The organism is Thioalkalivibrio sp. ALE19 (genome assembly GCF_000428605.1).
In the GTDB taxonomy this organism is placed as follows: domain Bacteria; phylum Pseudomonadota; class Gammaproteobacteria; order Ectothiorhodospirales; family Ectothiorhodospiraceae; genus Thioalkalivibrio.
Genome location: NZ_AUAG01000009.1, coordinates 52607 through 108495, shown reverse-complemented (window position 1 = coordinate 108495; position 55889 = coordinate 52607). Strand labels below are relative to the sequence as shown.

General features: G+C 68.0%; 45 protein-coding genes, 1 tRNA gene and 3 pseudogenes (1 of these 49 cut by a window edge). 27 read left to right on the top strand and 22 right to left on the bottom strand.

Features of this window, described 5'->3' with window-relative positions:
* Positions 1–298 precede the first annotated feature (298 nt).
* From ftsY to rpoH, 4 genes are all read left to right on the top strand, one after another.
* A complete protein-coding gene (gene ftsY / locus F787_RS0105085) occupies positions 299–1303 on the top strand; it encodes a signal recognition particle-docking protein FtsY (protein WP_028491490.1) in 1005 nt (334 codons plus the stop codon).
* 7 nt (positions 1304–1310) lie between these two features.
* Complete coding sequence (ftsE, locus tag F787_RS0105080) at positions 1311–1988, top strand: cell division ATP-binding protein FtsE (protein WP_019570142.1); 678 nt, start codon at positions 1311–1313, stop codon at positions 1986–1988.
* Positions 1985–2914: an ABC transporter permease gene (locus F787_RS0105075; RefSeq protein WP_028491489.1), complete on the top strand. Its 930-nt coding sequence runs from the start codon at positions 1985–1987 to the stop codon at positions 2912–2914. Before ftsE ends, F787_RS0105075 begins: the two co-directional genes overlap by 4 nt.
* A 128-nt stretch (positions 2915–3042) precedes the next feature.
* A complete protein-coding gene (gene rpoH, locus F787_RS0105070) occupies positions 3043–3912 on the top strand; it encodes an RNA polymerase sigma factor RpoH (RefSeq protein WP_028491488.1) in 870 nt (289 codons plus the stop codon).
* A gap of 271 nt (positions 3913–4183) precedes the next feature.
* Here the strand turns inward: rpoH and ccoS are convergent, their stop codons facing one another.
* The 10 genes from ccoS to F787_RS0105015 form a co-directional block, all read right to left on the bottom strand.
* Positions 4184–4459 carry a cbb3-type cytochrome oxidase assembly protein CcoS gene (gene ccoS, locus F787_RS0105060; protein ID WP_028491487.1) on the bottom strand — a complete coding sequence of 92 codons (276 nt, stop codon included), beginning with the start codon at positions 4457–4459 and terminating at the stop codon, positions 4184–4186.
* Between the two features lie 53 nt (positions 4460–4512).
* The gene (locus F787_RS0105055) at positions 4513–7002 is read right to left on the bottom strand and encodes a heavy metal translocating P-type ATPase (protein WP_028491486.1); all 2490 of its coding nucleotides are present in this window, start codon (positions 7000–7002) and stop codon (positions 4513–4515) included.
* Positions 7003–7041: 39 nt separating this feature from the next.
* Positions 7042–7869, bottom strand: coding sequence for a FixH family protein (locus F787_RS0105050; protein WP_028491485.1), 828 nt, complete (start codon positions 7867–7869; stop codon positions 7042–7044).
* A 90-nt stretch (positions 7870–7959) separates the two neighbouring features.
* Complete coding sequence (ccoG, locus tag F787_RS0105045; protein ID WP_018947081.1) at positions 7960–9366, bottom strand: cytochrome c oxidase accessory protein CcoG; 1407 nt, start codon at positions 9364–9366, stop codon at positions 7960–7962.
* A 148-nt stretch (positions 9367–9514) separates the two neighbouring features.
* Positions 9515–10444: a cytochrome-c oxidase, cbb3-type subunit III gene (gene ccoP / locus F787_RS0105040; RefSeq protein WP_028491484.1), complete on the bottom strand. Its 930-nt coding sequence runs from the start codon at positions 10442–10444 to the stop codon at positions 9515–9517.
* Positions 10441–10662 carry a cbb3-type cytochrome c oxidase subunit 3 gene (locus F787_RS0105035; RefSeq protein WP_019570135.1) on the bottom strand — a complete coding sequence of 74 codons (222 nt, stop codon included), beginning with the start codon at positions 10660–10662 and terminating at the stop codon, positions 10441–10443. Before F787_RS0105035 ends, ccoP begins: the two co-directional genes overlap by 4 nt.
* A 24-nt stretch (positions 10663–10686) precedes the next feature.
* Positions 10687–11421 carry a cytochrome-c oxidase, cbb3-type subunit II gene (ccoO, locus tag F787_RS0105030; RefSeq protein WP_018947084.1) on the bottom strand — a complete coding sequence of 245 codons (735 nt, stop codon included), beginning with the start codon at positions 11419–11421 and terminating at the stop codon, positions 10687–10689.
* 19 nt (positions 11422–11440) lie between these two features.
* Positions 11441–12928, bottom strand: a complete 1488-nt coding sequence (gene ccoN, locus F787_RS0105025; RefSeq protein WP_019570134.1) for a cytochrome-c oxidase, cbb3-type subunit I — start codon at positions 12926–12928, stop codon at positions 11441–11443.
* Between the two features lie 268 nt (positions 12929–13196).
* Complete coding sequence (bioC, locus tag F787_RS0105020) at positions 13197–14075, bottom strand: malonyl-ACP O-methyltransferase BioC (RefSeq protein ID WP_028491483.1); 879 nt, start codon at positions 14073–14075, stop codon at positions 13197–13199.
* Entirely contained in the window at positions 14072–14833 is a 762-nt protein-coding gene (locus F787_RS0105015; RefSeq protein WP_028491482.1) for an alpha/beta fold hydrolase, read from the bottom strand. Before F787_RS0105015 ends, bioC begins: the two co-directional genes overlap by 4 nt.
* Before the next feature lie 72 nt (positions 14834–14905).
* Here F787_RS0105015 and plsY point away from each other — a divergent pair, with 72 nt between their 5' ends.
* Complete coding sequence (plsY, locus tag F787_RS0105010; RefSeq protein WP_019570131.1) at positions 14906–15550, top strand: glycerol-3-phosphate 1-O-acyltransferase PlsY; 645 nt, start codon at positions 14906–14908, stop codon at positions 15548–15550.
* Positions 15551–15568: 18 nt separating this feature from the next.
* Here the strand turns inward: plsY and tsaD are convergent, their stop codons facing one another.
* The gene (gene tsaD / locus F787_RS0105005; protein WP_028491481.1) at positions 15569–16588 is read right to left on the bottom strand and encodes a tRNA (adenosine(37)-N6)-threonylcarbamoyltransferase complex transferase subunit TsaD; all 1020 of its coding nucleotides are present in this window, start codon (positions 16586–16588) and stop codon (positions 15569–15571) included.
* A gap of 61 nt (positions 16589–16649) precedes the next feature.
* Positions 16650–17840 carry a class I SAM-dependent methyltransferase gene (locus F787_RS0105000; protein ID WP_028491480.1) on the bottom strand — a complete coding sequence of 397 codons (1191 nt, stop codon included), beginning with the start codon at positions 17838–17840 and terminating at the stop codon, positions 16650–16652.
* Between the two features lie 93 nt (positions 17841–17933).
* Between F787_RS0105000 and F787_RS0104995 the strand changes: the two genes are divergently transcribed.
* From F787_RS0104995 to F787_RS0104985, 3 genes are all read left to right on the top strand, one after another.
* Positions 17934–18656 (top strand): pteridine reductase, encoded by a 723-nt coding sequence (locus tag F787_RS0104995; RefSeq protein WP_028491479.1) that lies wholly within the window; start codon positions 17934–17936, stop codon positions 18654–18656.
* A 48-nt stretch (positions 18657–18704) separates the two neighbouring features.
* Positions 18705–18974, top strand: a complete 270-nt coding sequence (locus F787_RS0104990; RefSeq protein ID WP_018869073.1) for an accessory factor UbiK family protein — start codon at positions 18705–18707, stop codon at positions 18972–18974.
* 90 nt (positions 18975–19064) lie between these two features.
* The gene (locus tag F787_RS0104985) at positions 19065–20576 is read left to right on the top strand and encodes a YifB family Mg chelatase-like AAA ATPase (protein WP_028491478.1); all 1512 of its coding nucleotides are present in this window, start codon (positions 19065–19067) and stop codon (positions 20574–20576) included.
* A gap of 65 nt (positions 20577–20641) precedes the next feature.
* On the opposite strand, the gene F787_RS17125 is transcribed toward F787_RS0104985, so the two are convergent.
* From F787_RS17125 to pgaA, 5 genes and pseudogenes are all read right to left on the bottom strand, one after another.
* Positions 20642–21532: a c-type cytochrome gene (locus F787_RS17125; protein WP_018869071.1), complete on the bottom strand. Its 891-nt coding sequence runs from the start codon at positions 21530–21532 to the stop codon at positions 20642–20644.
* 234 nt (positions 21533–21766) lie between these two features.
* Positions 21767–22198, bottom strand: a pseudogene (gene pgaD, locus F787_RS17120) (poly-beta-1,6-N-acetyl-D-glucosamine biosynthesis protein PgaD); the annotation flags it as partial.
* A complete protein-coding gene (gene pgaC, locus F787_RS0104975; protein ID WP_028491477.1) occupies positions 22191–23456 on the bottom strand; it encodes a poly-beta-1,6-N-acetyl-D-glucosamine synthase in 1266 nt (421 codons plus the stop codon). The gene pgaC and the pseudogene pgaD, both read right to left, overlap by 8 nt.
* Positions 23457–23530: 74 nt before the next feature.
* Positions 23531–25582, bottom strand: coding sequence for a poly-beta-1,6-N-acetyl-D-glucosamine N-deacetylase PgaB (gene pgaB, locus F787_RS0104970; protein WP_042805668.1), 2052 nt, complete (start codon positions 25580–25582; stop codon positions 23531–23533).
* On the bottom strand, positions 25582–28044 hold the full coding sequence (gene pgaA, locus F787_RS0104965; RefSeq protein WP_051246017.1) for a poly-beta-1,6 N-acetyl-D-glucosamine export porin PgaA: 2463 nt from the start codon (positions 28042–28044) through the stop codon (positions 25582–25584). The genes pgaB and pgaA overlap by 1 nt, the downstream gene beginning before the upstream one ends.
* Before the next feature lie 160 nt (positions 28045–28204).
* Between pgaA and F787_RS0104960 the strand changes: the two genes are divergently transcribed.
* Positions 28205–28281: transfer RNA gene (locus F787_RS0104960), tRNA-Arg, on the top strand.
* 193 nt (positions 28282–28474) lie between these two features.
* Here F787_RS0104960 and F787_RS0104955 read toward each other — a convergent pair.
* Positions 28475–28801 carry a hypothetical protein gene (locus tag F787_RS0104955; protein ID WP_028491474.1) on the bottom strand — a complete coding sequence of 109 codons (327 nt, stop codon included), beginning with the start codon at positions 28799–28801 and terminating at the stop codon, positions 28475–28477.
* A gap of 204 nt (positions 28802–29005) precedes the next feature.
* On the opposite strand from F787_RS0104955, the gene F787_RS0104950 reads away from it, so the two are divergent.
* From F787_RS0104950 to F787_RS17290, 6 genes and pseudogenes are all read left to right on the top strand, one after another.
* The gene (locus F787_RS0104950; RefSeq protein ID WP_028491473.1) at positions 29006–29977 is read left to right on the top strand and encodes an ABC transporter substrate-binding protein; all 972 of its coding nucleotides are present in this window, start codon (positions 29006–29008) and stop codon (positions 29975–29977) included.
* Positions 29974–32055 (top strand): annotated as a pseudogene (locus tag F787_RS17115) (PhnD/SsuA/transferrin family substrate-binding protein); the annotation flags it as partial. The gene F787_RS0104950 and the pseudogene F787_RS17115, both read left to right, overlap by 4 nt.
* 79 nt (positions 32056–32134) lie before the next feature.
* Positions 32135–32515: pseudogene (locus tag F787_RS17110) on the top strand (PAS domain-containing protein); the annotation flags it as partial.
* An 18-nt stretch (positions 32516–32533) separates the two neighbouring features.
* Complete coding sequence (locus F787_RS17105) at positions 32534–33847, top strand: ATP-binding protein (RefSeq protein ID WP_231373396.1); 1314 nt, start codon at positions 32534–32536, stop codon at positions 33845–33847.
* 22 nt (positions 33848–33869) lie between these two features.
* Positions 33870–35732, top strand: coding sequence for a diguanylate cyclase domain-containing protein (locus F787_RS0104940; RefSeq protein ID WP_028491472.1), 1863 nt, complete (start codon positions 33870–33872; stop codon positions 35730–35732).
* A gap of 75 nt (positions 35733–35807) precedes the next feature.
* Positions 35808–35942 (top strand): hypothetical protein, encoded by a 135-nt coding sequence (locus F787_RS17290; RefSeq protein WP_018869066.1) that lies wholly within the window; start codon positions 35808–35810, stop codon positions 35940–35942.
* Between the two features lie 128 nt (positions 35943–36070).
* Here the strand turns inward: F787_RS17290 and F787_RS0104930 are convergent, their stop codons facing one another.
* The 3 genes from F787_RS0104930 to F787_RS0104920 form a co-directional block, all read right to left on the bottom strand.
* Complete coding sequence (locus F787_RS0104930) at positions 36071–37009, bottom strand: DmsC/YnfH family molybdoenzyme membrane anchor subunit (RefSeq protein WP_019021578.1); 939 nt, start codon at positions 37007–37009, stop codon at positions 36071–36073.
* A 26-nt stretch (positions 37010–37035) separates the two neighbouring features.
* A complete protein-coding gene (locus tag F787_RS0104925; protein WP_018869064.1) occupies positions 37036–37731 on the bottom strand; it encodes a 4Fe-4S dicluster domain-containing protein in 696 nt (231 codons plus the stop codon).
* 73 nt (positions 37732–37804) lie between these two features.
* A complete protein-coding gene (locus tag F787_RS0104920; protein WP_028491471.1) occupies positions 37805–40714 on the bottom strand; it encodes a molybdopterin oxidoreductase family protein in 2910 nt (969 codons plus the stop codon).
* A 223-nt stretch (positions 40715–40937) separates the two neighbouring features.
* On the opposite strand from F787_RS0104920, the gene moaA reads away from it, so the two are divergent.
* A complete protein-coding gene (moaA, locus tag F787_RS0104915) occupies positions 40938–41927 on the top strand; it encodes a GTP 3',8-cyclase MoaA (RefSeq protein ID WP_028491470.1) in 990 nt (329 codons plus the stop codon).
* A gap of 1 nt (position 41928) precedes the next feature.
* Here moaA and F787_RS0104910 read toward each other — a convergent pair whose 3' ends face one another.
* The gene (locus F787_RS0104910; RefSeq protein WP_028491469.1) at positions 41929–43296 is read right to left on the bottom strand and encodes an NAD-dependent succinate-semialdehyde dehydrogenase; all 1368 of its coding nucleotides are present in this window, start codon (positions 43294–43296) and stop codon (positions 41929–41931) included.
* Between the two features lie 116 nt (positions 43297–43412).
* On the opposite strand from F787_RS0104910, the gene F787_RS0104905 reads away from it, so the two are divergent.
* The 11 genes from F787_RS0104905 to F787_RS0104855 form a co-directional block, all read left to right on the top strand.
* Positions 43413–44366, top strand: coding sequence for a complex I NDUFA9 subunit family protein (locus F787_RS0104905; RefSeq protein WP_028491468.1), 954 nt, complete (start codon positions 43413–43415; stop codon positions 44364–44366).
* Positions 44367–44382: 16 nt separating this feature from the next.
* Entirely contained in the window at positions 44383–45606 is a 1224-nt protein-coding gene (locus F787_RS0104900) for a multifunctional CCA addition/repair protein (protein WP_028491467.1), read from the top strand.
* A 73-nt stretch (positions 45607–45679) separates the two neighbouring features.
* Positions 45680–46336 (top strand): protein-L-isoaspartate O-methyltransferase, encoded by a 657-nt coding sequence (locus tag F787_RS0104895; protein WP_028491466.1) that lies wholly within the window; start codon positions 45680–45682, stop codon positions 46334–46336.
* Positions 46337–46430: 94 nt separating this feature from the next.
* A complete protein-coding gene (locus F787_RS0104890; RefSeq protein ID WP_018869057.1) occupies positions 46431–47765 on the top strand; it encodes a TolC family outer membrane protein in 1335 nt (444 codons plus the stop codon).
* Positions 47765–48346, top strand: a complete 582-nt coding sequence (locus tag F787_RS0104885; protein ID WP_018869056.1) for an isochorismatase family protein — start codon at positions 47765–47767, stop codon at positions 48344–48346. Before F787_RS0104890 ends, F787_RS0104885 begins: the two co-directional genes overlap by 1 nt.
* A gap of 7 nt (positions 48347–48353) precedes the next feature.
* Positions 48354–48494, top strand: a complete 141-nt coding sequence (locus F787_RS17010; RefSeq protein ID WP_196800566.1) for a hypothetical protein — start codon at positions 48354–48356, stop codon at positions 48492–48494.
* Positions 48495–48509: 15 nt separating this feature from the next.
* Complete coding sequence (locus F787_RS0104875; protein WP_018869054.1) at positions 48510–49361, top strand: hypothetical protein; 852 nt, start codon at positions 48510–48512, stop codon at positions 49359–49361.
* Positions 49361–50431 (top strand): homoserine O-succinyltransferase, encoded by a 1071-nt coding sequence (locus tag F787_RS0104870; RefSeq protein ID WP_018869053.1) that lies wholly within the window; start codon positions 49361–49363, stop codon positions 50429–50431. The genes F787_RS0104875 and F787_RS0104870 overlap by 1 nt, the downstream gene beginning before the upstream one ends.
* A gap of 233 nt (positions 50432–50664) precedes the next feature.
* A complete protein-coding gene (locus F787_RS0104865) occupies positions 50665–51999 on the top strand; it encodes an MFS transporter (RefSeq protein WP_028491465.1) in 1335 nt (444 codons plus the stop codon).
* 19 nt (positions 52000–52018) lie between these two features.
* Positions 52019–53950: an ATP-binding cassette domain-containing protein gene (locus F787_RS0104860; protein WP_028491464.1), complete on the top strand. Its 1932-nt coding sequence runs from the start codon at positions 52019–52021 to the stop codon at positions 53948–53950.
* A gap of 212 nt (positions 53951–54162) precedes the next feature.
* Positions 54163–55889: the 5' portion of a methyl-accepting chemotaxis protein gene (locus tag F787_RS0104855; RefSeq protein ID WP_028491463.1), read on the top strand. Its footprint extends 289 nt past the window's final position; only the first 1727 of its 2016 coding nucleotides appear in the window; it begins with the start codon at positions 54163–54165; the stop codon falls past the right edge of the window.

Below are 55889 nucleotides of genomic sequence, written 5' to 3'. Positions count from 1 at the left end.
CACGTTCGCGTTGGCACCCCGGGTTTTCCGAGACAAGGCGCGTCGTGCAACGGGTAGTGGTTCTACCCGCAAGCGACGCAACGCCGGATCGGGGAACCCGGGGCGCCAACCCCGAAGGGGCTCGGCCGCCCGTTGTTGATCAAAACGGGCGCGCGCACGGCGTTGCGACTCCCTTGTGCAGAATGACTGCACAGCGGTCGCCGCGCCTTGTTCGCACGCAAAAGCGACTCGAGCGCGAACGTGCATATTGATCAGCGTTTCCCTAAGATTATGCATCTCTCAACAGACCTCCCCCGGCATGTTCGGTTTCCGCAAAAAGAAAAAGTCCGAAGACTCCGCGAACGACGCGACACCGGCCGCCGAGGAAAAACCGGCGCGCGGCGGGTGGTTCCAGCGCCTGCGCCAGGGCCTGTCCAAAACCGGCCAGGTGCTCAACGCCGATCTCGGCAGCCTGTTCCGCCGGCGCATCGACGACGAGCTCTTCGAGGAACTGGAAGAGCGCCTGCTGATGGCGGATGTCGGCCTGGAAGCCACGCAGAAGATCATGGACCGAATCACCGGCGAGGTGAAGCGGCGCGAGCTCGACAACGCCGAAGCGCTGATGGACGCGCTGGAAAACGCGATGATCGAGGTGCTGGAACCGGTCTCCGAACCGCTGACCCTGCCCGATGATCCGGGGCGGCCGTTCTCCATCCTGGTGGTGGGCATCAACGGCGCGGGCAAGACCACCACCATCGGCAAGCTGGCCCATCACTTCCGCGCCGACGACTTCTCCGTGATGCTGGCCGCCGGCGACACCTTCCGCGCCGCGGCGGTGGAACAGCTGCAGAACTGGGGCGAACGCAACGAGGTGCCGGTGATCGCCCAGGGCACCGGCGCCGACTCCGCCTCGGTCGTCTACGACGGCCTTCAGGCCGCCACCTCGCGCGGCATCGACGTGATGATCGCCGACACCGCCGGGCGCCTGCACACCCAGACCAACCTCATGGACGAAGTACGCAAGGTCAAGCGGGTGATGGGCCGGCTGGACGCGCAGGCCCCGGACGAGGCCCTGCTGGTGGTGGACGGCGGCACCGGGCAGAACGCCCTGAGCCAGGCGCAGCAGTTCCACGAGGCGCTGGGCCTGACCGGCATCGTCGTCACCAAGCTGGACGGTACCGCCAAGGGCGGGATGATATTCGCCCTGGCGGAACAGCTGGGCGTCCCGGTGCGTTTCATTGGCGTGGGCGAGAAGCCCGAGGACCTGCAGCCCTTCGACGCCCGCCGCTTCGTACGGGCCCTGCTCGGCCGGGACGACGACTGACCCGTCGATGATCTTCCTGCAGCGCGTCACCAAGCGGTTCGGCTCCCACTCCGAGGCCCTCAGTCAGGTCAGCCTGAAGATCGACCCCGGGGTGATGGCGTTCATCACCGGCCCGTCCGGTGCGGGCAAGAGTACGCTTCTGCGCCTGATTGCCGGGCTGGAACGTCCGACCCGTGGCCGCCTGCGGGTCAACGGCTTTGATCTCGATCAGCTCTCCGCGCGCGACATCCCGCAGTTTCGCCGCAGCATCGGACTGGTCTTCCAGGATCACCGCCTGCTGTATGACCGCCCGGTGTACGACAACATCGCCCTGCCGCTGGAGATCATGGGGTACCGGCGACCCGAGATCCGCCGCCGGGTGCGTGCGGCGCTGGACAAGGTGGGCCTGCTGCAGCGCGAGGGGGCACGGCCGCAGACCCTGTCGGCCGGGGAACAGCAGCGGGTCGGGATCGCCCGCGCGATCGTCCATCGCCCGTCCCTGCTGCTGGCGGACGAGCCCACCGGCAACCTCGACCCGGCACTGTCACGCGAGATCCTGGCCCTGTTCGCCGATTTCAACCGGATCGGCATGACCGCGCTGGTGGCCTCGCACGACCAGGAGCTGGTGGAACGCATGCCGCATCCGGTGCTGCATCTGGAGGACGGGCGCATCGAGGCCCGCGCACGCCAGGAGGCCGGCGCATGAACCGCGCCCGGGCCCTGCGCGACCGCCTGGGCGCCTGGCGCGAGGCCCACGCGGACGCCGCCCGGCGCAGCCTCGCACGGCGGCTGCAGGCCCCGATCATGTCCCTGATCAGCATCGCGGTGCTGGGGTTCATCCTGGCGCTTCCCGCATTCCTGTGGGTCCTGCTGGACAATGCGCGGGCACTCTCCGCGCACGTCGACCATGAACCGCGCATCGCGGTCTATCTGGAAGCCGGCGAATCCGGCGCACTGCAGCAGCACGCGCGGGAGCTGGAGCGGCTCGCGGATGTCGGCCGCGTGACGGCCGTCCCGGCCGAACGCGCCCTGGAGGACTATCGCGCCGACCTGGCCGACCCGGCCCTGCTCGACTGGATGGACGGCAACCCCCTGCCGGACACCCTGGACGTGGTGCCGCAGCGCAGTGATCCGGAAACGGTCACGCGCCTCGAGACGGCCCTGGCGGAGCGTTTCCCCGACGCTACGCTGGTCAGCGATGACGAGTGGGTGCGCCAGCTCAACGCGCTGTACCAGCTCGGTACGCGGGTCCTCACGATCGTCGCCGGCCTGCTGGGCCTGGGTGCCCTGCTGGTGCTGGCGCTGGCCAGCGCGTCGGAACTGCGCGAGCGGCGCGAGGAGATCACCATCGCGCGGATCAGTGGCGCAACCCACCGCTTCCTGCGCCGTCCGTCGCTCTATGGGGGCATCTATGGCGGGCTGGGCGGCGGGCTGTTCGCCGTGCTCCTGCTCTACCTCGGCACCTGGCAGGCGCGCGAACCGCTGGAGACGGCCGCCGGGGCCTTCGATATCGACTATGCCCTGCGTTTACCGGGCCCCGAGGTTGCGTTGGGCATGGTCATGGCGGCGGTTATCCTCGGCTGGGCGGGCGCACGTCTGGGCAGCGGACACGCCCTGCGGGATGCCCCTTGATCCCCGTGACCGACCCCGGGTTGAAATCGGCGGTGCACACCCCATATTGCGGAACTCCCGGAGGGTTTAGCACTCGAATGGTTTGAGTGCTAAAGTTGAAGCTGTTACGAAGGGAGGGATGCAAATCCATGAGTCAGGCACTGATGCCCCATCGCGCGGACATGCCCGTTCCGGTGGGCGATCTCAATCATTACATGCAGGCGGTATCGCAGATCGAGGTACTGAACGCCGAGCAGGAGCGCGAGCTCGCGCTGGAGCTGCACGAGCGCAACAACCTCGAGGCCGCCCGCAGCCTGATTCTGCACAACCTGCGGTTCGTGGTGCACGTGGCCCGCGGCTACAGGGGCTACGGCCTGCCGCTGGGCGATCTGATCCAGGAAGGCAACGTGGGCCTGATGAAGGCCGTGCGGCGTTTCGATCCGCACCAGGGCGTGCGCCTGGTCTCCTTCGCCGTACACTGGATCCGGGCCGAGATCCACGAATACATCCTGCGCAACTGGCGCATCGTGAAGGTCGCGACGACCAAGGCGCAGCGTAAGCTGTTCTTCAACCTGCGCAGTGCCAAGCAGCGCCTGGGCTGGATGAACCGCGAGGAAGTCTCCGCGGTGGCCGAGGACCTCGGCGTCAGCGAAGCGGAAGTCTGGGAGATGGAAAACCGTCTGGCCAACCAGGACACCAGCTTCGATCCGCTTCCCGAAAACGATGACGACGAACGGACAGCCCTCGCACCGGCACAGCGCCTGAGCCTGGAGGACATGAGCGACGACCCCGCCCGGGTGGCCGAGGAGGCCGACTGGGACGCGCATTACAGTTCGCGTCTGGGCGAGACCCTGGAAGAGCTGGACGAGCGTTCGCGCGACATCCTGATGCGCCGCTACATGGGCGAAAAGAAGGCGACCCTCCACGAGCTGGCGGCGGAATACGGGGTCTCGGCCGAACGCATCCGGCAGATCGAGAATGCCGCGATCCGCAAGATCCGTACGGCCTTCGCTGACTGAGTCTCGGATCCGCGCCCTTTCGCAGGGGCCGTGATCGAAAAAGCCCCCGGCGATTCGCGTCGCCGGGGGCTTTTGCGTTAGCGGTCTTTCGGTAACCCCTCAGCCGAAGAGGATCACCGAGAAAAAGCTGAACCACGACCAGACGACCAGGACAGCCGTGAGGGTCAGCGGGAAGTTTTCGAAGGTAAACCAGCCACCCATGACGCCACCTCAAGATCCATTACGTTTTCGTGGGCAAGATTAAGACGTTTCGGCGAGGGGCGCAAGGGGGTCAACCGTCGCGCGTGCCCGAACCGGCCTCCTCCGGGCGCCGGGAGGTCGGGGCCTGCCCGTCGGCCTCACGCCGCTCCTTCGCCGCCCCGCGCCCGCCGGACCCGCTGGCCGGGGGCTGCGTGGGAATCCTGGGGTCATCGTCGTCCATCAGGATACGGTGGGCCGGCCCCTCGAGGTCATCGTACTGTCCGGAGCGGATCGCCCACAGCAACAGCAGTCCGACCACCAGGGCGAACAGCATGGCCAGCGGAATGAGCAGGTACAGGATGTTCATGCCTCCAGTGTACGGAGGCAGCCGCGGGCGTCAAAGCCCCGCGCGGGGACCGCTCAGGTCGAGTCACGCGGGCGCGGCGGCCGCAGGCGCAGGGCGTTGCCCACCACCAGCAGCGAACTGAGCGACATCCCCAGCGCGGCCAGCCACGGAGTCAGGATGCCCGAGGCGGCCACGGGCAGGGCCACGACGTTGTAGCCAATGGCCCAGATGATGTTCTGCCGAATCACGTGCCGCGTCGCCCCGGCCCGCTCGAACACGCCGGGCAGGCGGTCGAGGCGATCCGACAGCAGGATCAGGTCCGCGCGGGTGCGCGCCAGGCTGCTGCCGCCACCCATGGCCAGGGATACGTCGGCCCCGGCCAGCACGGGGGCATCGTTGACCCCCTCGCCCGCCATCAGCACGCACTCGCCACCTGCCTGACGTTCGCGCACATGGGCCAGCTTGTCGTCCGGCGACAACCCCCCGTGGGCTTCCGTGATCCCGAGCCGCTCGGCGAACCTCGCCGCCGCCTCGGGCCGGTCGCCAGTCAGCAGGACGACCCGCAGGCCACGCTCCTGCAGGGCCCGCACCGTGGCCGCGGCCTCGGCACGCGGGGTGTCGGCAAGCCAGAAGGTCGCCACCACTCGGCCATCCACCGCCAGCCACACCGGTGAGGCCAGGGGGTCGGGCGTGGTGTTCGAACCGGTCGGCGGTGTGGCGGGCATCAGTGACGCTCCGCCGACGGCGACGTGATGCCCGTCGATCGTTCCGGTCAGGCCTTCGCCGGGGTGATTCTCGACCCCGACCGCGACCGGCTGCCCGCCCGCCTCGGCGACCAGCGCGCGCGCCAGGGGGTGTTCGGAATGCCGCTCCAGGGCCGCGGCCCACGCCAGCGCACGCTCGGGATCGAATGCCGGGTCATGGACCTCGGTCGCCACCCGCCGGGGCCGGCCGTCGGTGAGCGTGCCCGTCTTGTCCAGACACACGGTGGTGACGCGTGGCAGGACCTCCAGCGCAGAGCCCCGGGTCAGCAGAACGCCGTCGCGCGTCAGCGTCCCCGTGGTCGCGGTGAGCGCCACCGGCGTCGCCAGGGCGAGGGCACACGGGCAGGTCGCGACCAGCATGGCGACCATCACCCACAGGGCGCGGGCCGGGTCGATCAGGAAATACCAGACAAGCCCGGCCAGCAGCGTGAGGATCAGCACCGCGGCGACGAACCACCCGGTACCGGCCTCGGCCATGCGCGCGACCCGCGGCTTTTCGGTCTGCGCCCGATCCAGCAGTCGCTGGATCGCCGCCAGGGTGGTCTCCGCTCCGACCCTGCGGACCTCCACCACCAGCGGGCTCTCGACGTTCACCGTGCCTCCGACGACGTCGGTACCGGCACTGGCCGGGCGCGGCTCGGGTTCCCCGGTCAGCAGGGCCCGGTTGACCGTCGATCGCCCGTCCACCACCACGCCATCCGCAGGCACGGATTCACCCGGGCGTACCTGCACCCGATCGCCGGGCTCGAGCTCCGCCACGGGCACCGACTCGGTTTCGCCATGGTCGGTGACCCGGCGTGCGATCGCCGGGACCAGACGGTCCATGCGATCCACCGCTTCGCTCGCATGCTGGCGCGCCATCAGCTCGAGGTAACGCGAGGTCAGCAGGAAAAAGACGAACATCACCACCGACTCGAAATAGACATGCTCGCCGGTGCCGGAGAACACCGCCCACAGGCTGGCCAGGTAGGTCGCGATGATCGCGATGCTGACCGGTACGTCCATACCCAGTTGTCGGTGCCGCAGGTCCCGCCACGCGCTCTGATAGAACGGAATCGCGGAGTACAGCACCACCGGTGTGGCGAATATCGCGGCCACCAGGCGCATGAAATCGATGATCGACTCGTGCTGCGGATCTCCCTCCCCCAGCCACAGGGCCACGGCGAGCATCATGACCTGCATCATGCCGAGGGCAGCAACCCCCAGGCGACGCAGGGCGAGCCCGCGCTCGCGGGCCAGCGCCTGCTCGCGTGTGCCGGGGTCGTAGGGATGGGCGCGATAACCGATGTCCCGGATCGCACGCAGGATATCGGACAGCGCCAGACGCTCGGGGTCCCAGGTCACCCGGGCCCGATGCGTGGAGTAGTTGACGCGGAATTCCTCGACGCCGTCCAGTGCCTGGACGTGGCGCTCGTTCAGCCAGACGCAGGCCGCACAGGTGATGCCCTCGAGGATCAGCGACGCCTCGCGACGTTCACCGGAGGTGGCCTCGCGGGCCGTCACGAACTGGCGCTGAACCGCCGGGGCGTCAAACAGTTCGAGCTCGCGCAGCTCTTCGGGGACGATGCTTTCGCCCGATGCGGCCGGCGCCGCGGTGCGATGATGATAATACGACCCCAGGCCGCGCTCGATGATCGCGCCCGCAACGGCCTGGCAGCCGGGGCAGCAGGTGGGGCGACAGGTGCCCTCGAACTCCACCGGGTAGTCGGCACCGGGAGGCACCTCGAGACCGCAGTGAAAACAGTGCTCCTCCGGCGCCGCCTCCGACGGGGCCGGTTCGTTCACCGCATGCTGGCTCACGACAGGGTCAGACGCATGGCCTCATCGGGACCCGCGCCGTCAGCCCGAGTGACCGTGAACGCGCGTGTTCGCCTGCTGTTCGACCTGCGCCCCGTCGCGTTCGACGAAGAAGCGCAGATCCCAGCGCCCGGCCTCGGGAAGTGCCACGTCGACCTCGTAGAATCCGTCACCGCGTTCGCGCATGGCGAAGGGTTGATCCTTGCGATGGTCGGCGAGCCAGAGGAAGGTACCCGTGACCTCTGCCCCTTCCAGAGGCCGGCCCTCGGCGTCGCGGACCTCGACCCGCAGGGTCTCGGTCTCCCCCTTGCGGGGCTCTCCCAGCCAGCCCTGCCGGATCTCCCAGCCGCGCGAAGCCTGTTGCTCCAGTTCGCTCATGCGATGCACCGCCAGCGCCTGGTCGCGATCCTCGAAGCCGTCGACCAGCCCCGGAAACGCCGAGGTCACGCGCTCCACGGGGGCGTCCGGCTCGGGCAGCAGGGTACCGATGAAACGGTCCGGCATGCCATTGTGCGCGAGGGTAATCAGCACGGCCTGAACCGTTGCAATGATGGTGAAGAACCCGACGATCACCATCGGCGCCCAGTGCAGACGCCCCACGTGGGCCTTGCCGGCGGCCGCCTCGGCCTCCTTCTGGCTGAACACGATCCCGAGCCCGTAAGGCACGATCACGTACAGCGCCAGATGGATGGCGAAGACATCCGCCCCCTGCCAGGTAAGGATGGAAGCCGGGATGAACACGAACAGCATGACCGCCACCACGACGGCAGCCGCGTGATAGGCGCGCAGGCGCGTGAAGCGGTAGATCAGGAAGAACAGCAGCGCCAGGGCGGCACTGCCCAGGCCAAGGGTAATAACCAGGTTGCTCATGATGCCTTCAACGTCCACGGGGACGGGGTTGCGTCCGGTGTTTGCGAACCCCGGCACATCCGTTTGCCGGGGTAGAGGTCCGCCCTCCGGTCAGCGCGCGTAGCTGAACTGGGAGCCGATGGTGTAGGGGTCGATCCGACCCTGACGATCCGTAATCACGAAGTCGAACGGGATCCGGGATCCGGAGGCATCCGCCGGAACATCGTAGCGCACTCGCGCCAGCACCGTCAGGCGTTCGCCCGGCTCCAGGCGGATGTCCGACACCTGCCCCAGATCCAGCGTGGCACCGTCCAGGCCATCGATCCCCAGTTCAAAGTCGAGCACTTCCTGACTCGTATTGTTCAGGCGGATTTCGTAGGAGTTCTGGATCTGGCCGTCCGACATCTGTACGTAGAGGGGCTGGCGCACCTGATTCACGTTGGCATCCATCGGCGGACGATCCAGGATGCTCGCCACCAGGGCCCCCAGGATGACCAGCATCACCGCCCCGTAACCCACGGTCTTCAGCCGGATCGGGTGCGTCTTGCCACCTTCCAGCTCGCGTTCCGAGGTGTAGCGGATCAGGCCGCGGGGCCAGCCCTGCTTGTCCATGATCGTGTCGCAGGCATCCACGCACAGCGCGCAGTGGATGCACTGATACTGGAGTCCGTCCCGGATGTCGATCCCGGTGGGACACACCTGCACGCAATAGCCGCAATCAATGCAGTCGCCGACACCCGCCGCCTGGCGCTCCTCGCGCGTCTGGAACCCCTTGACCGGCTTCGCCCGCCCTGCCGAACCTTCGCCGCGGTTCTCGTCGTAGGACACAATCATGGTGTCCTTGTCGAACATCACGCTCTGGAACCGCGCGTACGGGCAGATAAAGGTGCAGACCTGTTCGCGTGCCAGCCCCGCTGCCGTGTAGGTGGTGGCCGTGAGGATGCCCGCCGTCACATAGGCTGCAAACACGGCCTCGCCGACGAAGAACTGCTGCACGATGGTGGGCGCGTCACCCCAGTAGAGGACGAACCCCAGTCCGGTGGCAAACGCAACCAGCAGCCACGAGGCGTGCGTCGCGGTGTATTTGAGGATCTTTTCGCCATTCCATGGCTGCTTCGACAGCCGGATCCGCGCGGGCCGCTCACCCTGGATCTTCCGCTCCAGGAACATGTACACGTCGGTCCACAGCGTCTGGAAACAGAAATAGCCGCAGAACACGCGACCGGCCAGGCCGGTCACAAAGAACAGAGTGACGGCCGCCAGCATCAGGAAACCGGCCAGCCAGAAAATATCCTGGGGATATACCACGAGATCGAACAGGAAGAACTGGCGACCCGGGATATCGAAGAGGATGGCCTGGTTGGGGCCGTACTCGCGCTCCCAGCGGATCCACGGAAGCAGGAAATAGACGCTGTAGGCGACGAGCAGGATACCGGTCTTGAGGTTGCGGAACCGCCCTTTAACCGAACGCGGATGGATCGGAATACGGGCTTCGTACATCGGCTGCTGTTCCGCCATCAATGCCTCCCGGGGAACGGCCCCGGATCAGGGACGCCGCGGGTCCGGTGTCCCATGGGATTTCGATCATTAACAGCTAATGAGGGTGCGAGGTCAAGAACCTCGCACCCTTGCGGTCGGATATCGACGCGGTAGAAGGGCAGCGGGCTTACTGCCCGCCACCGAGGGAGTGCACGTAGGCCGTCAGGATCTTGATCTCTTCATCCGACAGCCGATCCGCGAAGGCCGGCATCTCGCGCTGGGCACCGTTGCGGATGAAACGCGCCACCTGACGCTGACGCTCGCCATCGTCGGCGGCACCGTGGACGTCCACCAGACCCCAGATGTCATTGGTCAGGTTGGGCGCACCCTGGGATTCGAGCCCCTCGCCGCCGGTACCGTGGCACTGGAAGCAGCCGCCGTCAGTGCCGGTGAAGATCCGCTCGCCCGCCTCGACCGCGGCCGGATCCATGTCGTAGCCGTTCATCGACAGGACGAAAGCGGAGACGTCATCCAGCTGCTGGTCCGAAAGGATGCCCCGATAACCGGGCATGTAGCCCAGGCGTCCCTGAACCAGGGTTTCTTCGATCTGCTCCACCGTGCCGCCCCACTTCCAGTGGTCGTTCCGCAGGTTGGGATACTGGCCGATCACGCCGGCACCGCCCACCTGATGGCAGGCCGCGCACCACGTGCCGAAGGAACCCTGGGCGTAGGCGTTCACGAAGCTCATCGCGTCCGCGTCCTGCAGGATTTCGGCGTACTCCATGCCCGCAACCTGTTCCAGCATGTTGCGCTGGCGCACGGCGTACTCACCGGTCTGCATGTCCCGGTAGAACAGCGCCCGGGTGTTCCAGTGCGTGGTGACCTCCTCGCCGTCCTGCTCGTAAGTCACCGAGGCCAGCCCCTTGGTAAAGGTGTCGCCGATCGGCCAGGCCGGGTAGAGGACCCAGTAGACCAGGGCGAACACGACCGTGGCGTAAAAGCCCCACAGCCACCAGCGCGGCAGCGGATTGTTGTATTCGGCGAGGTCCTGGTCCCAGACGTGACCGGTGGTTTCCACCTCACCCTGACCCGGTTTGCGATTGTCCTGTGTGCTCATTGCTCGTCACTCTCGGTTTTGTCACGCCGGGACGTCGTCGGCTCCCGATGTGAATCATCATCATCCAGAGGAATGTAGCGATACGTCTCGAATTTCCGTGCACGCCGGGGGCTGGCGAACAGATAGATCACCACCCCGACGAACGTGCTCATGAACAGGATCAGGGCCAGGGTCTTGCTGTTGCCCATGTCCTGGATCCATTCCCACAAACTCAGCATGACGGAATCGAGCTCCCTGACGGCTTACCGGAATTCGGCAAAGTGGCCGTCATCGTATTCACTGAAATCGACCATGGTTCCCAGAACCTGCATGTAGGCAACGATGGCGTCCATTTCGGTAATGGTTGCGCTGTTGCCGTCAAAATTCTCGGCCTGGGCCTGCTCGATCAGGTTTTCCTCCGCCCGGTTGATGTCGAACATGCGGGCGTGTTCTTCGCCGTACTTCTCGACGTTACGCTCGTACTCCTCTTCCGTAAGGGAGTAAGGAACGCCCACGCGCTTCAGGGCAATCATCCGGTCCTCGAGGTCGGACATGTCCAGAGGCGTCTCCGCCAGCCACGGGTAACCCGGCATGATGGATTCCGGCACCAGCGACTGCGGGTCGATCAGGTGCTGGACCTGCCACTCGTTGGAGTACTTTCCGCCCACCCGGGCAAGGTCCGGGCCGGTCCGCTTGGACCCCCACTGGAACGGATAGTCGTACTGCGACTCGGCCGCCAGCGAGTAATTGCCGTAACGCAGCATCTCGTCACGGAAGGGCCGCACCATCTGCGAATGGCAGGCGTAGCAGCCTTCCCGGATGTAGATGTCGCGCCCCCGCTGCTCCAGCGGGGTATAGGGCCGGACGCCATCCACCTCTTCGACGGTGTCGTCGATGTAGAACAGCGGGACGATCTCGACCAGGCCGCCGACACTGATGACGGCCAGAGTCAGGACGATCAGGAGTCCGGCGTTAGTCTCTACGCTTTCGTGCTTCATGATTCCTCTTCTCCCCTGATCAGGCCGTGCGGGCTTCGGCTTCGATGGCTTCCTGACGGGCACGGGCTTCCGCCTTGATGCCCGTGCGAACCGTCATGAAGATGTTGAACGCCATGATCACCATGCCCAGGAGGAACAGACCGCCGCCGATGGCACGCACCACGTACGGCTGATGCAGGAACACCACGGACTCGGTGAAGGTGTAGGCCAGGTTCCCGTACTGGTCGAAGGCGCGCAGCATCAGGCCCTGACCGATACCGGCCACCCACATCGCAGTGATGTAAAGCACGATGCCGACGGTGGCGAGGAAGAAGTGCACGTACACCAGCTTCAGGCTGAAGAGGTTCACGTTCCACAGCCGCGGGATCAGGTGATAGAGCGAGCCGAAGCTGATCATCGCCACCCAGCCCAGGGCACCGGAGTGCACGTGGCCCACCGTCCAGTCGGTGTAGTGGGACAGCGCGTTCACGCTTTTCAGCGACATCATCGGACCCTCGAAGGTCGACATGCCGTAGAACGCCAGCGCGGTGATCAGGAACAGCATGATCGGGTCGGTGCGCAGTTTGTCCCAGGCACCGGACAGGGTCATGATCCCGTTGATCATGCCGCCCCAGGACGGCAGCAGCAGCAGGATGGAGAAGGTCGCCGCCAGGGTGGAGACCCAGTCCGGCAGGGCCGTCCAGTGCAGGTGGTGCGCACCCACCCACATGTACAGGAAGATCAGCGCCCAGAAGTGGATGATCGACAGCTTGTACGAGTAGATCGGACGGCCGGCCTGCTTCGGCACGAAGTAGTACATCATCCCGAGGAACGCGGCCGTCAGGAAGAAGCCCACCGCGTTATGGCCGTACCACCACTGACGCATCGCGTCCTGCACACCGGAGAACATCGGGTAGGACTGCGGGTTGAACAGGCCCACCGGCACTTCGATGTTGTTGAAGATGTGCAGCAGCGCGGTCGCAAGGATGAACGACATGAAGAACCAGTTCGCCACGTAGATGTGCGGCTGGTTGCGGCGCAGCAGCGTCATGGTGAAGACCAGGAAGTACACCACCCAGGTCACCAGGATGATCAGGTCGATCTGCCAGTTGAACTCGGCGTATTCGCGACCCTGCGTGATCCCGGCCATGTAGCTGATCACGCCCAGGATGAGCGCGAGGTTCCAGCCATAGAACGTGAAACTGGCCAGGGAGTCGTTCCACAGTCGCGCGTGACAGGTGCGCTGAACGACGTAATAGGACGTGGCGAACAGGGCGTTACCCCCGAAGCCGAAGATCACCGCCGTGGTGTGCACCGGGCGGAAGCGCCCGAAGGTGATCTGCGCGATGTCGAAGTTCAGGAACGGCCACGCGAGCTGCGAGGCAATCCAGACCCCGGCGGCCATGCCGAACACGCCCCAGAGGACGGCGGCAACCGCGAACTTCTTGACGATCGCGTAATTGTACTGCTCGGTTGAAGCGACTGACGCTGCGGGTGCGGCACCCGCGGTAGTGGCTGCTTGTGACATGACTTTTCCACCTTGCTGCGGGGAACACGAAGGTCCCGATGGATCGGGGGCTCAGAACTCTACCCCATTACCGGTCGACAAAAAAAACCAAGACCACCCCCTGCAGTCGGACATTCGTTCGAGAGCAGGGGAACTTTCTGGCCGCTGAAGGATACACCGGCGGATACCCCTGACGCGAGAGTGCACCGAGTGATTCCACTCGGTGTTGAGGCAAATCACGCACCCGCGATTTTTCGCGGGATTTTCGAGGGAGTGCGAGGGGCGGACGTCAGGAGACCGGCCGAATCGGGATGGTGCGCCCTTCCGGCGCGCGCGGCGGGGGCGCATCCGGCACCCAGGCGTGCCCGTACACGACCTCCCAGGTCGCCGGCAGGCGGCCTTCCACGCCGAATCGCTCGGCGTAGGCCTCGGCCACGGCCACCAGGCGCCGGGGGCCGGTAAGCCCGCGGCCACGCCCGGCCAGGGCGTTGCGCACCCCCACACCCCGCAGATCGCGCATCAGTCGGGTGAGATCGGGATAGGTCAGGGTCAGGGTTTCCTGATCCATCACCGGGTCGGCGAAGCCTGCGCGCACCAGGGCATCGCCGATGTCGTGCATGTCGATGAAGGCATTCACGTGGGCGGCCGCACCGCCGTCCACCGCAGCGAACGCCTCGCGCAGCTCGCTCAGGGTGGCCGGGCCGAAGGTGGTGAACATCCACAGGCCACCGGGCGCCAGGATCCGGCGGACCTCGGCAAACGCGCGATCCAGACTGCTGCACCACTGCAGTGCGGCGCTGGAGATCGCCAGATCCTGCGAGGCGTCGGCCAGCGGCAGGGCCTCCATGTCGGCACACAGCACCCGCGGGCGCCGCAGCCAGCGCCCGCGCCGGCGGGCCCGCTGCAGCATGGGCGGCGCGAAGTCGACCCCGGTCAGACGGGCGCTGCGATAACGGCGGGCCAGGTCGTCGAACGATTCGCCGATCCCGCAGCCCAGATCGATCACGCGTTCCGGCTGCATGCGGATCAGGTCCAGGCGTTCGAGCAGGCGCCCCTGAACCTCGCGCTGCACTGCCGCGTGCGTTGCGTAGTCGGCAGCGGCGCGGGCAAAGCCTTCACGCACCCGTGCCTTGTCGAGTTCGAAGCCGGAAGGGTCGATGTCGCTCATGCGGGGATCTCCGCCAGCGTTGCATGGATGAATTCGGCGACCGTATCGGGCGCCGCCAGCGGCAGGGCGTGCGGACCGGGCACCCGCCGGATGCGCGCCCCGGGCACCCGGGTCGCCAGATGCCGTTCCAGACCCGGCGGGATCAGGGCGTCGTCTTCGGCCAGCAGCGTGGCCAGCGGCAACCCGGCGCCCAGATCGCCACGCCGGTCCGCATCACGCAGCGCGGCGAGCCCCGCCGCCAGGGCCTCGGGTCGCGCCGCCGCCGCTTCCAGCCCGCCGCGCAGGGAACGCGCGAGCGCGGCGGGCTCCTGCGCGCCCCGCGCGCACAGCGCAGCAAACTGGCGGCGCAGGCGTCCGGTGTCGCCGCCGAGCAGACGGGCAAAACCGTCCAGCTCGCGGGGATCCATTGCCTCCGGCCAGTCCGCCGCGCGCACGAAGCGCGGACTTCCCGCCACCAGGATGCGTCCCCGCGCATGCGCGCCCCGGACGGCCAGCGCGGGCAGTGCGCCCAGCGACCAGCCGGCCCACACGGGACTCTCGAGATCGTCGGGCAACCCCGCCACCAGCTGCGCGGCGACGGCATCCGGATCGGCCAGCTCGTCACCGCCGCCGGCGGCGCCATGGCCGGGCAGGTCCGGGGCATGGATCCTCCCCGCGTACCCCCGCGCCCGCAGCGCACGGATCACGGGCTCCCAGACAGCGCCCGAGAATCCCCAGCCATGCAGCAGAACCAGCGCGGGGGCGCTGCCGTCGCTCACGAGCGCCCCCTGCCCCGGCCACGCCCCGTTGCGTATGATGGGCCCGCATCCGCCAACCGGAACCGCTCCACCATGCTCAGCGCCATTGCCATCGTCCTCGCCTATCTGCTCGGGTCCGTATCCAGCGCGATCCTGGTCAGCCATGCGCTGCGGCTGCCCGACCCGCGCACCAGCGGCTCGCGCAACCCCGGGGCCACCAACGTGCTGCGTACCGGCGGACGCACGGCGGCCCTGATCACCCTGCTGGGCGACGTGGCCAAGGGCTGGCTGCCGGTCTTCATCGTCCTGCAGTGGACGGACCTGCCGGGCTGGGCCGCGGGTGCCGTGGGCCTGGCGGCCTTTCTCGGCCACGTCCTGCCAGTGTACTACCGCTTTCAGGGCGGCAAGGGTGTCGCCACCGCGCTGGGCGTCCTGCTGGCGCTGAACCCGCTGGTCGCCCTGCTGAGCGCGCTGACCTGGCTGGCGGTCGCGGCGATCTGGCGCTATTCCTCGCTGGCGGCGCTGGTGGCCGCCGGCGCGGCGCCGCTGTACCTGGCCTTCGCCCCGGGCGAGCCGGATTTCTGGATCGTCACGCTGGTCGCGGTGATGGCCCTGATCCTGTTCATCCGCCATGACGAAAACATCCGGCGGCTGATGCGCGGCGAGGAATCCCGCATCGGCGAGAAGAAAAAGCCCGCCTCCGGGGAAGACGACGCCGAAGAAGACGGCTCCGCGTAGGGCGGCTGCGGCCCGGCTTCAGCCGGTCAGCTCCGCCAGCGGCCAGCGCGCCCGGGCATGGATGACCGGGCTGCCGGCGTCGTCCACCGCCTCGGCGGCGCGCCCGGTCTGCAACCGGCGCAGGCCGGCCAGCGCGATCATCGCTCCGTTGTCGGTGCAGAATTCCGCCCGCGGAAAATGCACCGGCACACCGCTCTCGCGCGCCATGCGCTCCAGACCCGCGCGCAGGGTCGCGTTCGCGGCCACCCCGCCGGCCACCACCAGCGCCGGCGCACGGCTCTGCTTCAGCGCACGCCGGGTCTTCTCCACCAGGGTCTCGCTGACCGCCTCCTCGAACGCCCGCGCGACATCCGCCGGGGCGTGTCCGCCCTTGCGCACGGCCGTCAGCACCGCGGTCTTCAGCCCGGAGAAGCTCATGTCCAGACCGGGCCGGTCGAGCATCGGCCGCGGCAGGCGCAGCGCATCCGCCTCTCCGTCGGCCGCCAGCCGCGCCAGCGCCGGCCCGCCCGGATAGCCCAGCCCCAGGAGTTTGGCGGTCTTGTCGAAGGCCTCGCCGGCGGCATCGTCGATGCTCTCGCCCAGCAGCTCATAGTCGCCCAGGGCACGCGCGTGGATCAGCTGAGTGTGGCCGCCGGACACCAGCAGCACCAGGAAGGGAAACTCGAACTCGCCCTCCAGCATCGGCGCCAGCAGATGCCCCTCGAGGTGATGCACCGGCAGGGCCGGGACACCCCAGCCCCAGGCGAGCGAACGCGCCACTGCGGCACCGGTGAGCAGCGCGCCCAGCAGCCCCGGCCCGCCGGTGTAGGCGATGGCATCCAGCTCTTCCCCGCGCATACCGGCCTCGTCCAGCACCGCGCGCACCAGCGGCAGCAGCCGCCGGACATGGTCGCGCGAGGCCAGCTCGGGCACCACGCCGCCGTAGACCGCGTGCAGATCGGTCTGGCTGTAGAGCCGGTGCGCGAGCAGACCCTCGCGCTCGCTGATCAGCGCCACGCCGGTCTCGTCGCAGGAGGTTTCGATGCCGAGCACGTTCATCCGGGAATCATGCCCCGCGGCGCCCCGGCGGGAAAGTGCCCCCACCGGTCCCGTGTCTCCGTCACAGCCGCCCCCGGCGGTCGGGAAGGCCGGCCCGCGGCAGCGACGGGCAGTCGCGGGTCAGGGCCATCACCTGGAAGCGCTCGCCCATCTCCCCCGGCAGCGTCAGCATGCGCACCGCCTGCGCCGCGCGCAGAGTGGTCTCGGCGTCACTGGCGTCGCCGACCCGCGCATCGAAGCGCGCGGGCAGCCCGGCCGCCAGCAGGAACTCGCCCTGTGCGGCGTACACCGCGACCTCCAGCCCGGCGGCATCCGCCGCCTCCGCGACCGCGGTAAAATCCACGCTGGCGGTCAGATCCATCAGCCCCGGCTGCGCCAGCGGATCCAGCACCATCTGCTGACGGTGGTAGCCCACCAGCGTCCCCTGATGCCGCTCCGGGGCGTAGAAGGCATCGCGCGGGAAGCCGTAGTCGACGATCACCACCGCGCCGCGCTCCAGATGCTCCGCCGCGGCCGCGACCCAGGCATTCTGGGCCGGACGCCACTCCGAGGTGTAACCCTCGGGCCACGGCCCGCAGCGCGCGTGCAGCTCGTACACCGCGCTGCGCAGCGGCTCCGGGGCCGGGCGTTCGGCCAGCACCAGGCCGCCCTCGTCCGCGGACACGCCCATCTGCCCCACCGCCCCGTCGCGCCAGCGGAACAGCTCCACCGGCAGGGCATCCAGCACCTCGTTGGCCAGCACTACGCCGCGCCAGGGCTCGCCCGGCAGGGCATCCAGCCAGGTCACCCGCGCGAAGTCTTCCGCCGGCAGCACCGCCTGCAGATACTCGCGCTGGCGCTCGCGCAGATCCGGACTGACCTCCAGGATCCAGTAGCCCGCCCACGGCACGCCCGCCTCGCGCAGGGTGGCCAGCACGTCGCCCGCCAGCCTCCCGGTGCCTCCGCCGAATTCCAGGATCACGCCCTCGCCGCCGAGGTCCTGCTGCAGCACCGGCGCCAGCCATGCCGCCAGGGTCTCGCCGAACAACGGCGAGATCTCCGGCGCGGTGACGAAATCCCCGCCCGTGCCCAGCTTGTGCGCCCCGTTGACGTAATATCCCAGACCCGGTGCATAAAGCGCCCGGTCCATGTATTCGACGAAGGGCAGGAACCCTCCGGCTTCGCGGATGCTCTGTTGCAGGGAGTCCACCAGCCGCGCGGAAAGGTTCGCGGCCGGGTCCTCGGGGCCTGTGCTAGATTCTGCCGGCGGCATTGGTCATTCGTTCCATGCAAGGAGTTGGCAGTGGCAGAGAGTGCCCCAGGCAAGGATTCACCGAAACCCCCGGAGGACGGCGGCGAACGCCGCGTGGTCCTGATCACCGGCGGCGCGCGGCGCATCGGCGCGGCCATCGCGCGCGAACTGCACGCCGCCGGACTCGACGTCATCGTGCACTGTCGGCGCTCGCGCGCCGATGCCGAAGCGCTGACCGACGAACTGAACGCCCGGCGTCCCGACAGTGCCCGGCCGCTGCAGGCCGACCTGCTCGACCCGCAGGCCCCGGAGGCCCTGGCCCGGGAAGCGCATGCCTGGCGCGGCCGGCTGGACTTCCTGGTCAACAACGCCTCCACCTTCTACCCCACGCCGGTGGGCGAGATCACCATGGCGCAATGGGACGACCTGATGGGCTCCAACGTGCGCGCCCCGCTGTTCCTGACCCAGGCCTGCACCCCCGCCCTGCGGGCGAGTGGCGGCGCGGTGGTGAACATCGTCGACATCCACGCCCTGCGACCGCTGAGCGGCTATCCGGTGTATTCCGCGGCCAAGGCCGGGCTGCATGCCCTGACCCAGTCGCTGGCACGCGAGCTGGGTCCGGAGGTGCGCGTCAACGGCGTGGCACCGGGGGCCATCCTCAGTCCCGAAGACCCGGCCAACGTCGCCCCCCACGAGGCGATGGTGGAGCGCACGGCCCTCAAGCGGCCCGGCGACCCGGCGGATATCGCCCGCACCGTGCGCTTCCTGCTGCTGGAGTCCCCCTACATCACCGGCCAGGTGATCCCGGTGGATGGCGGCCGCTCGGCCTCGCAATGACACCGGAACGCGTTAGACTGGAAGAACCGAAACCCGGAGACCGCAGGCATGCTTGACCCGAAACATTTCGATGACCTCGCCCGACGCATCACCGAAAGCCTGCCGGAATCGGTGCGCAGCGTGCAGGAAGACGTCCACCGCCAGGTGCGCAGCTCGCTGCAGGCCGGTCTGGAGCGCATGGACGTGGTGACCCGCGAGGACTTCGACGTCCAGGTTGCCCTGCTGGAGCGCACCCGCGAGCGCCTCGCCGAACTGGAGGCCCGGGTGGAAGCCCTCGAGCAGGCCGCCCGACCGCAGGACACCGATTCCGACAACTGATCGCCGCATGTGGCGCCGCCCGCGGCCGCGCCATCACCAACCAGTTGCCGCCGGGCCCGGAACGCCCGGCCCGAACAGGGAGAGGCAGGGATGCCCATCGCCATTGTCACCGCGCGCGCGACCGACGGGATCCGCGCACCGGCCGTCACCATCGAGACCCACCTGGCCAACGGCCTGCCGGCGTTCCAGATCGTCGGCCTGCCCGAGGCCGCGGTGCGCGAAAGCCGCGACCGCGTGCGCGCGGCCATTCAGACCGCAGGCTTCGAATTTCCGCGTCGGCGCATCACCGTCAACCTGGCGCCCGCCGACCTGCCCAAGGAGGGCGGGCGCTTCGATCTGGGGATTGCACTGGGGATCCTGGCGGCCAGTGAACAGGTCCCGCAGAGCGCCCTGGATACCCGCGAATTCCTCGGCGAACTGAGCCTCGACGGGCACATCCGTCCGGTGGGCGGCGCCCTGCCGGCCGGACTGGCCGCCGGCGAGGCACGGCACCAACTGGTCCTGAGCCCCGATGACGGTCGCGAGGCCGCCCTGACCGGACGTGCCGACATCGTAACCGCGCGCCACCTGGGCGAGGTCTGCACGGCCCTCAACGGTGGCCCCGCCCTGCCCGCCGCCGAACCTCCGGCAGCGTGTCCACCGGCCTACCCCGATCTGGCCGACGTACGCGGCCAGCATCGCGCACGCCGCGCGCTGGAGATCGCCGCCGCCGGCGGGCATCACCTGCTGATGGTCGGACCGCCGGGCAGCGGCAAGTCCATGCTGGCCGCCCGCATGCCCGGGCTCCTGCCGCCCATGGATGACGCTGAAGCCCTGGAAACCGCCGCGATCCACAGCCTGCGCGGCACCCGGCACCTGCACGAGGACTGGCGCAGCCGCCCGTTCCGCCAGCCGCACCACACGGCCTCGGGCGTGGCCCTGGTGGGGGGCGGCGGGACGCCCCGCCCGGGAGAGATCTCGCTGGCCCACAACGGGGTACTGTTCCTGGACGAGCTGACCGAGTTCGACCGGCGGGTGCTGGACGTGCTGCGCGAGCCCCTGGAGACCGGCATCATCCACATCTCGCGCGCCGCCCACCAGGCCGAATTCCCGGCGCATTTCCAGCTGGTCGGCGCCATGAATCCCTGCCCGCAGGGCTTCGACTGTGACCTGGGCAACGCGTGCCAGTGCACCCCGGAGCAGCGCGGGCGCCATCGCAAGCGGCTGTCGGCGCCGCTGCTGGACCGGATCGACCTCGCGATCGACGTACCGCGCATCCCGCCGGCGGAACTCGGCCGCGACACCTCTGACCCGGACGCCGAAGACAGCACCACGGTCGCCCGCCGCGTGGCCGCGGCGCGCCGGCTCCAGCTGGAACGCCAGGGCTGTCTGAACCGGATGCTGGAAGGCCGTGCCCTGCAGCAGCACGCCAGCCTGCCCGAGGAAGAACGGGCGCTGCTGGATGCCGCCGCGGAACGTTTTCGCCTGTCGGCCCGGGCCTACCACCGGATCCTGCGCGTGGCCCGCAGCCTCGCCGACCTGGCCGGGGCACCGACCATCGGCCGCGCCCAGCTGACCGAGGCCCTCAGCTTCCGCGCCCTGGACCACTGGCGCGTGGAGTAGACACAAGAAAGCCCCGCCACGACGCGTTCGTGGCGGGGCTTTGCGGGGCTTTTCGCAGCCCGGCTTCAGGACTCGTCGAACGTCGCGATATAGGCAGACAGGTCGGCAATGTCCTGATCCGACAGATTGCGCGCGTTCGGCGCCATCAGGTGGGTGTCATCCCCCACGGTCTCGCCGGCGCGGTACGCCACCAGACGACCGGCAATGAACTCCGCCGTATTCCCGGCGATGGCCGGGAAGATGCCCACGCCCTGGCCCCGGGCGCCGTGGCAGGCGACGCACGTGCCGTACAGCTGGTTTTCGGCGCGCGTGGCGTCACCCGCAGCCAGATCGATGCCGTTGACGGTTTCACCATTGCCATTCGTGGCGGCTTCCTCCGCGGCGGCCTCCTCCTCGGCGGCGGCCTCTTCTTCCTCGCTCGCGGCTTCCTCACCGTTGCCGTTCTCCGCGGCACCGTTGTCCGGCGACCAGCCGTGATCCACGTCCGCCTGATCCAGCATGTAGGCGACCGCCTGGCGAACCTCGTCGTCGCTCAGGCTCGGGTCCCCGCCCTTCGCCGGCATCGCATTGAAGCCGTTGATGGAGTGATCAAAGAGGGTATCCATGCCCTTGTCACTGAAGCGCGAGGACCATTCGTCGGTGTCGTCCACGATGGGCGCACCCGAAGCCCCCGTGTCGTGACACGCCGCGCAGACATTCTGGTAAATATCCCCCGGACTCAGATCGGCCGCTTCCTCGTCCGCCACGTCCACCGGACCGGCCTCGACCCGTCCCGCCGGAGTCAGGCGTTCCGTCAGCTGTTCCTCGGTAATGGTGGTGCGTTCCGCCGTGCCCATCTGGCCGAGCCAGTTGACCAGCTGGGCCACCAGGAAAATGACCGCGCCCGCCAGCGCGATTGCCGAGATGAACAACAGCACCTTGTTCCCGGCATCCATCTTGATCGGTTGATTCGCCACTTCTCTCCCTCCGAGATCCGGCCGAATGCGGCCTTGATTTTGGTTTCCCCTGGAATCCGGGCGCGGCCCCGAAAGCTGCGGCGCACGGGCGCGCACGAGAGGCGAAAGTATAGGGCATCCGGCAGCGGCAGGCCACAAACCGAGTGCAGCACTCGAATACTCCGAATGCGCACCGGGGGGCCCGGCCGCCTTCTCCACCGACAAGGGCACCAGGAGACGGGTATCCAGCACCCGCCCGTCCTCATCAAACTGCACCACGCCGACCCGGGCACCCTGTGTCCGCTGCACGGCGAACGGATCGAGCCCGAACGAGCGGGCCAGACCCTCGGCATTCACCGGCGGCGGCGCCCGGCGGCGTTCACGTCCGCGGAAACGGACCAGGTTGTAGATCGCCCAGCCGAGGAACAGGGCCCCGGCCACGATCACCACCAGCACGTAGATCTGCACCGTGAAGGCCGTACGCAGCGGGTCATCGAGGACATATTCCTCGAACCGCCCGAACCCGAACACCCAGCCCCCCAGGGCCAGCAACGGCGTCAGCAGATAGAGCCAGAGCGCCCATCCAGCCAGAGCCAGCATCGCTCCCAGCCCCCGGTGGCGGGCGGTGCGCAGCTCGGGAAAATCGAGGACCTCCGGAATCCGGGGTCGCTGCCTTGCGTCACTCACGGTCCTCTCCCGACGCTTCCGCCCGCAGGCCGCGGTCCGGGCTGGTCCAGCGAGCCCGCATGCCGCGCGGCTTCGACAGCGCACGCGGGAAAGCCGCCACCGTGGTGAACACCGACAGCACCCAGAACGCGAGCGGGTACCAGATGATCCAGAGATAGTTTCGCAGGAACCGTCGGCGCGGTTCATAGTGGCGGTCGATCGCGAGACTCACCAGGAACTGGATCAGGCAGGTCACGCCCAGGATCACCCCGTTCCATTGTGGCAGCAGGGTCTCGATGTGCCACTGCGGCGGCAGGGGTACCAGCTGGCCGACCACGTACAGCAGCATGATGAACAGGATCACGTAGGCCCACAGAACACTGACCCCGAATTCCAGCGCCACCATCCAGAAACGGCGCCGGCGCCACATGAACAGCTCCGGAAGATGACGCACCAGCGCCTCGATCCCGCCCTGGGCCCAGCGCAGGCGCTGCTTCCACAGGCCACGCAGGGTCTCCGGCATGTAGATATAGGTCAGGGCGTTGGCCTCGTAGCGCACGTCCCAGTGATCCATCTGCAGGCGCCAGGAGATATCGATGTCCTCGGTGACCATGTCGGGGGCCCAGTACCCGACCCGGTCAAGCGCGGTCCGGCGGAAACCGGCGATCACACCCGAAACCGTGAAGACCCGCCCGTAGACCCGCTGCGCCCGCTTGATCAGACCGATGATGGAGGAGAACTCGCCCACCTGCAGCTTGCCCAGCATGGTGGTGCGATTGAGGATACGCGGGTTGCCGGTGACCGCACCGACCCGGGGCCCCGAGGCCAGGTGAAACGCCAGCCAGTGCACCGCCTCCGGGTGCAGCAGGGCGTCGCCATCGATGCACACCAGGTATTCGTTACGGGCGGCGAGGGCGCCGGTGCGCAGGGCCACGGCCTTGCCCTGATTGGAGGCCAGATGGATGACCCGCAGGCGCGGGTGTTCGCGCGCCAGCTCGTCAAGGATCGCGGGGCTGTTGTCGCTGCTGCCGTCATTGACCGCGATGACCTCGAAGTCCGGGTATTCGGAGGCCAGGGCGTAGGCGATGGTCTCGCCGATCTGGGCCTCTTCGTTGAAGCAGGGGATGATGATGCTGACCCCCGGGTCCCCCTTCACCGGTGGCGGCGTACGGTTGCCCCGTTCCCAGCGCAGGTAGTACCAGAGCCCGCCGAACATCCACATCCAGGCCATGATCAGCGGGTAGAAAAAGGCAAACGCGAACATTACGTCACGGATCATCATGCACTCCCGTCATCCTTGATCGGCGACCGCGACACGCACCGACCGCCCGTTTCCCGTCGCGCACCGGCATGTCAGTAGGGGAAGCCGGTCAGGGACATGCCCTCGCGGATCACCTCGAGTTCGGGGTGATCGTTGAAGGGGTCGTCCGGGTAGTAGGCAAAATGACCGGCCCCGCGGCGCTTGAGCTGCTCGATCCAGTCCACCAGGGTCCGGGTGGGAATCCACTCGTTTTCTTCCCAGTTCCGCGTCTGCAGCTCGAACACCACGCGATCGACACCTTTCGGGTGTTCATCCACCGCTTCGAACAGCCGGTCGAACCACTTCTCCTCGGGCAGGTCGGTACCATCCAGGTAGGGCATCGCCATCAGGGCCACCTCATCGTAATGCTCGACGAACGGCCCCAGGGCCTGGGCGAAGCGCGCCTCCGCATCCGGATCCAGCACCGGCCGGGCATACATGTTGCGGGCCACCCTGAGGTCGTTGCCGACCGCGATGTGGCGTCCGGCACGGTCCACCATGGCCGCGCCGAATTCGATCAGCGCGCGGGTCCTGTCGCGCGGTTCCAGGCGGCACTCGCGGATCGGGTCGTCGCTGCCCGGCCAGCGGGCCTCCGGCAGGCAGGCGGCGGCGTCCTCGTCGTCGCCCAGATAGGCATCGTCGTGGATCAGGATCCCGTGGATGCCGGGCGCCATGCGCCCGAGATCCTCGTAGATCTCCCCGACCAGCTCCGCGCTCTCCGGCAGGAACGGGCTCATGCGCCGGTAATCGCGATCGGAGCGCTCGATCTCCCCGTCCGCGGTCCAGTAACGCACCGACAGGCCGGCCTGCCGTTCCCGGTCGGGCAGGTCAAAGGACAGCAGCGGCATCCAGGCATAGACCTCCACCCCGGCGCGGGTTCGCAGCTGCCAGGCGACGCGATTGAAGAGGTCGTCACGTACGGGAAGGTGCCGGTTGGGGAAATACAGGGCATCGGCGTTGCCGTCCCCGTCGGGATCGGCGAATGCCTGGAGGTAGACACTGCGCACCTGCATGTCCTTGATCCGGTCCAGTAGCTGGCCCAGATTGCGGTTGGTCTGTTCGGGGTCGGGGTCGTGGATGTAGTCCAGGTCCACGTGCACGGCGCGCTGGTAGTCCCGGGGCGGATCCAGCCGGTTGGTGATGCCGGCGAGGATATCGGCAGGCAGGGGATCGTCCATGATCAGCATCCGACCAATATCCGCGCGCCGGTCCACGGGGCTGAACAGCCGGCTGCCGAGGGTAAAGGAATACGGCATGCCGACCTCCGCGGCGATCGCCTCGATCGCCTCGGTGCCCGCCCCGTAGGGCCAGACGATCGCACGGGGCGCCTCGCCGAGGCGCTCCTCCAGCACCCGGGAGCTGCGTTCCAGGTCCTCGCGGATACGCTGCTCGAAGGCCTCTTCCGATTCGTAGGCGCCGGATTCCGGGTCGTACTCACGAACCACCGCGGCCGGCTGCGTGTTGCCCTGCGGATTGGCGAGGATCCCGTGGTGCAGGTCATGGGAGTGGCTGGCGAACTCCACCAGTCCCGAATCACGCATCTCGCGCGCTTCGTCCCAGGTGAAGAAATCATCGGCGTACAGCGTCTCGCCGCCCGCCGCGACGATGCGCGGGTCGTCGGGATCGGCAAAGTCCTCCCCCACATCGGAGAATCGCCCGCCGTCGTAATCCACCTCGCGACCTTCCCGTGCCGCTTCCTGCCAGCTCGTCGTGATCGCGGAAACCGCCGGGTAATCGAACTCCTCAAGCAGCGGGAACACATGCGTATACATGCTGCGCAGCCCGTCATCGAAGATCAGCAGCACGGCATTTTGCGGCAGCGACGCCTTGCCCCGTTCGGCCGCCTCGATATCTTCCAGCGAGACCGGATTCCAGTCGTTCTCCTGCATCCATTCGAACCAGCGCGCCAGCCGCTGCGTGCTGACCGCATAGGGGTCCGCGTCGATCTCCGGCTCCACGTCGTCGCGTACATCGTGGTAGGCGAGGGTGAAATAGTGGCCCTCCGGGATCTCCGGCACCCCGGGGATCCCGGTGTTCGAGCCCGCGAGGGCGACTCCCGACAGGCCCAGCCACAACCCGACCAGACCTGATATCCAGCGCTTCATCAGAACCTCCCCTCGAAACCGGCCTGCAGGTAATACCGCTGCTCGCGGTCGCCGTCGTAGACCCGGCTACTGGCCCCGGCCCCGTAATGCAGCGACCAGCGCGGCCCCAGCTGCCAGCGGTGGTGATAACCGGCATCGCCGATCGCCGCCGAGCCGAAATCCGCCTGATAACCCATGCCCGCCGACACCCGGAATTCCTGGGTCAGCGACCGGTCGTAATCGCGCCAGGTCAGCCAGTCGTGCTGCAGACGCAGGGAACCACTGGCACTGTGGCGCGGATTGAAATAGGGCCCGCCGGGCTGCGAATTGCGCTCGGCAAACAGGTCCACGCCGCCCTCGGTCACGTGATGCGCAGAGGCATGCAGCCTGCGCGTCGCACCCGCGGTCGCGGACACCCGGCGGTTGCCGTCATCGATCCGCAGCAGGGACAGCCCGCCGTAGGCCGACAGGCGCTCGCTCGCACGCCAGAAGACCGAGCCGTTCAGACGCTCCCCGTCCAGCCCGGCATCGCTGGCGCGCAGTGGGGTGTGAAGCGACCGCGAGTCGACCTCCAGACTGTAATTCCAGTGATCGTTCAGCCAGTGCGACCAGCCCGCGGCCACACCGATCTGTGAGCTGTCCTGCCGGTCGGCATCCAGACGCACCCAGGCATTGCGCCGCAGGGCCTCCCACTCCAGGCCCACGCCGACGCGATCCTGACGCAGCCAGCGATCGCCGTACTCGCCCTGCTCGGTTCGGTGCAGCACGAAGGTCCGCAGGTGGTGGCGGCGACTCCATGGCGAGTCCAGACGCAGTTCGGTGCGCAGGTCGCGATCGCCGGTCAATCCGGTCTGGTTGTCCGGTCCGGAGGTCCGCCCGTACTCGACCTCGCCGCGGATGGCCGGGCGACGGCGGTCCTCCCATTGACGCGCCAGCGTCCGCACCCGGGAGTTACGCGGGAAGTCCCGCTCCAGGGTCTCCAGCTCCCGTTCCCAGCGCGCAAAGTCCCCCAGATCACGCGCATTGGCGGCATGATTGAGACGAGTATCGGCCGCCTCGGGGGCCTCCAGCTCCGCCAGCTGCGTGGCCTCGACCGAAGCCCGCGGCCAGCCCCGCCAGCGCAGAACGCGTGCATGGGCATTGCGCAGGTCGGCGTTGGCCGGCGCCCGCCGGATCCGCTCGGCCAGCATGGCATCGGCCTGATCCGCGCGATTACGGTAGGCGCGGTCCATCGCCTGCAGCTGCTCGACCCCGACGCGCTCCCAGTTCGGGGTGTCGGCCGGACGCTCCTCCGGGACCCGCAGCCAGATCGGGGTTTCATCCACCAGCCGCTCCAGCACCTCTGCGGCCGCGGCGTAATCCTCGGCCTCGATCAGCGAGAAATAGCGGCTGGTCAGCAGGGAGGCGTCGGGGCTGTCGGATTCCCCAATCAGGGCGGCGTACATCTCTCCGGCCCGCTCCGGCTCCCGGGTCGCCAGATACCCGTCGGCGGCCGCGCGGCGCACGTAGGGCGGCGCGGCATCCCGATCCTCCAGGCCTTCCCACAGGGCCACCGCCTCGGCATGCCGGCCGAGTTCGCGCAGCACAAAGATCTGATCGTGCGTGTTGCGCCGAAAAGCCGTACCTCCGGGATCCATTCCGAGGCGCGCCACCTGCAGGGATTCCAGCACCTCTTCCACCGGCTCGTCGCGCCGTGCCATCTGCCCGGCACGCTCCCGGCGGAGGCGTTCCCGCAGCGCCTCGCGGAGCTGCGCCGCGAGGTGATCATTGACCAGCGTGGCGTGCAGCTCCGCGGACATCAGGCCGGGATTCGCATCGGCCAGCCGCCGCGCCGAACCCGCCGCCCCGAGCCCTGACAGCGCCAGGATCCGCTGCCGCAGCGCATCTTCCAGCCCGGGTTCGGCATCCAGCGCGTGGCGCGCCGCTTGCAGGGCCGCGCGCGGCTCTCCCGCAATCCGCAGCACGTAGGCCATGAGAGTATGCTCGTCGGCGTCCAGGCCGGGGGTGCCCGGCGCCGGCAGGGCCTCCAGCGCCTGGTCGGGATCGCCCGATTCGGCGAGCGCCGCCGCGTACAGCAAATGCGCCCGCGGACCGATGGCATGGCGCGAATCGGCGAGGACATCGGCCGCGTCGGCAAAACGCCCCTGGTCGCGCAGCGCACCCGCCCAGCTCATGTGGGCATAGCTCGGCAGCGAGGCCGGCGCGCGGCCCTCCATCCGTTCGACGATGCGCTCGTTCTCGCCCTCGTTGCGCAGGACCACCACCAGATCCGCCAGCACCGCCGGATCCGCCGGGGCACTGCGGTGCAGCCGCTCGAGCTCGACGATCGCCGCCGCGCCATCCCCGGCCCGCGCGGCCTCCACCGCCGCCTCGCGCGCCGCGTCAGTCCCCGCCGCCGCATCCGTGGCCATCACCACCGTCAGGCCCAGCCCGACCAGCGCCCGCAGGATATTCCTGCCTCCTGCACTCCCGATCCCTGTCATCCCGGTTCCCGCCGCATGGTGGCCCTGTCGCAAAGTGCGGAAGAGTAAACAGGATTCCCCGAGGGCGAACAAGCGCGCCCCGTGAGACACGCGTGATCCACTCGCAGCCCCACGAAAGACTGGACGCAGAACCGGCCGAGGCGTAGCATACTGCCGCGAAGCGCCCGTAGCTCAGCTGGATAGAGCGCCACCCTCCGGAGGTGGAAGTCAGAGGTTCGAATCCTCTCGGGCGCGCCATTTCCCGCAAGACCCAGGCCCTGCCATCCGATTCGGGTGGGGGCATTGGTGAACCTCCCACGACGGCCGATGACGACATTGAAGACGGGGCAGGCAGGATGCACGGCTCCGAGCTTTTGTGCCGGAACCGGTCCTCGGCGAGCGTACGGAGCACGCAGACGGAAGGCCATCCGGCTGGCCTGACGGCCGGCCGTCAGGCGAAGAGATCTTCCGGACGTTTTGCCGTCAGAATCCGCTCGGACCAGCGCAGCAACGTCTCCGAATCCGCCTGTTCGATTCGGGCACGATACGTTTCGGCCGCCTCGGCGCCGAAACGCATCTCCACCAGGCGCAGCAGCACGGCTTCCTCACCTTCCTTGCGGCCTTCTTCACGGCCTTCTTCACGGCCTTCTTCACGGCCCTCTTCACGGCCCTCTTCACGGCCCTCTTCACGGCCCAGTTCGCGTCCTTCCCTTCGCCCCTCCTCGATCCCCTGCTGCTTCCAGTCCCGGGTCCATTCCTCCACACGTTCCGCAAGCATGCTGCGTACCTCCTGCAAGTCCGCCACCTGTTCCAAGTCTACACCCGGCACGCGCGCCGGCAGCAACACGCGCTTGATCCACGCGCATGCGTCCCGGCCGGCGCAATCGCGAGGGAACGGCGACGCGCCAAACCGCGAGTCTGTAGACTGGAACACCTTATCAACCGCCCGGACCAGCCGGGCCGCCCCCCGCCCGATGCGGACATGTACATGGATCGACGCAGCTTTCTGGTCACCGCCGGCGCCACCCTCCCCGCCCTGCTGGGGGCCTGTGGCCGGCCGGAGCCGCCACTGGAGATTGCCGGCCACGTATGGCCGGGCTACGAGCCGATGTTCCTGGCCCGGGCCATGGGCTGGCTGGACCCCGACCGGGTCCTGCTGCGCGAGACCGACTCCGCCAGCGAATCCATGCGCCGACTGGCCGCGGGCGAGGTCCATGGTGCGGCGCTGACCCTGGACGAGGTGCTACGGGTGCGCGCCGGGGGTACGGATCTTCGCGTCGTGCTGGTCTTCAACATCTCCGCGGGTGCCGACATGGTGCTGGCGCGCCCCGCGATCGAAAGCCTGGAAGATCTGGCCGGGCGCCGGGTCGGCGTGGAAGACTCGGCCCTGGGGGCCCTGATGCTCCACCACACCCTGGACACGGCGGGCCTCAGTCGCGACGAGGTCGAAACGATGTCGCTGACCATCAACGAGCAGGAGGCCGCCTGGGAGCAGGATGAGGTGGATGCCGTAGTGACCTATCAGCCCGTCGCCGACCGCCTGCTGGACGACGGCGCGCACGTCCTGTTCGACAGCCGGGCGATGCCGGACACGATCTTCGATGTCCTCGCGATCGAGGCCGGTCACCTGGAACGGCTCGAACGCTCGACCCGCCACCTGATCGCGGCGCATTTCCGTGCCCTGCATCACCTGCGCGCCAACCCGGTGGACGCGGGCTACCGCATGGCGGAACGCCTGGGGGTCCCCGGCCACCGCGCCATGGAAACCTTCCGCGGACTGGTGCTGCCGGATCCGGCCAGCAATCGCCGTCTGCTGGCCGGTGCCGACTCCCGGGTCCTGCAGGCGGCACGGGAGATCGCCGGCCTGATGGGAGATGCGGACGCGCCGCTGGACCGCGACTTCGGGGATGAACTGGTACGCCCGGATCTGCTGCCGCGCGAGGAGCCCCGATGAGATACGCGATCGGGATCGCAGCCCCCCTGCTGGTCGCCGTGCTGATGCTTGCAGCGACGCCGGCGGTGGCCGAACGCAGCGTGACCGTGGGGATCCTGGCCTTCGAACCGGAGGATGTGGCCCGGGAGCGCTGGGGCCCGCTGATCGAACACCTGGACGCGGAACTGGATGATGTGACGGTGGACGCGGTGATCGCCGAATACTCGGCGCTGGATCAGGAGCTTCGCAATAACCGGCTGGATTTCCTGCTGACCAATCCCACCCACTTCATCCGCATCCGCAGCGACAGCCACCTGTCGGGTGCCCTGGCAACCCTGGTCCCCATGCACCACGGGACACCGCTACGCGGATTCGGCGGGGTCGCCTTTACCCGCGCCGGCGACGACCACATCAATGACTGGGAAGACATAGCCGGACAACGCATCGCGGCCGTAGTGCCCGAATCACTGGGCGGCTATCAGGCACAGGTCAGGGAGCTGCGCGAACGCGGCGCGACACCGCGGGATGCAGACGTCGAATTCACCGGAATGCCGCATGACCGGGTGGTGGAACGGGTCCTGGACGGCGAAGCGGACGTAGGGTTCGTGCGCATCGGGATCCTGGAGCGCCTGCAGGATGCCGGTCGGATCGACCCGGAGGAGATCCGAGTGATCGCCCGCCAGGACATGGCGGATTTCCCGCTGGCGTTGTCCACCCGGCTGTATCCGGAATGGCCGTTCATCGCGATTGGCCACGTGCCCCGCGAGCTCAGCCACCGCATGCTGGTCGCCCTGCTGGAGCTGGACCGCCAGTCGGCACCCGCGCAGGCCGCGGGTATCGACGGCTTTGCGGTTCCCATGGACTACGAACCGGTAGAAGAGCTGGCACGCGAACTCCGACTGCCGCCCTTCGATGCCATCCCGCAGCTCAGCCTGCGGGAATTCATGCAGGTCTACGGCCAGCAGGTCACCCTGACGCTGGTGGTCGGGAGTCTCATGCTCGCATTGATCCTCGGCCTGGTGCTGGTGAACCGTCGCCTGACCACAGTGCGCCGGGAACTGGAAGACAAGGCGGCGGCGCTGGAGCGCAGCGAGACCCACGCGCGCGCACTGATGCGGGCCCTGCCGGACAGCCTGTTCCGGATGGACCGCGACGGCACCTTCATCGAATGCGAGGCCGTCTCGGAAGAGATGCTGCTGATGCCACCCGAGGAGTTTCTCGGGCGGCGCCTGGACGAACTGTTCCCGCCCGCCTATGCCGAACCGGGCACCCGGGCGATCCGCGAGGCGCTGAACAGCGGCGAGGTCCGCGACTTCGAATACGACACGACCGCACTGGGCATGCCCGGCCATTTCGAGGCCCGGGTGGTCCCGCTGAACGACCGCGAAGTGCTGATGATCGTGCGCGACGTCAGCCAGCGTTTCGCGATGGAGGCTGCGCGCAGCGAGGAACGCCGCTTCCGCGAGAACCTGCTGGCCAGCCTCGGCGAAGGCGTGTTTGGCATCGACCGGGAGGGCCGTTTCACGTTCATCAACCCCACCGGATGCCGCCTGCTGGGCTTCGCAGACCAGACCGAGGCTCTCGGGCGGGATTCCCACACCACGACACATCACAGCCATCCGGACGGCTCGCATTATCCCGCGCAGGAATGTCCGATCCACGGGGTCCTGGTCAGTGGCGAGACGGTGGAGGCCTGGGAAGACCATTTCTGGCGCCAGGACGGCGAGTCCTTCCCGGTCCTGGTCTACGCCTCGCCCATGCGCGACGACACCGGCGAACTGACCGGCGTGGTGGTGTCGTTCCAGGACATCTCGGTGCGCAAGGCGATGGAGCGGGCCCTGGCCGACAGCGAGGCCCGCTTCCGCCTGGCCCAGGAGGCCGCGCGATTCGGCATCTGGGAATGGGATCTGGCGGAAGACCGGATCCACTGGGATGCACAGTGCTGGCGGATGCTGGGCGAGGACCCGGCGGAGGGCCAGCCGCTGGCTTACGAGGACTGGCGCCAGCGCCTGCACCCGGAGGATCTCCCCGAGGCCGAGGCGCAGGTGCAGCGCCAGCTGACCGAGGGCGGGAAGTTCTCCATCGAGTTCCGCTATCGCCTGGCGGACGGCGGCTGGCTGTGGACCCTCGGCCGGGGGCGGGTCATCGAGTGGGGGGGCGCAGGGCGAACCGCGGCGGATGACGGGCATCCACGTGGATATCCAGCGGCTCAAGGAGGTCGAGGCCGAGCTGCGCCAGCGCGAGAACGAGCTGGCCGAGGCCCAGCGCATCGCCCACATGGGCAACTGGATATCCGATTTCCGCTCCGGCGAGATCCGGTGGTCGGAGGAGGTCTACCGCATCTTCGGACTGGACCACGACCAATGGGGCGCGACCGAGGCGGCCTTCATGGAACGGGTCCACCCGGACGACCGCGACACGGTCCGCGCGGCCATCGATGCCTCGGTGAGCGGCCCGGGTGTGCCCTATCAAGTGGAACACCGGATCCTGCGCCCGGACGGCGAGATCCGCACGGTCTACCAGCAGGGCGAGGTGGAATTCGACGACGAGGGCACGCCTCTGTGGATGCTGGGGACGGTGCTCGACATCACCGAACGCAAGGCCACGGAAGAAGCCCTGGCCCGGCGCCAGGCCGCCGATCGCGCGACCTCCGACATCGCCACGCGTCTGGTGACCCGACGCGACGTGGACCGGGCGATCGAGGAATCGCTGGCGGTGCTGGGGGAACTGCTGGGGGCCAGCCGGTCCTGGGTCTTTCTGTTTCGCGAGGACCGAGGGATCCTCGACAACACCCATGAATGGGCCGCGCCCGGGGTGCCACACCGAAAACAGGAACTCCAGGGACTGGCCCTGGCCGACTTCCCGGACTGGCAGCGACGGATGGCCCATGAACGTCTGATCCACATACCCGATGTAGAGACACTCGGAGAAGCGGCAGACAGGGAACGGGAATGGCTCCGGGGGCTGGGGGTGCATGCGCTGATGGCCGCGCCCCTGCTGGCGGCCGGCGAACCCCAGGGGCTGCTGGGTGTGGTGGACGTACACGGAACGGCATCCTGGGGGCCGGAGGATGCCGAGACCCTGCGGCACGTGGCGGACCTGCTGGGCAACGTACTGGAACGCCACCGGGTGCAGCAGGCCCTGGAAGGGCTGAATCTGGAGCTCCGCCGATCCAACGAGGAGCTGGAGCAGTTCGCCTATGGCGTGTCCCACGACCTGCGCCAGCCGCTGCGTATGGTCAGCAGTTACCTGCAGCTGCTGGAGCGCAGCCTGGGCGAACAGCTGGATGCCGACCAGCAACGTTTCCTCGGCTACGCCACCGAGGGCGCCGGACGCATGGACCGCATGATCGTGGGTCTGCTGGAATATTCCCGGGTGGGACGCAAGACTGACCCCATGGCCCCGCTGGACACCCGTGAGGCCCTGGACACCGCTCTGGCGTTCCTGCAGCCGGCGGTGTCCGAAACATCGGCGCGCATCCACGTCGAAGGTGACTGGCCGCGCCTGGTCGCCAGCCAGGACGAGCTGGTGCGCCTGCTGCAGAACCTGATCGACAATGCCCTGAAGTACATGCCTGGCGACACGCGCCCCGAGGTCCGCATCGACGGACGCATCGACGGCGACCACTGGGAGGTCCGCGTGCGGGACAACGGGGTTGGGATCCCGCAGGACCAGAGGGATCGCCTGTTCCGGGTCTTCTCGCGTCTGCACGGTCACGGGGAATATGAAGGCAGCGGCATCGGTCTGGCGCTGTGCCGCCGGATCGTGGAACATCACGGCGGCCGCATCGGCGCCGAATCGGACGGACCGGGACTCGGCAGCACCTTCTGGTTCCGGATACCCCGCCGGACTCCGGAAGACGAGCGAACTGAAGACAACGCAGGCGCATGAAGGGGCCCGTGGAGATTACCCGATGAACGAGACCGCCGAGCCGGTCACCGACGTCCTGCTGGTGGAAGACGAACCGGCGGACGTCCACCTGACGCGCATGGCCTTCGAGGAAGCCGGGGTCACCGCGCGCCTGCATCACGTGAACGACGGGCGCGAGGCCCTGCGGTTCCTGGCCGGCGAGCCACCGTACGACGAAGCCCCGCAGCCGGGGCTGATCCTGCTGGACCTGAACATGCCGCACATGGGCGGCCTGGAGTTCCTGCAGCGCCTGCGCGAGACCGACCAGGCCGACGCGATCCCGGTGGTCGTCCTGTCCACCTCGGATCTGGAACGCGACATCCGCGCGAGCCGGCAAAACGGGGCGGCCGACTACATGGTCAAGCCGCTGGACATGGAACAGTTCTGCGACCGTGTTCAGCGCCTGGCGAAGGACTGGAACCTGCCGCTGGTGGAGCACGCCCCGTCTCCGACGCCCGCCCCTTCCCCGACCGGGCATCGCGACGCCTCGCCGGAAGTGCCCCGAAAAGGCGGCGACCATGCAACGGCCCCGGCGGACACCCGCGGGGAGGGCGTGCCAGTGCTGCTGGTGGAAGACGAACCCGGGGACGCGGATCTGGTGCGCTTCGGCCTGCGCGGCTCGGCCCGCGAACACTTCGAGGTGACCTGGGTCGACCGGTTGTCGGCGGTGCCGCAGGCCCTGGACAAGGTTTCGCCCGCCATCGTTCTGCTCGACCTGTCACTGCCTGACAGCACCGGGGTGGACACCGTGCGCGCCGCACGCGAGTGGTTCCGGGACACGCCAATCATCGTGCTGACCGGTTACGACGACGAGGATTTCGCTCTCAGGACACTGGAAGCCGGGGCGGCGGACTACTTGGTCAAGGGTCGTATCGAGACCTCCACCCTGGTGCGCGCGATCCGCTATGCCCGCAGCCGCGCGAGTCTGGAGGGACGTGTCCGCGAATCCGAGGCGCGCATGGCCGCCGCACTCGAAGGGGCCCATCTGGGCCTGTGGGACTGGCGGATCGACGAGGATTTGATGTTTTTCGACCGTCGCTGGGGCGAGCTCACCGGTCTGGCGGAGACGGAAGGTACGGGGTCCGTAGCGCTGTGGGACGGGGCGGTGCATCCGGATGACCGCGAGCGGCGGGACACCGCCCTGCAACGACACCTGAAAGGCGAAACCCCACGCTATTCGACGGAGTTCCGTGTACGTCGCCCGTCCGGCTCCGAGGCCTGGCTACAGGATGCCGGGCAAGTGATCGAACGCGACCGTGACCAGCGCGCCCGGCGAATTGTGGGCGTGGTCCAGGACATCACCGAACACAAACGAATGGAGCAGCGACTGGAAACGCTGGCGAGCACCGACCCCCTGACCGGGCTGGCCAACCGTCGGCTGTTCATGGACGAACTGGAGCGCGAATACGCGCGGATGCGCCGGGAACCGGGCTATGCCGCCGGCCTGCTGATGCTGGACATCGACCACTTCAAGCGTTTCAACGACCGTTACGGTCACGAGATCGGAGATCAGGTGCTGGTCCAATTCGCCGACTGCATCGCCTCGTCGCTGCGGGCCGGCGACCGCGCCGCACGCCTGGGCGGCGAGGAATTCGCAATCCTGCTCCACGGGACCTCGCCGGAAGACACCGAGCACACCGCGGAGCGCGTACGGGCGCGGGTGGAGGCGATGGAGCCGCAGCCCGACCGCCCGAACACCACCGGGGTGACGACCAGCATCGGGGTGACCATCCTTCGCGCGGACGACAGGGGCGCCGACGATGCGCTACGGCGGGCCGATGACGCCCTCTACGCGGCCAAATCCCGGGGACGCAACTGCGTGGTCATGAACGGCAGCACCCGAGAGGAAGAGCCTCCGAAAGATTGAGACAGGTCATGGCAGCCCTGTGGGGAACCGGTCTATTTTTGTAGCAGGTGCGGCATTTACCACAGGGAGAGCGCCATGATTACCGAAATCCTGTTTCAGTCCCCGATCGGCATCCTGACCATTGCGACCCTGCTCGGCATCGTTGTCTTCCTCGGCTGGGTGGGCTATGTGGTCGTGCACAACGTGCGCGAGGCCGGCAAGAACAAGTAACCCGGCATCCCCGAACGCCCCGACGCGCATCGGCGTCGGATTCCCCTGAACGAAAAGGCCCCGCATCCGGGAACCCGGATGCGGGGCCTTTTGCTGCGGCACCACGGCCGCTCGGCGGGTCAGACGGGTCAGGTGTGCTGATCGCCGTGGTACAGACGCACCACGTGCTTCGCCTCGGCGAAGAACAGCCAGCGCTCCATTCCGACGCCGATCAGGGACGAGACCACCGCCAGCCAGGCGGTCGCTGCCGGGGCCCCCGTCAGGACCGCGGCGAACACCAGGGCCGGCACGATGAAGCCCAGCAGGAACACGGCCATCTTCAGCGTGTCGGTGGTGTTCTTGCCCGGGTCGTAGCCGAACTCGTCGGTCAGAAAGGTGCCGGCGGTGTGGCCGGTATCCAGCAGCCGGACGGTGGCCCGGTTGAAGGTCGTGGCGGTGTTGATGGTCGGGCCGCTCACGCGCGAGATCCAGAAGTAGTAGATCCCCTTGAGGACCGCGGCGATCAGCAGCATCACGATGGCCACGCCGGCGTGCATCGCGGTGGCGTTGTCAAAGGCGCTGGCAATGGCTGCATAGGCGACCGCGCCGGTGGCCACGCCCAGCATGATGTAATTGGCCGGGGTCAGCGCGGTGTTCCACTGGCGGATGGTCTTCAGGCAGCCGTAGATCATGCCGGTCGAGAACAGCGTGATCACGGCGAGGATCGCGGCCACCAGGCCGGCCACCATGCCCAGCGGGCCGATCTCCGGACCGAACAGCAACACGCAGAGGCCATAGACCAGCGCAAACGGATAGAACAGCACGGCAAACACCGCCTCGCGCGAGAGCCAGGAGGTCCTGAAGCGCATGAACGAACGCCAGGCGTTCTTCTTGTTCGCCAGGTGGCCGGTGGAAAGGAGCAGGCCGAAGGTAATCAGGCCCAGCGCGGCAACGCCGTGGGCGATCAGTTCACCGTGGCTCATCGCCGGACCGATGCCGGCCAGATGAAAGATTACCAGCAGGACGAACAGACCATAGCCGGCGCCCGAAGTGACCGTGAACAGGATGACGGAAAGTGCAGGATGCATGGTGTTTTCTCCCCGGATGCGGCGCCTTAGCGCGCCACCATCTTGTTGACCCAGTCCTTCACCGAGCTGATCAGCGTATTGGCACGCACGTCGTCGGTGGGGATGGGGCGGGTGACTCGCGGCGGCAGATACGTATTGACCGGCTTGTAGCCCAGCTCGGGCATCTGCTTCACCCCGCCGCGTTCGCGCACCAGACGGCTCACCTCGGATTCTTCGTCGTCGAAGTCACCGAAGAAGCGCGCATGCGCCGGGCAGGTGATCACGCAGGCCGGCTGGCGCTCTTCCGGCGGCAGGGCCTCGTCGTAGATGCGGTCCACGCACAGGGTGCACTTCTTCATCACGCCGTCTTCGCGGTCCAGCTCGCGGGCACCGTAGGGGCAGGCCCAGGCGCAGTAGTTGCAGCCCATGCACTTGTCCTGGTCGACCAGCACGATGCCGTCTTCCGGGCGCTTGTAGGAGGCGCCGGTCGGACAGACGTTCACGCAGTCGGCATGCTCGCAGTGCATGCAGGACATGGGGATGTTGACGGTCTTGTTGTTGGGGTAGTCCCCGACCTCGTAGTGGCGGATGCGGTTGAACCACACGCCGCTGGGGTCTTCGCCGTAGGGCTGATAGTCGGTCAGCGGCCCGGTGGTGCCGCTGGTATTCCACTGCTTGCAGGCTACCGCGCAGGCATGGCAGCCCACGCAGGTATCCATGTCGATCACGAGTCCAAGACGCATGGTTGGTACTCCCTCAAATCGTTCGTGCGGGCGAACCCCGTGACGGCGCCGGGCCGCCACGGGGCGGGCCGGCTCAGTTCTTGTCGTCGTCCAGCGAACCGCGGGTCAGCACGTCGCGGATGTCGCGGTTCAGGTGCACGGGCTTGTGCGCGTGGTAGCGCAGCTGGTCCGGCGATTCGGACATGCCCGGCGTGGCCTTGACCTTGTCGAACTGCGGCCAGGAGCCCTGCTCCTCCGGCTCGGCCGGCGTGATCCTGACCTTCAGGTCGTACCACGCGGCCTGGCCGGTGACCGGGTCGGAGTTGGTGATGTCGTCCACCGGGTCGCCCTTCTCCGGCAGCAGCTCGCTGATGAGGTGATTCATCAGGAAGCCCTTCTGCGACTCGTTGGCGTCGTCCTTCAGACCCCAGGCGCCCTTCTGCTTGCCGATCGCGTTCCAGGTCCAGACAGTGTTGGGTTCGCAACCCTCGATCAGCTTCACCTGCACGCGGATCTTGCCGTTGTGCGACTCCAGCCACACCCAGGACATGTCGGCGATGCCCATGGACTCGGCCTTCTGGCGGTTCATGTACAGGTAGTTCTGGGCGCAGATCTGACGCAGCCAGGCGTTCTGCGAATCCCAGGAGTGGTACATGAACATCGGGCGCTGGTTGACCGCGTAGAACGGGTACTCGTCCTCGTCGATCCGGGTCTGCTCCAGCGGCTTGTGCCAGATCGGCAGCGGATCGAAGAACTCGGCCAGACGATCCTTGTGCTCCTGCTTGGTCGGCTGCGGGCCGTCATACAGGCCCTGGCCGGCCAGCTTGAAGCGCTGCTGGGTCTCGGAGTAGAGCTCGATGGTGATCGGGTCGGTCTTGCCCACCCAGCCGGCGTGCTTCGCCAGCTCCAGGTACTCCTGGTTGGCGTAGCGGTAGAACTGCTGGCTCTCCGGCAGGTGATACATGAAGAACCCCTGGTTCTCGATGTACGCCTCCCACTGCTTCGGATTCGGCTCACCGCGCAGGTGGCTCTGACCGTCCTTGCCGCGATAGCCCGACAGGAAGCCGATGCCCGGCTCCTTCTCGAAGTTGACGATGAAGTCCTTGTAGTCCTCGAACTTGCGGCTGCCGTCGTCCTTCGTGAATGCCGGGAACTTCAGGCGGCTGGCCAGCTCGACCATCACCTCCTGCCACGGACGCACGTCGCGATCCGGTTCCAGGATCGGGTGGCGGATGGAGTCCGCCGCCGCGGCCGGCTCGGAGATCGGGCGGTCGAGCATGGAGATGGTGTCGTAGCGCTCCAGATAGGTGGTATCCGGCAGCACCAGATCGGCAAAGCTGACCATCTCGGAGTTGAACGCGTCCGAGACCACGAGATACGGGATCTTGTACTCGCCGTTCTCGTCCTTGGCCCGCAGCATGTCCATCACTTCATCGGTGTTCATCGTGGAGTTCCACGACATGTTCGCCATGAAGAAGATGAGCGTGTCGATCGGGTACGGGTCGCCCTTGACCGCGTTGGTCACGACCATGTGCATCATGCCGTGGTTGGAGATCGGCGCATCCCAGGAGAAGGCCTTGTCGATGCGCAGCGGGTTGCCGTCGTCATCGATCACCAGGTCTTCCGGCGCGGTCGGGAACCCCAGCGGCGGGCTCTTCAGCGGGGTGTTCGGCGCGCATTCCTTCGCCGGCTTGATGCCCGGCGGGACGTGCTTGGGATACGGCGGCTTGGCCAGGTGACCGCCGGGGCAGTCCACCGAACCCAGCATGATCTGCAGGAAGTGGATCGCGCGGCAGGTCTGGAAGCCGTTGGAGTGCGCCGAGATGCCGCGCATCGCGTGCATGGACACCGGACGCCCGACGACCTTGTCGTGCTTGCGGCCCCAGGAGTCGGTCCACTCGACGTCCAGCTCGATGGTCTCCTTGAACGCGACGTGGGCCATCTCCAGCGCCAGGCGCTCGGTCTGCTCGGCCGGCACGCCGGTGATCTCGGCGGTGTTCTCCGGAGAGTACTCGTCATCCAGATAACGCTCGGCCAGCAGGGTCATCACGGTCTTGACCGGGCGGCCGTCCGGGGCGGTGTACTCGCCGAACAGCGCCGGCTTGATGTCCACCTGGCTGCCGTCGACGAAGTCTTCCTTCTCCAGCTCCCAGACCAGCGGGTTGTCGTTGTCGTCGCGCAGGATCAGGCCGTCGCCCTGCTGCCCCGGGGTCTGCACCACCAGCTGGGTGGCATTGGTGTAGCGCACCAGGAAGTCCCAGTCGAACTGGCTGTTCTTCAGCAGCACGTGCAGCATCGACAGCGCGAACAGGCCGTCGGTGCCGGGCTTGATGCCCACCCATTCGTCGGCGATCGCCTGATAGCCGGTGCGCACCGGGTTGATGGCCACGAACTTGCCGCCGTTGCGCTTGAGCTTCTCCAGCCCGATCTTGATCGGGTTGGAGGCATGGTCCTCGGCCACGCCCCACAGCATGTGGTACTTGGTGCGGTCCCAGTCGGGGTCGCCGAATTCCCAGAAGGCAAAGCCCGTGGTGTACAGGCCGCCGGCGGCCATGTTCACCGAACAGAAGCCGCCGTGGGCCGCCCAGTTGTAGGTGCCGAACTGGGTCGCCCACAGGCCGGTCAGGGCCTGCATCTGGTCACGGCCGGTAAAGAACGCCAGCTTGCGCGGATCGGTCTCGCGGATCTTCTTCAGGCGCTCGGACAGGGTGTCGATGGCCTCGTCCCAGGAGATCGGCTCGAACTCGCCGGCGCCGCGCTCGGTGCCCGGCTTGCGGCGCATCGGCTGATGCAGGCGGGCCGGGGACTGCTGCTTCATGATCCCGGCGTTGCCCTTGGCACAGAGCACGCCCTTGTTGATCGGATGATGCCGGTTCCCCTGGATGTAGCGGACCTTGTTGTCCTCCACGGTGACCTTGATGCCACAGCGACAGGCACACATGTAACAGGTGGTGTACTTGATCTCCTGCTTGCCGTGATCTTCGAATTCGGGCAGGGCACTCATGGGCGCGACCTCGTTGACTGTCGGTTCAGTTGTCCACGGCGTATTGTGGACCCCGCCGGAAGGCTTGGCCAACGAGAAGTACTTATGCTCGGATAACCCATATTAATCCCAGAAAGAATTTATTTATTCTCGCGCCGGAACTGGGCATTTTCCGCGCGACCCGCCGCATGGGCTACGATGTTCCCTCGCAAACATAACGCCTCGCCCGAGGCCGGGGGCCTGGATGAACGACCGCGGACTGGTGGATCCCTTTGGCCGGAAGATCGAATACGTGCGCGTATCGGTCACCGACCGCTGCGACCTGCGCTGCTTTTACTGCATGCCGGAGGGCTTTCGCGATTTCGAAGTGCCCGAGCACTGGCTGACCTTCGACGAGATCGAGCGGGTGATGGCGGCCTTCGGGCGCCTCGGCACCCGGCGGGTGCGCCTGACCGGCGGCGAGCCGCTGGTGCGTCACGAACTCCCGGACCTGGCCGCACGCCTGAACGCCCTGCCGGGGATCGACGACATCTCGCTGTCGACCAATGCGGTGCGCCTGGCGAAGCACGCCGACGCGCTGGCCGCGGGCGGGGTCGGGCGCATCAACGTCAGCCTGGATACCCTGCGCCCGGAGGTCTTCAAGGACGTGACCGGCGGCAAGCTGGAGAAGGTGCTGGACGGGCTGATGGCGGCGAAGCGCGCCGGGCTCGATCCGATCAAGATCAACATGGTGGTGATGGGCGGCATCAACGATACGGAGGTCGGCGACATGGTCGACTTCTGCATCGAGCACGGCTTCACCCTGCGCTTCATCGAGACCATGCCGGTGGGCGACACCGGGCGCGCGGCGAACGAAGGCCACTACGTGAACCTGCAGGACGTGCGCCGCGACCTGGAGCAGCGTTTCGAGCTGATCCCCGGGGTGATGCCCGGCGGCGGCCCGGCGCGCTATGTACAGGTGGCGGGCACGGACATGCGGATCGGCTTCATCACCCCGATCTCCCAGCATTTCTGCGACACCTGCAACCGCGTGCGGCTGTCGGTGGACGGCACCATCCACACCTGCCTGGGCAACGAGCACAGCCTGGCGCTGCGTCCGCGGCTGCGCGACGGCTGCAGCGATGCCGAGCTGGAAGAGGCGATCCTCGAGGCGATTGCGCTGAAACCCGAGCGCCACGAATTCAACGAGCGCCCGGAGAAGGTCATGCGCTTCATGTCCATGACCGGCGGCTGACTCAGGCCACCCAGACCGTCTTCGCATTCACGAACTCGCGGATCCCCAGATCCGCGAGTTCGCGCCCGTAGCCGGAATCCTTTACCCCGCCGAAAGGCAGACGCGGGTCGCTTTTCACCACCGCGTTCACGAACGCACAGCCGCATTCCAGCTGACGCGCCAGCGCCTCGCCGCGAGCGCCGTCGGCGGTCCACACCGACCCGCCAAGACCAAAGCGCGAGCGGTTGGCCAGCTCCACCGCCGCCGCGGCATCCGCGGCCCGCGTGATCGCGGCGACCGGCCCGAAGGTCTCCTCGTCGAACGCCGCCATCCCCGGCTCGACGTGGTCCAGCACGGTCGGCGCATAGTAGAAGCCTTCGCCCTCCAGCGGCTGACCGCCGGTGCGGCACACCGCGCCGGCCGCGACACTGCGCTGCACCTGGTCGTGCAGTTCGTCGCGCAGATCGCCGCGCGCCAGCGGGCCCAGATCCGTCCCGTCTTCCATCGGATCACCCGTGCGCAGGTCCGCCACCGCCCGGCTCAGACGCTCCGCAAAGGCCTCGGCGACCGAATCCTCGACGATGAACCGCTTGGCCGCGATGCAGGTCTCGCCGTTGTTCTGGAACCGCCCGCGCACGGCCTCGCGCACCACGGTGTCCAGGTCCGCGTCATGCAGGACGATGAAGGCGTCCGAACCGCCCAGCTCCAGCACCGAGGTCTTCAGGGCCTTGCCCGCGGCCGCACCCACTGCACGCCCGGCGCGCTCCGAACCCGTCAGGCTCACGCCCTGCACCCGCGGATCGGCGATCAGATCCTCGACCGCATCGGAGCCCACCGGCAGGTTGCGGAAGACCCCGTCGGGGAACCCGGCCGCGCGGAACACCTCCTCCAGCGCCTGCGCGCAGCCGGGCACATTGGAGGCATGCTTGAGCAGCACGGTGTTGCCGGCCAGGGTCGCCGGAATGGCCTGGCGGAAGGCCTGCCAGTAGGGAAAATTCCACGGCATGACCAGCAGCACGGTGCCCAGCGGCTGCCAGGCCACGTACGAGCGGGCCGCCTCGGTGGCCACCGGGACGTCCAGCAGGAAGCCCGGCCCGTGCTCGGCGTAGTATTCGCAGGCCACCGCGCATTTCTCCACCTCGGCCAGCGCCTCGACCCGCCGCTTGCCCATCTCGCGGGTCGCGGTCACCGCCAGCTCCTCCCGGCGCCCGCGCAGGACCGCGGCCAGCTCGCGCAGCAGGGCGGCCCGTTCGTGCACCGGCTGCAGGGCCCAGGCCGCGCGGGCGTCCACCGCGCCCTGCAGCGCGGCCTCCACGCCGGCGGCATCCAACCGCGGGTAACTCGCCAGCACCGTGCCGGTGGCCGGATTGACGGCAGTCAGTTCAGTCATCTTCGGGCCTCTCTCTCGGGACTCGCCGGGCCAGCGCCCGCCCGGGTGGATTGATCACGCGCCCACAGCCGAGTATAAGACGCACACATCCGTATTCGGTAAGGGCCTTCGCAATCATGTCGACTCTCTCGATTCGCAACGTCTGCCTGCTGGGCGGAACGGGCTTCGTCGGGCACCACATCGTGGCGCGGCTGATCGACCGTGGACTGAATGTACGCGTGGTGACGCGCCACCCGCACCGTCACCGCGAGCTCATGGTGAACCCCGAGGTCGACCTGATCGCCGGCAACGTCCACGACCCGGAGGACCTCGACCGGGTCCTGCGCGACCAGGATGCCGTGATCAACCTGGTCGGGATCCTCAACGAGCGCGGCCACGACGGCTCCGGCTTCCGCCGCGCTCACACCGAGCTGACGGAAAAGGCCCTGGCCGCCGCCGAGCGCCAGGGCGTGCGCCGCTTTCTGCAGATGAGCGCGCTGAAGGCCGACATGCCGGACCCGCCCAGCCACTACCTGCGGACCAAGAGCGAGGCCGAACAGGCGGTGTTCGCGGCCACGGCCTTCCCGGTCACGGTGTTCCGCCCGTCGGTGATCTTCGGCCCGGAGGACAGCTTCCTCAACCGCTTCGCCACCCTGCTGCGCTTCTCCCCGATGATGCCGCTGGCCCGCGCCGAGGCACGCTTCGCCCCGGTGTTCGTGGGCGACGTGGCCGACCACTTCGCCGCGGCCCTGAACGATCCGGGGACCTTCGGTCAGGGGTTCGAACTGTGCGGCCCGCGGGAGTACAGCCTGGGCGAACTGGCGCGCTACGTCGGCCGGGTCTCCGGCCACCGGCGCCCGGTCATCGGCCTGCCGGACTGGGCGGGCCGCCTGCAGGCGAACGTCCTGGAGTACGTGCCGGGCAAGCCGCTGTCGCGCGACAACCTTGCCTCGCTGTCGATCGACAGCGTATGCGCCGGACAGACCCTGCACTGCCCCACCCGGGTGGAGAGCATTGCGCCCACCTATCTGGGCAAGGGCGGCCGCGAGGCGCGCATGCAGCAGCTGCGCACCAGCTACGAGCGCGACTGAGGCGCCCGCGTCCGGGATGCACATCTATCTGGTCGGTGGCGCGGTCCGCGACCGGCTCCTGGGCCGCCCGGTCAGTGAACGCGATTACGTAGTGGTGGGCGCCACGCCCGAGGCCATGGAAGCGGCCGGCTATCGTGCCGTGGGGCGCGACTTTCCGGTGTTCCTCCATCCGCGGACGCAGGAGGAATACGCCCTCGCCCGCACCGAGCGCAAGACCGCGCGCGGCTACCACGGCTTCCAGTTCAACGCCGCCCCCGATGTCCCGCTGGAACAGGACCTGGAACGGCGCGACCTCACCATCAACGCCATGGCCGAGGACGACGGCGGCGAGCTGATCGACCCGTTCGGCGGCCGTACCGACCTGGAAAACCGCATCCTGCGGCATGTCTCCCCGGCCTTCGCCGAAGACCCGGTACGCCTGCTGCGTCTGGCACGCTTCGCCGCCCAGCTGGCCCCCTGGGGGTTCGAGATCGCCGACGAGACCCGCGCCCTGCTGCGCGAGCTGGTCGCCTCGGGGGAAGTTGACGCCCTGGTACCGGAACGCGTCTGGGCCGAGTTCGAAAAGGCCCTGGCCAGCCCCGCTCCGCGCCGGTTCATCGAGGTGCTGCGCGAATGCGGGGCGCTGGAGGTACTGCTGCCGGAACTGGAACGGCTGTTCGGCGTACCCCAGCCAGCGAAATACCATCCCGAGATCGACACCGGCGTACACACCCTGATGGTGCTGGACCAGGCCACGCGCCTGAGCGACGCGCCCGAGGTCCGCTTCGCGGCGCTGACCCATGATCTGGGCAAGGCGGACACCCCGGAGGACATCCTGCCCGCGCACCACGGGCACGAGGAACGCAGCGTCACCCACATCAAGGCGCTCGCCGAACGTCTGCGCATCCCCCGGCGCTACCGCGACCTCGCGATCCGGGTGGCGCGCCATCACGGCCTCGCGCATCGCCTGTTCGAACTGCGCCCGAAGACCGTGATGAAACTGATCGAGGGCCTGGATGCCCTGCGCCGCCCGGAAAACGTCGAGCCCTTCCTGCTGGCGGTCGAGGCCGACTTCCGCGGGCGAACCGGCTGGGAGGAGCGCCCCTACCCCCAGGCCGACGCCCTGCGGCGCGCCGTGGAGGCCGCCACGGCCGTCAGCCCGCAACCCCTGATCGAGGCCGGCCACCAGGGCCCGCAGCTGGGCGAAGCCCTGCGCCACGAACGCATCCGCGCGATCGCCGACGCGCTGGCCAAAGACTGAAACCGGCACCACTTGCCTGCAACGCGCAGCGGCCGTACTCTTCACGGTTCGTTGCCGCACAGAGGATCCCGCAATGGATTTCGCCAAGGCCCGGATGAACATGGTGGAACAGCAGGTACGTCCCTGGGACGTGCTGGACATGCGCGTGCTGGGGGTGATGGAGACGCTGCCGCGCGAGCGCTTCATGCCCGAGCCCTACCAGGCCCTGGCCTACGCCGACACGGAGATCCCCCTGGGCCACGGCGAGGAGACCCTGCCGCCGCGCGTCATCGGACGCATGCTGCAGGCGGTCGCCCCGCAGCCCACCGACACCGTGCTGGAGATCGGCAGCGGTTCCGGCTATGCCACCGCCTGCCTCGCGAGCCTGGCTGCGCATGTAGACAGCGTGGATCGCCATGACGACCTGCGTCTGGCCGCGCGCAACCGCCTGCACGACCTGGGGCTCACCAATGCCGCCCCGCGCACCGGAACGGTGACCCCGGGCTGGCGCCCCCCGCGCGAACGCTACGACGTCATCGCGCTTAACGGGGCGATGACCGAATACGACGATTTCCTCGAACAATTCCTCGCCCTGGGCGGCCGCCTGTTCGTGATCACCGGGGAACCGCCGATCATGGAAGCGCGCCTGATCACCCGCACCACCGAGGACAACACCCGGCACGAGGACCTTTTCGAAACCCGCGTGCCGCCGCTGGCCGGGTTCGAGCCGCGTCCGGCCTTCGAGTTCTAGATCCCGCGAAACCCGCGGATCCACCGGGCCCGCCCGCCTTCGGCGGCGGGCTTTGCTAGTATCGAGAACTTCGCCAGCCCGGAATCGAATCGCCATGAAACGACTGCATCCCCTGATCGCCGCCGCCGGTCTCGCCCTGTTCACGGCCGCCCCCGCCCAGGGCGCGAGCCTGATGGAAGTCTACGAACAGGCCGCGCAAGAAGACGCCGAACTGCAGATCGCCGAGGCGGAATACCGCAGTGCCCTGCAGAATCGCCCGGCCGCCCGCTCCGGTCTCCTGCCCCAGCTGCGCGGCGAGATCGAAGGCGGTGCGTTCTACAACGACCCGGACGGACGCGACAGCACCGATGGGCGGCAGAGCCGTTTTGCGCTGTTGCTGGACCAGAGCATCTACGACCGGCGCAACTACGTGGAACTGAGCCAGGCCGACCTGGAGATCGCCCGGGCCGAGGCGGAACGCGATGCCGCGCGCCAGGACCTGATGCTGCGGGTGTCCGAAGCCTATTTTGACGTGCTCGTGGCCCAGGAAGGCCTGGAATTCAGCGTCGCCGAACTGGAGGCCATCGAGCGCCAGCTGGAGCAGACCGAACGCCGCTTCGACGTCGGCCTGATCGCCAGCACCGACGTAAAGGAAGCCCGCGCCCAGCGCGACCTGGCCGAGGCCCAGCGCATCGGCGCCGAAAACGAACTGGACGTGGCCCGCGAACAGCTGGCATTGATCACCAACCGCTACTGGGACGAACTCGATACCCTGGCCCCCGATGCCGAACTCCAGCTGCCGCAGCCGCGGGATGCCGAGGCGTGGGTGCAGCGTGCCCTGGAGAACAACCTGGAGCTGGCCGCGCAGCGCCTCGCCACCGAGACCGCGCGCGAGCAGATCGACCGCCAGCGGGCCGAAGGTCTTCCTCGTCTCGGCCTCAACGCCTCAGTCAGCGAAAACCGCTTTCATTCGGTGGACGAACCAGCCATGCCTCCCGGCCAGAGCTCCCAGTTCAACGACTCCACCGAAGCTCAGATCGGCATCCGTCTGGAGATCCCGCTGTACACCGGCGGCCGGGTGACCGCCCTGACCCGTCAGGCACGCGAGGACTTCCAGGCCGCGCAGCAGGGGCAGACGCAGGTCGAGCGCATGACCCGGCGCGACACCCGCAACGCCTATCTCGCCTCGGTGGCCGCCGAATCCCGCGTGCGAGCACTGAACCGGGCACTGGAATCGACCCAGGCCGCGTTCGAGGCGGCCGAGGCCGGCTTCGAGGTCGGCACCCGCACTCAGGTGGATGTCCTGCTGGCCCTGCGCGAAGTGTTCGGCGCCGAGCGCGACTTCGCCGAGGCGCGTTACGAGTTCCTCGCCAACACCCTGCGCCTGGAACGCGCGGCGGGTCAGCTGGCCGAGGAAGACCTCGAATCCATCGACGCCATGCTGGAGTGATGAGCGGGGCTGCGCGGGCTCGCTGCGAGCGTTCCGAACGCTCGCCGCTGCTGCTGGTCGACCTGCAGGAGCGGCTGATGGCGGCGATGCCGGAAACCGATCGTGAACGCACCGTGCGCAACGCCGGGCGGCTGGTGGAAGCCGCGCGCCAGCTGGGTATTCCGGTGGAGGTGTCGCGCCAGTATCCGCAGGGGCTGGGCGACACCGTTGAACCACTGCGCTCCGCGCTCGAGGATCTCGGCGACCTGGCCACCGTGACCGACAAGACCGCCTTCTCCTGCTGCGGCGAGGCGGCCCTGGAGCAGCGCCTGGCGGGTTGCCACAGCGTGGTCATCGGCGGTGCCGAGACCCACGTGTGCGTGACCCAGACCGCGCTGGACCTGCTGGATGCCGGGGTCACGGTGTTCGTGGCGGCCGATGCGGTGTGCTCGCGCAACCCCGAGCTGCGCGGCAACGGCCTCGAGCGCCTGCGCGCGGCGGGGGCGATCATCACCAATCACGAATCCGTGCTTTTTGAATGGCTGGGCGATGCCCGCGCCGCCGAGTTCAAGTCGGTCAGCCAGCTGCTGCGCGAGGTCTGAGATGCGCGTGGTCGGCAATATCCTGCTGGGCATCTGGCTCGTGCTGTACGGCCTGCGCGGGCTGCTCGGACTGCAGTTCCAGTACGATCACTACGTCATGAGCGCCCTGGCACTGACCGCCGGCGTGCTCTTCATCCTGCGCCGATAGAGAGACACCGATCGCATGCGTCTTACCCCGGACGAATACCGCGAACTGGACGGCCGCCGCATCACCCTGCTGGGGATGTCGGGCGTCGGCAAGACGCGGCTGTCCAACATGCTGCGCCAGGAGGACTGGTTTCATTACTCCGGCGACTATCGCATCGGCACGCGCTACCTGAACGAACCGATCCTGGACAACATCAAGTCCCAGGCGATGCAGGTGCCGTTCCTGCGCGAGCTGCTGCGTTCGGACTCCATCCAGATCATCAACAACATCACCGTCGACAACCTGCACCCGGTGTCCAGCTTCCTCGGCAAGCTGGGCAACCCGGAGCTGGGCGGGCTGCCGCTGACCGAATTCAAGCGCCGCCAGGCCCTGCACCACGAGGCCGAAGTGCAGGCGATGCTGGACGTGCCGGACTTCATCCACAAGGCGCGCACCCTGTTCGGCTACCCGCATTTTGTCAACGATGCCGGCGGTTCGGTGTGCGAGCTGGACAGCCCCGGCGTGCTCGAGACCCTGGCCGAACACACCATCATCCTCTATATCCAGGCCACGGACGAGGACGAGCGGGAGCTGATCGAACGCGCCGAGGCCAACCCCAAGCCGCTGTACTACCGCGAGGCCTTCCTCGACCAGCAGCTGGCCGAATACATGCGCATCGAGGAGCTGGAGTACGTCGCCCAGATCGACCCCAATGCCTTCGTGCGCTGGGTATTCTCGCGCCTGTTCCGGGCGCGGCTGCCGCGTTACGAACAGATCGCCGAGACCTGGGGCTACACCGTCAGCACCACCGAGGTGGCCCGGGTGCGCAACGCGGCCGACTTTGACGAGCTGGTCTGCATGGCCCTGGAACGCGAGAGGCGACTGTAATGCCCCTGGTTGCACACTCCGGACTCCCCACCTTCGAACGCCTGCGCAGCGAGGGCGAGTCGGTCCTGCCGAATGACTTCGCCCGCCAGCAGGAGATTCGCGCGCTGCACATCGGGCTGCTGAACATGATGCCGGATGCCGCACTGGCGGCCACCGAGCGTCAGTTCTTTCGCCTGATCGGCGAGAGCAACCAGATCGCGCAGTTCTACATCCATCCGTTCACGCTGCCGCAGCTCAAGCGCGGCCGGAAGGGGCGCGAGCACGTCGAGAACTACTACGAGGACTTCGAGAAGCTCAAGGAAGAAGGCCTGGACGCGCTGATCATCACCGGGGCCAACGTGACCCAGCCGGATCTGGCCCTGGAGCCGTTCTGGGAACCGCTGGCCGAGGTGGTGGACTGGGCCTGGCAGAACGTGACCTCCACGCTGTGCTCCTGCCTCGCGACCCATGCGGTGCTGCAATCGCACTACGACGAACACCGCCAGCACATGGGCGAGAAGCTCTGGGGCGTGTTCCCGCACCGGGTGGTGGACCGCGGGCACCCGCTGGTGACCGGGGTGAACACCCGTTTCGACGTGCCGCACTCCCGTTACAACAAGGTCACCCGCGAGCAGTTCGAACGCCACGGCCTGCGCGTGCTGGTGGAAAGCGAGGAAGCCGGCATCCATCTGGGCGCCTCGCCGGACGGTTTCCGCATGGTCTTCTTCCAGGGCCATCCGGAGTACGACTCGATCAGCCTGCTCAAGGAATACAAGCGCGAAGTGGTGCGCTATATCGAGGGCGACCGCAAGGCCTATCCGCCACTGCCGGAGAACTACCTGATGCCGCAGGCGGCCGCGATCCTCGATGAACACCGCGAGCACGTGGAGGCGGCGCTGGAGCACTGCACCGAGATCCCGGCCCTGCCCGAGGCCCTGCTGCTGGACCGCCTGGACAACACCTGGCACGACACCGCGCTGGCGGTCATCAACAACTGGCTGGGCAACGTCTACCAGCTGACCAACCTCGACCGCCGCAAGCCCTTCCGCGACAGCGTCGACCCCGACGACCCGCTGGCCGGGCGGCGGTAGGACGTTACGCCGGAACCCGACCCCGGTCATTGCGAGTTTGCGATTCCGAACGGCGGCAAGCGCGGCAAAGCAAACGTTACGCCGGAACCCGACCCCGGTCATTGCGAGGCGCCGCAGGCGCCGTGGCAATCTTTTCTGCGGAGGCACCCGAGCCGAACGCCCTGTCGGTGTCCGGAGACTGTCACGGCGCCCTCGGCGCCCCGCAATGACGGGCGACACAACGGAAGGACTGCATGACCGAGACCGATCGCGACAAACGCCGACGCCCCCTCGTCAGCCTGTACGAGACCATCGCCGGCGACGAGGATGCCCGTGCCTGCAAGGACATCCCCGAGGGGGCGTGCAACGCGCAGCCACGCAATTTTTTCGTCCACCTGGTCGCCAATACCCTGTCCAAGATCGGCGACGAACTGGCCTCCGCGCGCCTGGTTCTCGCCTGGCTGCTGAGCGCGCTGGGGGCCCCGGCCGCGTTCGCCGGTTTCCTGGTCCCCATCCGTGAATCGGGCTCGCTGCTGCCGCAGCTGTTCGTGGCCGCCTCGATCCGCCGCCGCGCCATCCGCAAGGGGTTCTGGGTGCTGGGCAGCGCGCTGTCCGGGTTTGCGGTCGCGGGCATGGCCATCACCGCCCTGACCCTGGAGGGGGCCGCCGCGGGCTGGGCCATCATCGCCCTGCTGATCGTGTTTGCGCTGTCCCGCGGCATCAACTCGGTGGCGTCCAAGGACGTGCTGGGCAAGACCATCGCCAAGCAGCGCCGCGGCACGGTGATGGGCTACGCCGCCTCGGCCGCCGGCTTCTTCACCCTGGCCCTGGGCGGGTACCTGACGCTGGCCAGCCTGGACGATGCCGGTGTCGGCCTGTTCGTGGCCCTGCTGGCGGCGTCAGCGGGCGCCTGGTGGATCGCGGCGGCGGTGTTCGCCCGCTTGCACGAGGACCCGGGTGCCACCGAAGGGGGCGTCAACGGATTCGGGGAGGCCCTGCGCTCGCTGCGCCTGCTGTGGAGCGACCGCGCCTTCGGCCACTTCGTGCTGACCCGCGCACTGCTGATGAGCACCGCGCTGGCGCTGCCGTTCTACGTGCTGCTGGCCGAGGATGCGACCGAGGGGGCACTGGCAACCCTGGGCCTGCTGATCCTCGCCAGCGGGCTCGCCTCCGCGCTCAGCGCGCCGGTGTGGGGCCGGATGTCCGACCGTTCCTCGCGCGGGGTCCTCGTGCTGTCCGGCGGACTGGCCACGCTGCTGGGCTTCGTCGTCGCCCTGGGCAGCTGGTTCGCCCCGGCCGGAGCCGCCCTGCTGGACATGGGCTGGGTGCATGCGGTGCTGTTCTTCCTGCTGGGCATCAGCCACGCGGGCGTGCGGCTGGGGCGCAAGACCTATCTGGTCGACATGGCCACGCAGGAGACCCGCGCGGCCTTCACCGCGGTCAGCAACACCGTCATCGGCGTGCTGCTGCTGGTCGGGGGCCTGTTCGGCCTGGTGGCCCAGCTGGCCGGCACCGAATTCGCCATCTTCGTACTGGCGCTGATGAGTCTGGCCGGGGCCCTGAGCGCCTGGCGCATGAAGGAGGTCTGAACATGAGAGACGCTGAACCATGGCCCTGATCACCCTGCGCGACATCCACCTGGCCTATGGCATGGCCTCGCTGCTGGACGGCACCGGCCTGAGCCTGGAACCGGGCGAGCGGGTGGCGATCGCCGGACGCAATGGCGAGGGCAAGTCGACCCTGCTGCGCATCCTCGCCGGCGAGGTGGAACCGGATGCCGGCGACATCACCCGCCGCGACGGGCTGACCGTCGCCTGGCTGACCCAGGAGCTGCCGCCGGGCATCGAGGGGAGCGTGTTCGACGTGGTCGCCGAAGGCCTGGGCGAGTCCGGGCGGCTGCTGGAACGCTTTCACCACCTGAGCCAGGCGGCCGCCAGCGGCGACGCCGAGGCCCTGGAGAAGATGGGGCCGGTACAGGCACAGCTGGACGCGATCGACGGCTGGAGCTTGCAGAACCGGGTCGAAACCACCCTGTCGCGGCTGGAGCTGGACCCCGAGGCCGAGTTCGCCACCCTCTCCGGCGGGCTCCGGCGCCGGGTCTGGCTGGCCCGCGAACTGGTGCGCGACCCCGACATCCTGCTGCTGGACGAGCCCACCAACCATCTGGACGTGGCCGCGATCCGCTGGCTCGAGGGCTTTCTGACCGGCAGCCGCATGACCGTGGTGTTCATCAGCCACGACCGCCAGTTCATGGAGAACGTGGCCACCCGCATCCTCGAACTGGACCGCGGCCAGCTGCACGAGCACCCGCCGTCCATCGCCGCATTCCGCGAGCGTCAGGCCGAACGCCTGGAGGTGGAGGCCCGGCATCAGGCGGAATTCGACCGCAAGCTGGCACAGGAGGAGGCCTGGATCCGCCAGGGCATCAAGGCCCGGCGTACGCGCAACGAGGGCCGCGTGCGCGCATTGCAGCAGCTGCGTCAGAAACGCGCCGAACGCCGCGAGCGCGCGGGGCAGGTGCGCATGCAGCTGAGCCCGGAACAGCGCTCCGGCAAGCGGGTAATCGAGGCCGAACACGCCAGTTTCGGCCACTCCGGCACGCCGGTGCTGCGCGACGTGAACCTGCTGCTGCAGCGCGGCGACACCCTGGGCGTGATCGGCCCCAACGGCGCCGGCAAGACCACCCTGCTGCGCGGCCTGCTGGGCGATCTGCCGCCGCTGGCCGGGACGGTCAAGCTGGGCACCCAGCTGACCATCGCCTACTTCGACCAGACCCGCGCCCACCTGGACGAACAGACCACGGTGCAGGATGCCGTGGGCGAGGGCCGTGAACAGGTGACGGTCAACGGCGAGACGCGCCATGTGCTGAGCTATCTGGGCGATTTCCTGTTCCCGCCGGCGCGCGCCCGCCAGCCCGTCTCCGCGCTGTCCGGCGGCGAACGCAACCGCCTGTTGCTGGCGAAGCTGTTCCTGCGTCCGGCCAACCTGCTGGTGCTCGACGAACCCACCAACGACCTCGACGTGGAGACCCTGGAGCTGCTGGAGTCGCTGCTGATCGAATACAAGGGCAGCGCCATCGTGGTCACCCACGACCGCGCGTTTCTCGACAACGTGGCCACCAGCACCCTGGTGGTCCCCGGCGATGGCAGCATCGAGGAGTTCGTCGGCGGCTGGTCGGATCTGCCCGAGCGCGTGACCCGGCGCCTGATCGAGGGGGACCCGGCGCCGGACTCCGGGGCCGCCGCGGACGCGGCATCCCGGGCCACAACCCGGACCGCCCCGGCGCCGGAGCCCGCCGTCGCGGCCTCGGGCTCGGGCTCGGGCTCGGGCAAGCTCTCCTACAAGGACGCCCGCGAACTGGAGGCCCTCCCGGGCCGCATCGAGGCGCTGGAGACGGAGCAGGACTCGATCAACCAGGCCCTCTGCGACCCCGAAACTCAGCGGGACGGCGAGCGCGTGCGCGAACTGCAGGCGCGCCTGGCCGAAGTGGAACAGGAGCTGGAAGAAGCCTACCAGCGCTGGGAAGAACTGGAATCCTGAAGCTCTCGCCCGCGTCTCTCCCGGTGAAGCCCGGCCGGACCACCTGCCTTTTCGCGGCTCCGGGAGCGATGCCCCCCCACGAAACACTCAACTCCGGGGCATCTTTGCCGTAACAGCAGGAGAAACGACACGACCCGCGGGTCACCCTTTCCGTGTACGCCCGTACGCGGTGGTAGCAAGCGCCCGCAGAGGCGCCGGCGGAGGAGCAACTCATGCTGGACAAGTTTTCGATCCGCGGACTGCTGACGGCCGGTTTCGGTCTGGTGGTCCTGATCCTCGTCATCAACTCGGTCATGGCCCTGCACGCGCTGCAGACCGGCGCCCGGGACGTACAGAATCTGACCGGAGAAGATTACCCGGCCGTCGCCCGGGTCAACGAAGTCCAGCAGCGGCTGCAGGAAAGCGCGGCCTTCCTGGGCTTTTACCTGATGAGCGACGAGCAGGGCCACCATGACGCCTGGCTGGAATCCATGGACGCCCTGCAGACCGCGGCACGGGAGCTCAACAACGACCCCGTGGTGGCGGCCGACCGCGACATGGCCCGCTCGGCCGAAGCGGTCCGTGAACACGTCGACCGCTTCCACGGCCACGTCGACCGTCTGACCGAACTGGCCACCGACGACGCCGCCAACATGCCCGCGCTGGAGATCGCCAACCAGCGGGCCAATCCAGCCACCCGTGCCATGGCGCAGCAGGCGTCCACGATGATCGACGCCGAGACCAACCTGCCGGAGTTCCAGCGTTCCCTGGAACGTCTGCAGCAGTTCCATAACCTGCGCATGAGCGCACTGCAGGTCACCTCGAACCTGCGCGGCTTCCTTGCCTTCCGCGACGACGCCTTCGTCCAGAACGTGAATCTCTATCGCGGGCAGCTGGAAAGCATCGTGGAGGATCTCGAAGGGCAATCCGCCACCCTGGACTTCGAACAGGAAATCGCGCTGGAAGATTTCGCCGGATCACTGGAAACCCTGCGGGGTGCGCTGGACGACATCTTCGAGGTCCACGGCTCGCCCGAGGCATTCCAGGATGCCGACATGATCCGCACCGAAATCGGCCCGCTGCTGATGGAAGCCCGCGGGGAACTGGATGGGCTCAGCGAGGCCATCACCCGGCGTGCGGAGACCCGGGCCGGTGAACTGACCACCACCATGCGCAACACCCAGGTGGCGCAGATGGTGCTGGCCATCGCGGGCATCATCCTCGGACTGGCCGGCGCGGCCACCATCATCATCACCATCCGCCGGGCCATGAACCGCTCGTCCACCGCGCTGGAGGAGATCGCCGACGGCGACGGCGACCTGACCCGCCGGCTGGAAGAGCACGGACTGAAGGAGACTGCCGCGCTGGGGCGCGCCTTCAACCGCTTCACCGACAAGATCGCCAGTGCCGTGGGCAAGGCCCGTGGCAGCACCGAGACCCTGCGTCAGGCCACCGACAACCTGAACCAGGAGGCCTACGGGGCGCGCGAGGCGGTTTCGCGCCAGCGCGACGAGACCGAACGCGTGGCCACCGCCATCAACGAGCTGCAGAGCAGCGCCGAGGAGATCGCCCGCAACACCGACGCCACCTCGCAGTCGGGCCAGGAGGCCGGTAACGCCGTACACCAGGGCATGGAGGTGATGGAACGCAACGTGGCCTCGATGTCCTCCCTGCTGGGCACGGTGGAACAGGCCGCCGACACGGTCTCGAACCTGGGCGAGGATTCCCGCCAGATCGGCACCATCCTCGAGGTGATCCGCGGAGTGGCCGAGCAAACCAACCTGCTGGCGCTGAACGCCGCGATCGAGGCGGCCCGCGCCGGCGAACATGGCCGCGGCTTCGCGGTGGTCGCCGACGAGGTGCGCAAGCTCGCCACCCGCACCCAGGAGTCCACCGACGAGATCGAGGGCATGATCTCGCGGCTGCAGAGCGCCACCAACAACGCGGTCTCGGTGATGAA

Excerpts from the sequence above, each read along its gene's own strand:
- F787_RS0104940 (WP_028491472.1), top strand. The coding sequence starts at position 33,870 with ATGAACGAGACCGCCGAGCCGGTCACCGACGTCCTGCTGGTGGAAGAC.
- F787_RS0104885 (WP_018869056.1), top strand. The coding sequence starts at position 47,765 with ATGAGCGGGGCTGCGCGGGCTCGCTGCGAGCGTTCCGAACGCTCGCCG.
- F787_RS0105050 (WP_028491485.1), bottom strand. The coding sequence starts at position 7,869 with ATGAGCAACCTGGTTATTACCCTTGGCCTGGGCAGTGCCGCCCTGGCG.
- bioC (WP_028491483.1), bottom strand. The coding sequence starts at position 14,075 with ATGAGCGACATCGACCCTTCCGGCTTCGAACTCGACAAGGCACGGGTG.
- F787_RS0105035 (WP_019570135.1), bottom strand. The coding sequence starts at position 10,662 with ATGCTGAGTTTGTGGGAATGGATCCAGGACATGGGCAACAGCAAGACC.
- F787_RS0104860 (WP_028491464.1), top strand. The coding sequence starts at position 52,019 with ATGGCCCTGATCACCCTGCGCGACATCCACCTGGCCTATGGCATGGCC.
- F787_RS0104990 (WP_018869073.1), top strand. The coding sequence starts at position 18,705 with ATGCTTGACCCGAAACATTTCGATGACCTCGCCCGACGCATCACCGAA.
- ftsE (WP_019570142.1), top strand. The coding sequence starts at position 1,311 with ATGATCTTCCTGCAGCGCGTCACCAAGCGGTTCGGCTCCCACTCCGAG.
- plsY (WP_019570131.1), top strand. The coding sequence starts at position 14,906 with ATGCTCAGCGCCATTGCCATCGTCCTCGCCTATCTGCTCGGGTCCGTA.
- F787_RS0104955 (WP_028491474.1), bottom strand. The coding sequence starts at position 28,801 with ATGCTTGCGGAACGTGTGGAGGAATGGACCCGGGACTGGAAGCAGCAG.
- F787_RS0105075 (WP_028491489.1), top strand. The coding sequence starts at position 1,985 with ATGAACCGCGCCCGGGCCCTGCGCGACCGCCTGGGCGCCTGGCGCGAG.
- F787_RS0104875 (WP_018869054.1), top strand. The coding sequence starts at position 48,510 with ATGCGTCTTACCCCGGACGAATACCGCGAACTGGACGGCCGCCGCATC.
- F787_RS0104985 (WP_028491478.1), top strand. The coding sequence starts at position 19,065 with ATGCCCATCGCCATTGTCACCGCGCGCGCGACCGACGGGATCCGCGCA.
- pgaC (WP_028491477.1), bottom strand. The coding sequence starts at position 23,456 with ATGATCCGTGACGTAATGTTCGCGTTTGCCTTTTTCTACCCGCTGATC.
- rpoH (WP_028491488.1), top strand. The coding sequence starts at position 3,043 with ATGAGTCAGGCACTGATGCCCCATCGCGCGGACATGCCCGTTCCGGTG.
- F787_RS0104925 (WP_018869064.1), bottom strand. The coding sequence starts at position 37,731 with ATGCGTCTTGGACTCGTGATCGACATGGATACCTGCGTGGGCTGCCAT.
- pgaA (WP_051246017.1), bottom strand. The coding sequence starts at position 28,044 with ATGACAGGGATCGGGAGTGCAGGAGGCAGGAATATCCTGCGGGCGCTG.
- ccoS (WP_028491487.1), bottom strand. The coding sequence starts at position 4,459 with ATGAACATCCTGTACCTGCTCATTCCGCTGGCCATGCTGTTCGCCCTG.
- F787_RS17290 (WP_018869066.1), top strand. The coding sequence starts at position 35,808 with ATGATTACCGAAATCCTGTTTCAGTCCCCGATCGGCATCCTGACCATT.
- F787_RS0104930 (WP_019021578.1), bottom strand. The coding sequence starts at position 37,009 with ATGCATCCTGCACTTTCCGTCATCCTGTTCACGGTCACTTCGGGCGCC.
- tsaD (WP_028491481.1), bottom strand. The coding sequence starts at position 16,588 with ATGAACGTGCTCGGCATCGAAACCTCCTGCGACGAGACCGGCGTGGCG.
- ccoG (WP_018947081.1), bottom strand. The coding sequence starts at position 9,366 with ATGGCGGAACAGCAGCCGATGTACGAAGCCCGTATTCCGATCCATCCG.
- ccoP (WP_028491484.1), bottom strand. The coding sequence starts at position 10,444 with ATGAGCACACAGGACAATCGCAAACCGGGTCAGGGTGAGGTGGAAACC.
- F787_RS0104865 (WP_028491465.1), top strand. The coding sequence starts at position 50,665 with ATGACCGAGACCGATCGCGACAAACGCCGACGCCCCCTCGTCAGCCTG.
- ccoN (WP_019570134.1), bottom strand. The coding sequence starts at position 12,928 with ATGTCACAAGCAGCCACTACCGCGGGTGCCGCACCCGCAGCGTCAGTC.
- ccoO (WP_018947084.1), bottom strand. The coding sequence starts at position 11,421 with ATGAAGCACGAAAGCGTAGAGACTAACGCCGGACTCCTGATCGTCCTG.
- pgaB (WP_042805668.1), bottom strand. The coding sequence starts at position 25,582 with ATGAAGCGCTGGATATCAGGTCTGGTCGGGTTGTGGCTGGGCCTGTCG.
- ftsY (WP_028491490.1), top strand. The coding sequence starts at position 299 with ATGTTCGGTTTCCGCAAAAAGAAAAAGTCCGAAGACTCCGCGAACGAC.
- F787_RS0104905 (WP_028491468.1), top strand. The coding sequence starts at position 43,413 with ATGTCGACTCTCTCGATTCGCAACGTCTGCCTGCTGGGCGGAACGGGC.
- F787_RS0104895 (WP_028491466.1), top strand. The coding sequence starts at position 45,680 with ATGGATTTCGCCAAGGCCCGGATGAACATGGTGGAACAGCAGGTACGT.
- F787_RS0104920 (WP_028491471.1), bottom strand. The coding sequence starts at position 40,714 with ATGAGTGCCCTGCCCGAATTCGAAGATCACGGCAAGCAGGAGATCAAG.
- F787_RS0105000 (WP_028491480.1), bottom strand. The coding sequence starts at position 17,840 with ATGCCGCCGGCAGAATCTAGCACAGGCCCCGAGGACCCGGCCGCGAAC.
- F787_RS0104900 (WP_028491467.1), top strand. The coding sequence starts at position 44,383 with ATGCACATCTATCTGGTCGGTGGCGCGGTCCGCGACCGGCTCCTGGGC.
- F787_RS0104950 (WP_028491473.1), top strand. The coding sequence starts at position 29,006 with ATGTACATGGATCGACGCAGCTTTCTGGTCACCGCCGGCGCCACCCTC.
- moaA (WP_028491470.1), top strand. The coding sequence starts at position 40,938 with ATGAACGACCGCGGACTGGTGGATCCCTTTGGCCGGAAGATCGAATAC.
- F787_RS0104870 (WP_018869053.1), top strand. The coding sequence starts at position 49,361 with ATGCCCCTGGTTGCACACTCCGGACTCCCCACCTTCGAACGCCTGCGC.
- F787_RS0104910 (WP_028491469.1), bottom strand. The coding sequence starts at position 43,296 with ATGACTGAACTGACTGCCGTCAATCCGGCCACCGGCACGGTGCTGGCG.
- F787_RS0104890 (WP_018869057.1), top strand. The coding sequence starts at position 46,431 with ATGAAACGACTGCATCCCCTGATCGCCGCCGCCGGTCTCGCCCTGTTC.